At 49.2% G+C, this 56,709-nt stretch carries 57 protein-coding genes, 4 tRNA genes and 1 pseudogene (2 of these 62 running past the window's edge); 16 read left to right on the plus strand and 46 right to left on the minus strand.

Annotated features, from left to right (window positions below):
• The 5 genes from ACFPYJ_RS21280 to ACFPYJ_RS21300 all read right to left on the minus strand — a co-directional run.
• Positions 1-146: the start of a carbohydrate ABC transporter permease gene (locus tag ACFPYJ_RS21280; protein WP_379190238.1), read on the minus strand. 724 nt of this gene lie to the left of the window's left edge; the window shows 146 of its 870 coding nt (coding positions 1-146); its start codon is at positions 144-146; its stop codon lies beyond the left edge, outside the window.
• Positions 146-1,099, minus strand: a complete 954-nt coding sequence (locus ACFPYJ_RS21285) for an ABC transporter permease (protein ID WP_379190239.1) — start codon at positions 1,097-1,099, stop codon at positions 146-148. Before ACFPYJ_RS21285 ends, ACFPYJ_RS21280 begins: the two co-directional genes overlap by 1 nt.
• Before the next feature lie 302 nt (positions 1,100-1,401).
• Positions 1,402-2,646, minus strand: coding sequence for an MFS transporter (locus ACFPYJ_RS21290; RefSeq protein ID WP_379190240.1), 1,245 nt, complete (start codon positions 2,644-2,646; stop codon positions 1,402-1,404).
• A gap of 60 nt (positions 2,647-2,706) precedes the next feature.
• Positions 2,707-3,420 (minus strand): FadR/GntR family transcriptional regulator, encoded by a 714-nt coding sequence (locus tag ACFPYJ_RS21295; RefSeq protein ID WP_379190241.1) that lies wholly within the window; start codon positions 3,418-3,420, stop codon positions 2,707-2,709.
• Positions 3,421-3,559: 139 nt separating this feature from the next.
• Entirely contained in the window at positions 3,560-6,568 is a 3,009-nt protein-coding gene (locus ACFPYJ_RS21300) for an efflux RND transporter permease subunit (RefSeq protein ID WP_379190242.1), read from the minus strand.
• 277 nt (positions 6,569-6,845) lie between these two features.
• On the opposite strand from ACFPYJ_RS21300, the gene ACFPYJ_RS21305 reads away from it, so the two are divergent.
• From ACFPYJ_RS21305 to ACFPYJ_RS21315, 3 genes are all read left to right on the plus strand, one after another.
• Positions 6,846-7,616 carry an ABC transporter ATP-binding protein gene (locus tag ACFPYJ_RS21305; RefSeq protein ID WP_379190243.1) on the plus strand — a complete coding sequence of 257 codons (771 nt, stop codon included), beginning with the start codon at positions 6,846-6,848 and terminating at the stop codon, positions 7,614-7,616.
• Positions 7,613-8,635 carry an ABC transporter permease gene (locus ACFPYJ_RS21310; RefSeq protein ID WP_379190244.1) on the plus strand — a complete coding sequence of 341 codons (1,023 nt, stop codon included), beginning with the start codon at positions 7,613-7,615 and terminating at the stop codon, positions 8,633-8,635. The genes ACFPYJ_RS21305 and ACFPYJ_RS21310 overlap by 4 nt, the downstream gene beginning before the upstream one ends.
• 80 nt (positions 8,636-8,715) lie before the next feature.
• Positions 8,716-9,381: a TetR/AcrR family transcriptional regulator gene (locus tag ACFPYJ_RS21315; protein WP_379190245.1), complete on the plus strand. Its 666-nt coding sequence runs from the start codon at positions 8,716-8,718 to the stop codon at positions 9,379-9,381.
• Between the two features lie 80 nt (positions 9,382-9,461).
• Here ACFPYJ_RS21315 and msrB read toward each other — a convergent pair whose 3' ends face one another.
• The 4 genes and pseudogenes from msrB to ACFPYJ_RS21335 all read right to left on the minus strand — a co-directional run bounded on the left by msrB (position 9,462) and on the right by ACFPYJ_RS21335 (position 13,139).
• Positions 9,462-9,875 carry a peptide-methionine (R)-S-oxide reductase MsrB gene (gene msrB / locus ACFPYJ_RS21320; RefSeq protein WP_379190474.1) on the minus strand — a complete coding sequence of 138 codons (414 nt, stop codon included), beginning with the start codon at positions 9,873-9,875 and terminating at the stop codon, positions 9,462-9,464.
• 15 nt (positions 9,876-9,890) lie between these two features.
• Positions 9,891-10,429, minus strand: a pseudogene (gene msrA / locus ACFPYJ_RS21325) (peptide-methionine (S)-S-oxide reductase MsrA); the annotation flags it as partial.
• Positions 10,430-10,661: 232 nt separating this feature from the next.
• The gene (locus ACFPYJ_RS21330; protein WP_379190246.1) at positions 10,662-11,858 is read right to left on the minus strand and encodes an MFS transporter; all 1,197 of its coding nucleotides are present in this window, start codon (positions 11,856-11,858) and stop codon (positions 10,662-10,664) included.
• Positions 11,859-11,879: 21 nt separating this feature from the next.
• Complete coding sequence (locus tag ACFPYJ_RS21335) at positions 11,880-13,139, minus strand: MFS transporter (protein ID WP_379190247.1); 1,260 nt, start codon at positions 13,137-13,139, stop codon at positions 11,880-11,882.
• 149 nt (positions 13,140-13,288) lie between these two features.
• Between ACFPYJ_RS21335 and ACFPYJ_RS21340 the strand changes: the two genes are divergently transcribed.
• Positions 13,289-14,758 (plus strand): aminotransferase class I/II-fold pyridoxal phosphate-dependent enzyme, encoded by a 1,470-nt coding sequence (locus ACFPYJ_RS21340; protein WP_379190248.1) that lies wholly within the window; start codon positions 13,289-13,291, stop codon positions 14,756-14,758.
• 79 nt (positions 14,759-14,837) lie between these two features.
• Here ACFPYJ_RS21340 and ACFPYJ_RS21345 read toward each other — a convergent pair whose 3' ends face one another.
• A complete protein-coding gene (locus ACFPYJ_RS21345) occupies positions 14,838-15,668 on the minus strand; it encodes a dienelactone hydrolase family protein (RefSeq protein WP_379190249.1) in 831 nt (276 codons plus the stop codon).
• A gap of 160 nt (positions 15,669-15,828) precedes the next feature.
• On the opposite strand from ACFPYJ_RS21345, the gene ACFPYJ_RS21350 reads away from it, so the two are divergent.
• Entirely contained in the window at positions 15,829-16,248 is a 420-nt protein-coding gene (locus tag ACFPYJ_RS21350; RefSeq protein ID WP_379190250.1) for a DUF1885 family protein, read from the plus strand.
• A 58-nt stretch (positions 16,249-16,306) separates the two neighbouring features.
• On the opposite strand, the gene ACFPYJ_RS21355 is transcribed toward ACFPYJ_RS21350, so the two are convergent.
• From ACFPYJ_RS21355 to ACFPYJ_RS21365, 3 genes are all read right to left on the minus strand, one after another.
• Positions 16,307-16,636, minus strand: coding sequence for a DUF1292 domain-containing protein (locus ACFPYJ_RS21355; RefSeq protein WP_379190251.1), 330 nt, complete (start codon positions 16,634-16,636; stop codon positions 16,307-16,309).
• Positions 16,637-16,751: 115 nt separating this feature from the next.
• Positions 16,752-17,318 carry a stalk domain-containing protein gene (locus tag ACFPYJ_RS21360; RefSeq protein WP_379190252.1) on the minus strand — a complete coding sequence of 189 codons (567 nt, stop codon included), beginning with the start codon at positions 17,316-17,318 and terminating at the stop codon, positions 16,752-16,754.
• A 158-nt stretch (positions 17,319-17,476) separates the two neighbouring features.
• Positions 17,477-17,677, minus strand: a complete 201-nt coding sequence (locus ACFPYJ_RS21365) for a hypothetical protein (RefSeq protein WP_379190253.1) — start codon at positions 17,675-17,677, stop codon at positions 17,477-17,479.
• Between the two features lie 177 nt (positions 17,678-17,854).
• Between ACFPYJ_RS21365 and ACFPYJ_RS21370 the strand changes: the two genes are divergently transcribed.
• Positions 17,855-18,583, plus strand: a complete 729-nt coding sequence (locus ACFPYJ_RS21370; RefSeq protein ID WP_379190254.1) for an MBL fold metallo-hydrolase — start codon at positions 17,855-17,857, stop codon at positions 18,581-18,583.
• A 70-nt stretch (positions 18,584-18,653) separates the two neighbouring features.
• Here ACFPYJ_RS21370 and ACFPYJ_RS21375 read toward each other — a convergent pair whose 3' ends face one another.
• Positions 18,654-18,911: a DUF3892 domain-containing protein gene (locus ACFPYJ_RS21375; protein ID WP_379190255.1), complete on the minus strand. Its 258-nt coding sequence runs from the start codon at positions 18,909-18,911 to the stop codon at positions 18,654-18,656.
• A 113-nt stretch (positions 18,912-19,024) separates the two neighbouring features.
• Positions 19,025-19,291, minus strand: coding sequence for a hypothetical protein (locus ACFPYJ_RS21380; RefSeq protein ID WP_379190256.1), 267 nt, complete (start codon positions 19,289-19,291; stop codon positions 19,025-19,027).
• A 410-nt stretch (positions 19,292-19,701) separates the two neighbouring features.
• Between ACFPYJ_RS21380 and ACFPYJ_RS21385 the strand changes: the two genes are divergently transcribed.
• A tRNA-Val gene (locus ACFPYJ_RS21385) sits at positions 19,702-19,777 on the plus strand.
• Between the two features lie 130 nt (positions 19,778-19,907).
• Here ACFPYJ_RS21385 and ACFPYJ_RS21390 read toward each other — a convergent pair.
• From ACFPYJ_RS21390 to ACFPYJ_RS21400, 3 genes are all read right to left on the minus strand, one after another.
• On the minus strand, positions 19,908-20,351 hold the full coding sequence (locus tag ACFPYJ_RS21390) for a hypothetical protein (protein ID WP_379190257.1): 444 nt from the start codon (positions 20,349-20,351) through the stop codon (positions 19,908-19,910).
• Positions 20,352-20,511: 160 nt separating this feature from the next.
• Entirely contained in the window at positions 20,512-21,792 is a 1,281-nt protein-coding gene (locus tag ACFPYJ_RS21395; RefSeq protein ID WP_379190258.1) for a sensor histidine kinase, read from the minus strand.
• Positions 21,782-22,468, minus strand: coding sequence for a response regulator transcription factor (locus ACFPYJ_RS21400; RefSeq protein WP_379190259.1), 687 nt, complete (start codon positions 22,466-22,468; stop codon positions 21,782-21,784). The genes ACFPYJ_RS21395 and ACFPYJ_RS21400 overlap by 11 nt, the downstream gene beginning before the upstream one ends.
• Positions 22,469-22,599: 131 nt before the next feature.
• Between ACFPYJ_RS21400 and ACFPYJ_RS21405 the strand changes: the two genes are divergently transcribed.
• From ACFPYJ_RS21405 to ACFPYJ_RS21415, 3 genes are read left to right on the plus strand one after another with little or no spacing between them, the layout of a single operon-like run.
• Positions 22,600-23,037, plus strand: coding sequence for an FMN-binding protein (locus tag ACFPYJ_RS21405; RefSeq protein ID WP_379190260.1), 438 nt, complete (start codon positions 22,600-22,602; stop codon positions 23,035-23,037).
• Positions 23,009-23,935 (plus strand): FAD:protein FMN transferase, encoded by a 927-nt coding sequence (locus tag ACFPYJ_RS21410; protein WP_379190261.1) that lies wholly within the window; start codon positions 23,009-23,011, stop codon positions 23,933-23,935. Before ACFPYJ_RS21405 ends, ACFPYJ_RS21410 begins: the two co-directional genes overlap by 29 nt.
• Positions 23,936-24,790: an RnfABCDGE type electron transport complex subunit D gene (locus ACFPYJ_RS21415; RefSeq protein ID WP_379190262.1), complete on the plus strand. Its 855-nt coding sequence runs from the start codon at positions 23,936-23,938 to the stop codon at positions 24,788-24,790.
• 768 nt (positions 24,791-25,558) lie between these two features.
• Here ACFPYJ_RS21415 and ACFPYJ_RS21420 read toward each other — a convergent pair.
• A complete protein-coding gene (locus tag ACFPYJ_RS21420; RefSeq protein ID WP_379190263.1) occupies positions 25,559-25,843 on the minus strand; it encodes a hypothetical protein in 285 nt (94 codons plus the stop codon).
• Between the two features lie 272 nt (positions 25,844-26,115).
• Here ACFPYJ_RS21420 and ACFPYJ_RS21425 point away from each other — a divergent pair, with 272 nt between their 5' ends.
• Both ACFPYJ_RS21425 and ACFPYJ_RS21430 read left to right on the plus strand, forming a co-directional pair.
• On the plus strand, positions 26,116-26,241 hold the full coding sequence (locus ACFPYJ_RS21425) for a hypothetical protein (protein WP_379190264.1): 126 nt from the start codon (positions 26,116-26,118) through the stop codon (positions 26,239-26,241).
• Between the two features lie 457 nt (positions 26,242-26,698).
• Positions 26,699-26,866, plus strand: a complete 168-nt coding sequence (locus ACFPYJ_RS21430) for a hypothetical protein (protein WP_379190265.1) — start codon at positions 26,699-26,701, stop codon at positions 26,864-26,866.
• Between the two features lie 75 nt (positions 26,867-26,941).
• Here the strand turns inward: ACFPYJ_RS21430 and ACFPYJ_RS21435 are convergent, their stop codons facing one another.
• Entirely contained in the window at positions 26,942-27,913 is a 972-nt protein-coding gene (locus ACFPYJ_RS21435) for an aldo/keto reductase (protein ID WP_379190266.1), read from the minus strand.
• 211 nt (positions 27,914-28,124) lie between these two features.
• On the opposite strand from ACFPYJ_RS21435, the gene ACFPYJ_RS21440 reads away from it, so the two are divergent.
• The 3 genes from ACFPYJ_RS21440 to ACFPYJ_RS21450 all read left to right on the plus strand — a co-directional run bounded on the left by ACFPYJ_RS21440 (position 28,125) and on the right by ACFPYJ_RS21450 (position 30,069).
• Positions 28,125-28,463 (plus strand): L,D-transpeptidase, encoded by a 339-nt coding sequence (locus ACFPYJ_RS21440; protein ID WP_379190267.1) that lies wholly within the window; start codon positions 28,125-28,127, stop codon positions 28,461-28,463.
• 79 nt (positions 28,464-28,542) lie between these two features.
• Positions 28,543-28,857, plus strand: a complete 315-nt coding sequence (locus ACFPYJ_RS21445; protein WP_379190268.1) for a hypothetical protein — start codon at positions 28,543-28,545, stop codon at positions 28,855-28,857.
• Positions 28,858-29,061: 204 nt separating this feature from the next.
• Positions 29,062-30,069: an S-layer homology domain-containing protein gene (locus tag ACFPYJ_RS21450; RefSeq protein WP_379190269.1), complete on the plus strand. Its 1,008-nt coding sequence runs from the start codon at positions 29,062-29,064 to the stop codon at positions 30,067-30,069.
• A gap of 76 nt (positions 30,070-30,145) precedes the next feature.
• On the opposite strand, the gene ACFPYJ_RS21455 is transcribed toward ACFPYJ_RS21450, so the two are convergent.
• The 26 genes from ACFPYJ_RS21455 to lspA all read right to left on the minus strand — a co-directional run bounded on the left by ACFPYJ_RS21455 (position 30,146) and on the right by lspA (position 55,940).
• A complete protein-coding gene (locus ACFPYJ_RS21455; protein WP_379190270.1) occupies positions 30,146-30,982 on the minus strand; it encodes an SPL family radical SAM protein in 837 nt (278 codons plus the stop codon).
• Positions 30,967-31,680, minus strand: a complete 714-nt coding sequence (locus ACFPYJ_RS21460) for a uracil-DNA glycosylase (protein WP_379190271.1) — start codon at positions 31,678-31,680, stop codon at positions 30,967-30,969. Before ACFPYJ_RS21460 ends, ACFPYJ_RS21455 begins: the two co-directional genes overlap by 16 nt.
• Positions 31,681-31,876: 196 nt before the next feature.
• Positions 31,877-31,962 (minus strand) — tRNA-Leu (locus ACFPYJ_RS21465).
• Between the two features lie 20 nt (positions 31,963-31,982).
• Positions 31,983-32,059: transfer RNA gene (locus ACFPYJ_RS21470), tRNA-Ile, on the minus strand.
• A 27-nt stretch (positions 32,060-32,086) separates the two neighbouring features.
• Positions 32,087-32,163, minus strand: a tRNA-Met gene (locus tag ACFPYJ_RS21475).
• An 83-nt stretch (positions 32,164-32,246) separates the two neighbouring features.
• The gene (locus tag ACFPYJ_RS21480; RefSeq protein WP_379190272.1) at positions 32,247-32,411 is read right to left on the minus strand and encodes a hypothetical protein; all 165 of its coding nucleotides are present in this window, start codon (positions 32,409-32,411) and stop codon (positions 32,247-32,249) included.
• Positions 32,412-32,529: 118 nt separating this feature from the next.
• Positions 32,530-34,071, minus strand: a complete 1,542-nt coding sequence (locus tag ACFPYJ_RS21485; protein WP_379190273.1) for an ABC transporter substrate-binding protein — start codon at positions 34,069-34,071, stop codon at positions 32,530-32,532.
• 4 nt (positions 34,072-34,075) lie between these two features.
• Positions 34,076-34,954: an ABC transporter ATP-binding protein gene (locus ACFPYJ_RS21490; RefSeq protein WP_379190274.1), complete on the minus strand. Its 879-nt coding sequence runs from the start codon at positions 34,952-34,954 to the stop codon at positions 34,076-34,078.
• 7 nt (positions 34,955-34,961) lie between these two features.
• The gene (locus ACFPYJ_RS21495) at positions 34,962-37,910 is read right to left on the minus strand and encodes an ABC transporter permease (RefSeq protein WP_379190275.1); all 2,949 of its coding nucleotides are present in this window, start codon (positions 37,908-37,910) and stop codon (positions 34,962-34,964) included.
• A gap of 3 nt (positions 37,911-37,913) precedes the next feature.
• Positions 37,914-39,011, minus strand: coding sequence for an efflux RND transporter periplasmic adaptor subunit (locus tag ACFPYJ_RS21500; protein ID WP_379190276.1), 1,098 nt, complete (start codon positions 39,009-39,011; stop codon positions 37,914-37,916).
• Entirely contained in the window at positions 38,977-39,741 is a 765-nt protein-coding gene (locus tag ACFPYJ_RS21505) for an ABC transporter ATP-binding protein (protein WP_379190277.1), read from the minus strand. The genes ACFPYJ_RS21500 and ACFPYJ_RS21505 overlap by 35 nt, the downstream gene beginning before the upstream one ends.
• A 457-nt stretch (positions 39,742-40,198) precedes the next feature.
• Positions 40,199-41,032 (minus strand): ABC transporter permease, encoded by an 834-nt coding sequence (locus tag ACFPYJ_RS21510; RefSeq protein WP_379190278.1) that lies wholly within the window; start codon positions 41,030-41,032, stop codon positions 40,199-40,201.
• Positions 41,016-41,834: an ABC transporter permease gene (locus ACFPYJ_RS21515; RefSeq protein ID WP_379190279.1), complete on the minus strand. Its 819-nt coding sequence runs from the start codon at positions 41,832-41,834 to the stop codon at positions 41,016-41,018. The genes ACFPYJ_RS21510 and ACFPYJ_RS21515 overlap by 17 nt, the downstream gene beginning before the upstream one ends.
• Positions 41,831-42,832, minus strand: a complete 1,002-nt coding sequence (locus tag ACFPYJ_RS21520; protein ID WP_379190280.1) for an ABC transporter ATP-binding protein — start codon at positions 42,830-42,832, stop codon at positions 41,831-41,833. The genes ACFPYJ_RS21515 and ACFPYJ_RS21520 overlap by 4 nt, the downstream gene beginning before the upstream one ends.
• Positions 42,833-43,038: 206 nt before the next feature.
• On the minus strand, positions 43,039-43,533 hold the full coding sequence (locus ACFPYJ_RS21525; protein WP_379190281.1) for a GNAT family N-acetyltransferase: 495 nt from the start codon (positions 43,531-43,533) through the stop codon (positions 43,039-43,041).
• 25 nt (positions 43,534-43,558) lie between these two features.
• The gene (locus ACFPYJ_RS21530) at positions 43,559-43,810 is read right to left on the minus strand and encodes a hypothetical protein (RefSeq protein ID WP_379190282.1); all 252 of its coding nucleotides are present in this window, start codon (positions 43,808-43,810) and stop codon (positions 43,559-43,561) included.
• Positions 43,811-43,973: 163 nt separating this feature from the next.
• Positions 43,974-44,621 carry an orotate phosphoribosyltransferase gene (gene pyrE / locus ACFPYJ_RS21535; protein ID WP_379190283.1) on the minus strand — a complete coding sequence of 216 codons (648 nt, stop codon included), beginning with the start codon at positions 44,619-44,621 and terminating at the stop codon, positions 43,974-43,976.
• A gap of 1 nt (position 44,622) precedes the next feature.
• Positions 44,623-45,357: an orotidine-5'-phosphate decarboxylase gene (pyrF, locus tag ACFPYJ_RS21540; protein ID WP_379190284.1), complete on the minus strand. Its 735-nt coding sequence runs from the start codon at positions 45,355-45,357 to the stop codon at positions 44,623-44,625.
• A gap of 226 nt (positions 45,358-45,583) precedes the next feature.
• Positions 45,584-48,802 (minus strand): carbamoyl-phosphate synthase large subunit, encoded by a 3,219-nt coding sequence (carB, locus tag ACFPYJ_RS21545; protein WP_379190285.1) that lies wholly within the window; start codon positions 48,800-48,802, stop codon positions 45,584-45,586.
• Entirely contained in the window at positions 48,789-49,934 is a 1,146-nt protein-coding gene (gene carA, locus ACFPYJ_RS21550; protein ID WP_379190286.1) for a glutamine-hydrolyzing carbamoyl-phosphate synthase small subunit, read from the minus strand. The genes carB and carA overlap by 14 nt, the downstream gene beginning before the upstream one ends.
• Positions 49,935-49,990: 56 nt before the next feature.
• Entirely contained in the window at positions 49,991-51,283 is a 1,293-nt protein-coding gene (locus ACFPYJ_RS21555; RefSeq protein WP_379190287.1) for a dihydroorotase, read from the minus strand.
• A gap of 59 nt (positions 51,284-51,342) precedes the next feature.
• Positions 51,343-52,230 carry an aspartate carbamoyltransferase catalytic subunit gene (locus ACFPYJ_RS21560; RefSeq protein ID WP_379190475.1) on the minus strand — a complete coding sequence of 296 codons (888 nt, stop codon included), beginning with the start codon at positions 52,228-52,230 and terminating at the stop codon, positions 51,343-51,345.
• A gap of 28 nt (positions 52,231-52,258) precedes the next feature.
• Entirely contained in the window at positions 52,259-52,822 is a 564-nt protein-coding gene (pyrR, locus tag ACFPYJ_RS21565) for a bifunctional pyr operon transcriptional regulator/uracil phosphoribosyltransferase PyrR (protein ID WP_379190288.1), read from the minus strand.
• Positions 52,823-53,148: 326 nt separating this feature from the next.
• Positions 53,149-54,384 carry an LL-diaminopimelate aminotransferase gene (locus ACFPYJ_RS21570; protein ID WP_379190289.1) on the minus strand — a complete coding sequence of 412 codons (1,236 nt, stop codon included), beginning with the start codon at positions 54,382-54,384 and terminating at the stop codon, positions 53,149-53,151.
• A 109-nt stretch (positions 54,385-54,493) separates the two neighbouring features.
• Entirely contained in the window at positions 54,494-55,465 is a 972-nt protein-coding gene (locus ACFPYJ_RS21575) for an RluA family pseudouridine synthase (protein WP_379190290.1), read from the minus strand.
• The gene (gene lspA / locus ACFPYJ_RS21580) at positions 55,416-55,940 is read right to left on the minus strand and encodes a signal peptidase II (RefSeq protein WP_379190291.1); all 525 of its coding nucleotides are present in this window, start codon (positions 55,938-55,940) and stop codon (positions 55,416-55,418) included. The genes ACFPYJ_RS21575 and lspA overlap by 50 nt, the downstream gene beginning before the upstream one ends.
• A 184-nt stretch (positions 55,941-56,124) precedes the next feature.
• On the opposite strand from lspA, the gene ACFPYJ_RS21585 reads away from it, so the two are divergent.
• On the plus strand, positions 56,125-56,709 hold the 5' portion of the coding sequence (locus ACFPYJ_RS21585) for a TraR/DksA C4-type zinc finger protein (RefSeq protein WP_379190292.1). The gene runs 129 nt beyond the window's last position; the window shows 585 of its 714 coding nt (coding positions 1-585); it begins with the start codon at positions 56,125-56,127; its stop codon lies beyond the right edge, outside the window.

Below are 56,709 nucleotides of genomic sequence, written 5' to 3' on the forward strand. Positions count from 1 at the left end.
AGGACCCTCTTCGCGTCCACCGCGTATGGCGAGCTGAACGAAACGGCAAGCAGATGAATCAGCGGCAGCACCATCGTCAGGGAAGCGGCCGTCAGAAAGATGTAGTTAAACAGCTTGAAACCATTTTCACCCGTCATTTGTTTCATTACCATAACCCCTGTTCCGTTTTTCTGGCTAACCGGTTGAAGAACCACAAGAGGACAAAGCCGATAACCGACTGGAACAATCCGATTGCGGTCGATACGCTGTATTGCCCCTGCAGGACGCCTGACCGGTAAACGTAGGTTTCAATAATATCACCTACCGAATAGGTCATCGGGGTGAGCAAATTGTATACCTGATCGAAACCAAGCTCAAGGAAATTGCCGATATTCAGCAGAAACAGCACAACAATGGTAGGCAGCAATGCAGGAATCGTAATGTACACCGTCTGCTTCCATTTTCCCGCTCCGTCGACGACCGCCGCCTCGTAGAGATGCGGATTGACCCCGGCCAAAGCGGCAAGATAGATGATCGTCCCCCATCCGACATCCTTCCAAATCCCCGAGACGACCACGATTCCCCGGAATAATCTAGTCTCCTGCATAAACAAAACCGAATCGTAGCCAAGCCAGCCCCGGATGATGTTGACGATCCCCTGGGTGGCCAACAGCTCGAACACGATCCCTCCCACGACAACCCAGGAAAGGAAATGCGGCAGGTAAAACAAGCTTTGGTACGTTCGTTTTAGAAATGACTTGCGGACTTCATTGAACAGCAGCGCCAGAATTATCGGCGCGGGGAAGCCGAGTATAAGATGGTACAGCGCAATTAGAGCCGTATTCCGGAGTACCTTGTAGAAATCCGGATAAGTGAAGATATACCGGAAATTATCCAGGCCTACCCACGGGCTTTTGAAAATACCGCTCATAATTTGATATTTCTGAAACGCGATCACGCTTCCCGCAAGCGGCACATATTTGAATACGATAAAAAAAACAATGCCGGGAAGGATCATTAGATAGAGCATCCAATGATTTCTAATGTTCTCCAGATAACGATTCCTAAATTTTCTGGGTGCATCCGATACGGTCTTCCGGTTGGTCAACACGTTTGCCATAATCCCCTGCGATCACCTCTTGTGAAAAGAATTTACCTGTATGGTAGTTCTAATGCTACGCATTGCGGCTTGCTAGGAGCAACGGCTCAATTCGCCATTCGATGCGCAGTTCCGGGAAGCTGCAGCCGTTATAAGAATTGTTGATTGCGTGGAGGATCGGTTGATCGTAAGAAAATGCGCGGATTCTTCGGGAATATACAGCAAAAGGAACGGCCCGCTGTACTCGCGAGCCGCTCCCCCGTGCAAACCAACCATAACTTAGACAAGAATGACATGCTGACTTTATTGTTAGCTGATAAGGATCAGCTCGATAAGGCCGATTCAGCAGGTTCAACCGTTATTTTAAGCTGCTTGTCAGTCGGAAGGAATGCGGCAAGCAGGCCAATCAAAGGCAGGTAGGCACAAATTTGGATGACAAAGGTAAGTCCGAAATGGTCCGCCATTGCGCCAAGTATAGCTGAACCGATACCGCCGAGGCCGAATGCAACACCGAAGAACAGGCCGGATACCATCCCCACTTTGCCCGGCAATAATTCTTGGCCATATACGACAATGACAGAGAACCCGGACAACAAGATAAATCCAATGCAGATACAGAGAATAGCGGAGAACAATTCATTCGCATACGGAAGCACCATGGAGAACGGCGCAGTTCCCAGAATGGAGAACCAAATCATATTCCTGCGTCCGAAACGGTCGGAAAGCGGTCCCCCCACGAACCCGCCAAGTGTTCCTGCAGCCAGAAGAGCAAAGATAAATAATTGGGAGCGCTCTGTTGTTAGATTGAAATGATCCTTAAGAAAAAAGGCATAATAGCCGGTCATGCTAGCTAAGTATACGAATTTAGAGAAAAGCAGCATGATTAATATGGTCATGGACAAGATCATGATTTTGGGTGAAAGCGGTCTGGAGGAACGAATGGTACGGGCAGCCTTCGGACGATTCACAATGTGATTCTTGTACCACTTGGCTACAATAGTCTGGACAACTAGTGCCGCAGCGGCTGCAAATGTGAACCATATAATACCGAACTGCCCGAGAGGCACGAAGATCAAGGCAGTAAGAATCGGTGCTAATGATTGCCCGAAATTCCCGCCTAACTGAAAGATGGATTGCGCCAGCCCTCTCCGAGGACCTGCAGCCAAATACGCCACTCGGGATGACTCCGGATGTAAGACCGACGACCCGATACCTATCAGAATAACGGCGATAATCATCTGCGCGAATGAGCCTGCAAGTGCCAGTACGACGACACCGATTAACGAGAACATCACGCCAACGGGCAATAAGTAGGGCAATGGCCGCTTATCCGTATAGAGACCGATAAAAGGCTGCAATAGGGATGCAGTAATATTCATGGCAAAAGCAATCAACCCGATTTGGCTGAATGAAAAGTGAAGCGATTCTTGAACAATCGGAAAAATAGCCGGTACGACAGATTGAACCGTATCGTTCAGCAGATGGACCAGACTAATCGCAAATAGTACCGTAAATACTGTCGTTTGCTGGCTGCGGATAGAATCTGCAGCTGTTAGGGAAGAACTCATGACATCACCTCAAGTTATCATAGTCAATTCATCATATCATCTGACGTTTAATCAATCACCCTACTCAAGGGCTTTCTTAATTGCCGCCACAGTCCCATCGAGATTAGCCCTCGTCCACTGCACCGCTGCTTCAGCGTCCTGCTGCGCAATGGCTTGATACAGTTTCTCATGAAATTCATCATGGGGATTATGAACCTCCGTATCGCTGACCAGCTTATGAAGCGAGTCTTGAAGAACGGAAGTAAACGTGCGGTACAGGTCGATAACGACCGTGTTCTTGCTGGCGACAGCGATTGCCAGATGAAATTGAATATCCGCTGTCAAAAAGGATGCCATATCTCCCCGCTGCTGTGCCTGCATCCGGTTATCCAGGAACAGCCTCATTTGCTTCAAGTCCTCACTGTCCCGGCGCGACGCTGCAAGCTTGGCGATCTCGAGCTCCAGCATACGTCTCACCTCATACACCTCAAGCAGCTCTGCCCGGCGAAGCCTGTTGTCCAGAGGCTCTTGTATCGCCCTGCTTGCAGAGGTGAGAAAGGTGCCGAAGCCCTGCTTCTTCTCCAGCAATCCGGCATGAACGAGCACGCGCACCGCTTCACGAATCGTTGAGCGCCCAACGCCGAACTGCTCCATTAATTCGGGTTCCGTTGGAATCTTGTCTCCGAGCTTCAAATCGCCGCTGGATATTTTCTTCTGCAGCTGAATGACTACCTCATCCACAAGCTGACTGCGCTTCAACGCCTGAAAATTCATCAGATCATCTCCTGTTTGCATCTTAGCATAATCTCCTATTTAAAGAATACCCTTTTTACCAAAAAAACAGGATCATCACTTCTCCATGGAAGCGGATGATCCTGTTTGATAGGAGTCACGAATGCTGATAGATCGCGGCTCTATTCTATTGGTTCACACTCTACGCTGCATGCTCTACTTTGCCTCTAGCCGCAGTACGTTGACGGTATGACTTGCGGAAGAAGAACAATTCGTAGATGCAAGGAATGATAATCAGCGTTAACAGAGTCGCTGCTGCCAAGCCGCCGATTACGACAATGGCCAAGCTTTGCGAAACGATGCTGCCGCTCTCTGATGAGCCGAATACAAGCGGCAGCATCGCGGAAATGGTAGCAACGGCTGTCATCAAGATCGGACGCATCCGAGTCGATGCAGCTTCGACCAAAGCTTCTCTAATGGTCATATGCTCTTCATTCTGCTTCACGCGGTCGATGAGCACGATCGCATTCGTAACGACAATCCCAATGAGCATGAGCGCTCCGAAGACGGCTGTAAAGTCAGGCGTTACACCCGAGATGATCAGGCCTATAACAGCTCCAATCGCGGCGAGCGGAAGCGAGCACATAATGGCAAGCGGACCGCGCAATGTTTTGAACGTGATGACCATGATCAAGTAAACAATCCCGATGGCAACCAGCATGATAACACCAAGGTCTGCAAAGTCTGCGGACTGGTCTGCGGAGGCGCCGCCTACTGTGAATTTCGTGCCTTCCGGCGCCTTCAGCGCATCAACCTTCTCTGTAATTTCTTTACCAACGAGTGATAGCTGGCTTGGCTCGACATCCGCCGTTACGCGGATATACAGCTTGCCGTCCTTATGGAAGAAAGCGCTGGACTGATCGCTCTTCACAAGCATTGCAACGGAAGAAACCGCCGCCGGTCCTTTATCCGTCATAATCATGAGCTTATTCAAATCCGCTTCTGTTAACGGATTAGCAGACGGCTGCAGAATGACATTCGTGTCCCGATTGTCGATGGTAACTGAGCCAAGCGGGATCGGATTTAGAAGACCCTGAAGCTGCATGGCCACATCTTGCCCTTTGGCCTTTACCGGATCGAGTTCAAACGTATAAACCGGTTTTTTCTCTTCTTGATTCGATTTGACTTTGATGACATCTTTAACCGGTTTGATTGCAGCTATAACCTGCTCAGCGCCTTTGGCAATCGCATCAGGGTCTTCGCCAGTTACGTCAACAATAACCTGTGTGGAGCTGCTTCCGCTCATGAAGTCGGAAGCGCCTGCGTTCAAATCCGCGCCTTGGTAGCTTGGACGCTGCTTCTTGATGTCTTCTATGAATTTATCTGCATCTGCGCCTTCCTTCATATCAACCAAGTAAGTGACCAGAGTTGGAGAAGACACATCTCCGTATTTCGCATTATCCGAGCTGTTGCCGTTAGACATCAGCACCCAGTCAATATCGCTGCGGCCATTCAAATACGTTTCCAGCTTACGGCCTGCCTCAATTACCGCCTCATGCGGAGTTTCACTTGGATATTCAAGCGAGACATTCAAGTTTGCAGCACTTGAGGAGTCAATCGCCCCTTTTGGCATGGACATGTAAGCACCGATTGAACCGACAAGCAGCACAACTGCAATCAGCAGCGGCGCCCATTTATGCTTCAGGTTCCAGGTCAGGAAGCCGGCAAATCGTTTGGAGCCTTCATGCTCCTTCATCTTCGTGCCGCGCAGCAAGAACGCGCTTAGAATAGGTACAATAGTCAATGCCACCAGCAGCGAAGCAATAAGCGAATATGCCACTGTCAACGCAAACGGCAGCAGGAAAGCCTGCAGTGATCCGCGCAGTAAGCCCATTGGCAGGAATACGGCAACGGTTACGAGTGTCGAAGAGGTAATCGCTGTTGCCACTTCTTTTGTCGCATCAACGATGAGTTCGATGGAGAACGGTTCTTTTTGCAGACGGCGGTAGATGTTCTCAATGACAACGATACTGTCATCCACGAGCCGGCCAACTGCAACTGCAACACCGCCCAGCGTAATAATATTCAAGGTCACGCCTGATAAGCTGAGCAGGTAAAGGGTTATCCCGAGCGACAGCGGAATTGAAACAATCGTAACAAGAGTAGCTCTAAAGTTGCGCATGAACAGCAGAATGACAATCGTAGCGAACAATGCGCCCAAGAGTACTTCCCGAAGCATCGAATTGACGGAATGAACTACTTGATCCGACGTGCTGAGCAGTACCTTCGCATCTGTACCCTTCAGCTCCTTATTGAGGCGATCAACTGTATTTGCCACTTCCTCGCCGACTTTGACGGCATTGGCATTCGCCGTTTTGGATATCGTCAGCAGGAGTACATCCTTCCCGCCGACACTGCTGATGCTCTCCGGTTTATTGTCAGCCTTCACCTCGGCGACATCGCCAAGCGTCACACCGGCTGCAACCGGCAGCTTGCGCAGTGTATCCAGATCGTTGATCGCTGCAACAACACTGATGTTGCCTGTCGCGCCGTCAATTGTTTTCTCCCCGATCGAGGATGCCGCTGCTCGCCCCTGCAGAACACCCATCAGTGCTTGGAACGGAACACCTTTGGCTGCCAGCTTCTCCGCATCAGGCGTAATCAGTACGCTCGGGATAATCTTGCCGCCCAGTGACACATCCCCTGCGCCGTCAATTTTCTTAAATTCATTAATAATATTCTTTTCTGCTTTCTCGCGGTCCGCATCATTCATACCGTTCAAGCCGATCGATACCCAAGAAATCGGAATCATCGAGGTGTTGAACTGTACCACGAACGGCTTCATCACGCGTTCAGGAAGCTGTACAGCTGCAACAGCTGCTTCAACCTCCGCTTTAGCGTCTTTCATGTTCGTTTTGGAATCAAAGGCTAAGTCAATTTTGGAAAATCCATTTCCTGAAGAAGAGGTCATGCTGCTCTTCCCTTTGACGAATTGCACGGCATCCTCAATCTTAGCCGTCACCTGCGTTTCCATCGACTTGGCATCATAGCCAGGTCCGATTGCAGCAATGGATACCATCGGATTATCTGCCTCCGGAAGAAACTCCATTGGTAATCGCCAATAACTGATAACCCCCATTACCAAAGCCATCAGCACGATAAGCTTCATCGCTGCTTTGTTATTAAACGCCCACTTCGTTAACCTTTGCATCCTTCTTCTAACTCCCTTCACAATATCGGTCTTCTCTTAACTCCTTGTTAAAGCTTACCTGTTTCGAGATTTCTCTTAAAACGTCTGGAGACCAGTCTTTACCCCCGACCTAAGACGGAGGAGAAGATACGGCTTACGATGGAAAAAAAGGCGTAAACGGGAAAAAATTAGGGCGTTTATGAGTGATTACTCACTTTACAGCAGCATAAAATAAGATTACTATGAAATTAGAAAGTGAGTAATCACTCATTTTATTGAACAGGAGTTGTTAACCTTTATGAATGTTCCCTTATCGTCTACGTCTTCGGCTGCTGTACATGCTCAAGATCCCCTTGTAGATCTGGTAGGCATTGTTCGCCGGTTCGGCGATCGAACGGTTCTTGATGATATCTCGCTTCGGGTTGAACGCGGCGAGCTGTTCGGACTGCTTGGCCCGTCCGGCTCCGGAAAAACAACTCTCATCAAGCTGATCACCGGCATCGACAAAGCTGACAAAGGCTCGGTTCGCATGCTTGGCGAGCTTATGCCTAAGCTGTCCATGCTGCAGCGCTTCGGTTATATGGCCCAATCCGATGCACTCTATAATGAGCTGACTGCACGGGAGAATCTGATTTTCTTTGCTTCCCTTTATGGTCTTAAAGGACCTCATCGGAACAAGCGGATTCAGGAGGCAATGAACATCGTTAACCTGCTCGATCACTTAAACAAACCGGTCTCTGCATATTCCGGCGGCATGAAGCGGCGCTTGTCGCTTGCGATCTCGCTGCTGCATGAACCGGAATTACTCGTACTTGATGAACCTACTGTCGGGATCGATCCCGTGCTTCGACAGTCGATTTGGAAGGAGCTCGGGGCTATGCGGGCCAAAGGCACAACGATCATTTTGACGACCCATGTCATGGATGAAGCGGAGAAATGCGACCGGCTCGGACTCATCAGGGACGGTAAGCTGACTGCTGTCGGAACACCGGATGAACTCAAACAGAGCAGCGGCAGCGCGACGATAGAAGAAGCATTCATCGCTCTGGGAGGAGGTGCAGAGAAATGAGAATACGTGCGCTTGCCAGACGCATCATTATTCAATTCGTACGTGATAAACGGACGCTTGCACTGCTGTTTCTCGCCCCTCTGCTCATCCTGGGTTTAATGAAGCTTGTCTTCAATGGCAATACCGTTGAACCGGATATCGGCACGGTAGGTGTTCCTTCTGCGATTGTCGAGCGGTTAACAGATGCAGGCGCGAATGTAACAACTTATGAACAAAATAATACCGCCCGGATAGCATTAAAAGCCGGAGGTTTGGATGCGATATTGAGTCTGGATAGCAGCGGCAAGCCTTCCATCCTTCTCGAAGGCAGTGATCCCGCAGTGAACAAAACGGTTCTGCTTCTGCTCCAGCGCATGATGAGCGCGAATACAGCACTGATTCAGCCTGATGTGACCTATTTGCACGGAAACGAAGACATGGCCTCCTTTGATTCCTTCGGCCCGGTGCTGATCGGCTTCTTCTCTTTCTTCTTTGTCTTCATGCTGGCGGGTGTCTCCTTCCTGCGCGAGAGAACGAGCGGAACGCTTGAACGCCTGCTTGCTACGCCGATACGCCGCTCTGAAGTCGTGCTTGGCTATTTATCCGGCTTTGGATTGTTTACGCTGCTCCAAGCTGCGTTAATTGCCTGGTTTGCTATCGATGTGCTTGGCCTATACATGGACGGCTCGATATGGCTTGTGCTCATCATGAATCTGTTATTGTCTCTGACTGCACTGACGCTTGGAACATTGCTGTCTTCATTTGCGAGCAACGAGTTTCAGATCATTCAATTTATCCCGCTTGTAGTCGTCCCTCAGGTCTTCTTCTCCGGCTTGTTTAACTTAGAATCAATGACACCATGGCTGCAGCAGCTCAGCCGGATCATGCCGCTTTATTACGGTGCGGATGCCATGCGGGGCATCATGATACGAGGGGAAGGCTGGTCTGCTATTCAAACCGACATCTATGTGCTCATCGGGTTCTCCGCCGTATTTGCAATCCTCAATGTGCTTGCTCTGCGAAAGCACAGAGCGATTTAACAAACCTGCATGGCATATGATATGATCGAAACGAGTCCGTAACATGCCCAAACTTGCAGTAGACTTAGGAGTTGTCTTATATGGAAGAAACGATCGAGCAGTGGATGCAAGATCTATTAAAGCTGGATTCGGCTGGAGCGAAAATGACGGAGAAGCAGATCAAGATCCTGCAATCAGCCATTGAGGTATTTGCCGAGAAAGGTTATGCGGCATCGTCAACCAACGAAATCGCTCAGCGCGCCGGCGTTGCCGAAGGAACGATATTCCGTCATTACAAGACGAAGAAGGACTTATTACTCTCCATTGTTGCTCCTGCAATGACGAAGCTCATTGCCCCGTTCGTCCTGCGCGGGTTCAATAAAGTGTTAGATACGCAGTATGCAAGCTACGATCAGCTTATACGCTCCATGATCGAGAATCGAATTGAATTCCTTAAGAAGCATAAAAATATTTTGAAAATACTCATTCAGGAAATTCCTTTTCATCCCGAGCTCCAAGAGAGCTTCCAAAGGGATGTCCTCGCCAAAGTTTTAGAGCGCCTCAGCAAGCTGGTTGCTCAATTTCAGGCGCAGGGCACAATCATCGAACTGCCTACGGCTACGGTCGTACGGCTTACCGTCTCTACTATAGTCGGATATGTGCTTGTGAGAAGCTTTTACGGTGAACGCCCGGGCGCCGAGTGGGATGACGAGCGGGAACGCGAGGAAACGATCGCTTTTATTATGCGGGGATTAGGGGTCTCTTAAATACAGTGTATGTAAAACAAACACCCCGCCAAGTCAGCACGCATTTTGCGGGCATCTCTTAGCGGGGTGTTTCCCATGCGTTAATGTTCAAAAAGCTTCAAATACCTGTTGTAACCTTCATGCTCCAGATCTGATTTGGGCACGAAACGCAATGAAGCGGAATTCAAGCGATAGTGCAGTTTAGTCGGCTCGGGACCGTCATTGAAGAGATACCCCAGATGATAATTGCCAAGTCTGCTTCGCACCGCTGTACGAACGAGCCCTCCGCTGAAGTCCCCTTCTTTGCGAATCAGGCCGTCATTGAGCGGTTTAGTGAAACTCGGCCAGCCGCTGCCGGAGTCGTATTTATCACGAGAGCTGAAGAGCGGGTCACCCGTTATGATATCCACGTATAACCCTTCCCGATCGTTGTTCCAGTACTCATTCTCGAATGCCGGCTCCGTACCAAGGTTATGAGTAACCTCGTACTGCCGCTCGGTAAGCTGCTCCCTCATTCGTTTCTTATCCTTCTCATTATTCCAATTCCGCTCTGCATAAGTATCCCGGCCGGAACCCTGCCGATAAAGCTTATATCCCGTAATATGTGTTTTATAATAGTGCTGATGATAGTCCTCAGCTGGATAAAACGGACCAGCCGCTGCGATTTCCGTCACAATCGGCCCTTTGAATCTGCCGCTCATCCCGAGTGCTTTCTTCGAGGCTTCCGCCTGTTCCTGCTGCTCCTCGTTATGAACAAAGATTGCCGTGCGGTAGGAATAACCCCGGTCCATGAACTGTCCGCCTTTGTCAGTCGGATCAATTTGCTGCCAATACAGCTCCAGGAGCCTTGTATAGGGGAACAGCTCAGGCAGGAAAGTAATTTGAACCGCTTCAGCGTGACCCGTTGTTTCCGTGCATACCTCTTCATACGTCGGATTCACTGTATGTCCTCCTGTGTAACCCGAGATAACGGACACAATGCCGGCAGCTCGTCAAACGGCTTCACCATACACCAGAAGCAGCCGCCGGCGAAGGTTGCCAGCTCCTGCTCATAACCTGTCTCATCCATTCTTATCACCTGCAATCTTCATGCTTTCCTTCTATACTAGCATGGACCTGCCTATTATTCATCTGATGCCCGAAGGGCAGCTTCACTTCATCCTCTACCCATACGATGACCATCCCATTACTCCCCTGCCATCTATATTCGGAATACCCTCTGATATGAAAAAAACCGACCCTCTCAAACGCTGATGGCGGATGAAGGAAATCGGCTGCTTTATGTTGTCCTATGGTTGATTCTAGTTGTTGTTTATGCCGAGGTGGTTTGTTTTTCTGTCATTTGAATCCGCTGTCTTGAAACGGAAGAGCAGCAGCAGTGCGGCAAACGAGAGTATTCCGCCAGCCACATATGGCAGCTGCAGATCAATGCTGAATAAGAACGCACCGAACATCGGTCCGATAATACGGCCCAAACTGTCCATCGAAGAGCTTAAACCCGAAGCGACACCTTGTCCGACCGTTGTCTTCTGCGTGATCAAGGATGTTACGCAAGGCCTGATCAGCGCATTACCGATACCGAATATCGCCAAATATATGGTCGCTGTCCACAACGAGTGAGCCGTAACGATAAGCAGGAAGCCGATTGCGGAGATGACAAGCCCGATGGCAATATACTTCGGCTCTTCACCTTTACGGATCCGGCGGCGTACAACGCCGCCCTGAATGAGCGCGCCTACCAGTCCGCATACCAGGAACATAATCCCTACCTGAAGCGGCGTTACATCAAAGCGCTTCATTCCGAACAGCTGAAGAGTTGCCTCAAGCCCTGCCAGTGACAGCGATACAAACAAAGCAAGGATATACAAATATTTGACCGAACCGGTAAAAGCACTCCACCGTGAAGGCTTCACTTCGCCTTCTTGTCTGCGCTTGTCCACCGGAAGAGATTCAGGAAGTTTAGTAACGGCTAGCAGGAACGTAATTAGCGCTAGGGCTGCCGCAGCAAAAAAAGGCGTGTTCTGCGAGACTAAGCTGAGTAATCCCCCGACTCCCGGTCCAATCGTGAAACCAAGGCCGATGGACATTCCGACGAGCCCCATTCCGCGGGTACGCTGCTCAGGCGGGGTAATGTCTGCGACATACGCAACGATAACCGAGGTCACTGCACCGGAGAACAAACCGCCAAGCACGCGTGAAGCATACATGATGGATAAGCTTCCATCCGCAATTCCGAACAACAGAAAGCTTGCAGCAAAGCCTAGAACACCCGCCAGAATAACCGGGCGGCGTCCGATTTTGTCAGAGAGTCCGCCCCAGAGAGGCGATATAACAAATGATACCGCTGAATAGATAGATAACATTAAGCCTGTATGGAACTCGACAGATCCAGGGCTTGCTTCTTTAATCAGCTCCGGCAGCACCGGAATGATAATACCAAATCCAATAAATGTAGTCATCAGCATAGCCATGACAATCAAAAGCCGTTTGTCCTTCATCTGTTTATTCCCTCCACCCCATCATCGTACCACAACTGCCGGGCGTCTTGTTATGAACAAATGAAGAACAAACAAGATCAATAACACAGATCCGCTCACATAAAATGGCGCATGCGGACCCAGGCTATCCCACAGCTTGCCTGACATGATGCTGCCAAACACCATTCCTAAGCCTTCAATCGTAAGGAAGAACCCCCAGACGGCTCCCCGTTCGGATTTTGGTATCGCATCTGCTATGAGGGCATTCCATGCCGGTATGATGCAGGCGTATCCAATACCGACAAGCATGACAATCACAAGAACAAGCGGCAAATCGCGGCTGTTGCCCAGTATCGGGAGTGCAATCGCGGCCGTCAGGAATCCCACATGAAGAAACCATTTCGTACCGAATCGATCGACCCATTTACCGACTGGAATCAGGAAGAGTACAGTGACCGCTCCTCCCGCAATCAGGAATAGACTATACTTCTGAGGCGACAAATGTAAGACGGTTCTGGCATACAGCGTAAGAACTGGCGTTAGCAAGCCTAAGGCGAAGTTCTGCATAAACATGGCGGGGTACAGCAGCCAGCTGGCATGCAGGGAGCTCCGGACTTTTGCAAAGTAGCTCCGGACCTTTTGACCAAACGTTACTCCGTCCAGGTGCACCGATTCATCCGAATGCGGCACTTCGCGCCCTTCAATTTCAAGTGACTTCCGTTTGCCCGGAAGAAACAAGGCAACGATGATTACAACGATCATCATGCTGATTAGCAGTAAGAAAGCCGGCCGATAGGTATGTACGATAAAGAAATTAATGACGATCGGTCCACAGCCGACACCAGTCAGCCAAGACATATACACGACACTCATGATCGTGCCGCTAGCTTCATTACCCGCAACAGCAGTCGCACCCGTAATGACACAAGGCCAAAGCGGCGATGTTCCTATTCCGAGCAGCAGACATGCCAGAATGATCCACCCGAGACTGCTTGAAACCGATACAATGACGACAGACGCAAATGTGAATACAACGCCGAACAGCATGACATTCCGATATCCGATTCGATCAATAATCCAGCCCAGCGGGCTCCGGAAAGCATTGTCGCCAATATATTGAAGGGCTAGCGCCCATCCGATCGCATACACAGATAATCCCAGCACCTGTCCCATGTAAACAGGTAGAATCGAGACGAGCAGCGCCCCTTTCACAAATTCGACAAGGTACATAATAATGAGCAGTTGGATGACAAACGGCGATGTCAGCACCTTTTTCCCAGCCCAGCCTTTAACTAGCTCCATGGTCGTTCTCCTCTCCTAGTTGAAGCATCTGATTGCCGATAACAGTTGTTACCCTAGTCTCAACAAAAATGTCACTTGCAATCCCCCCTGTATTTGCTATACTCAACCTTGTTTGTACGAACTTTAACATGAAAGGCTGGGATAAAGACATGGATCATACCCGGACCCCGCTGTTTAGCGCTCTACGCCGGCATGCGGCTAACAATCCCGTTCAATTTCACATTCCTGGACATAAAAAAGGAATTGGGAGCGATCCTGAATTCCGTGAATTCATTGGCGACAACGCCTTATCGATCGATTTGATTAATATTGCTCCGCTTGATGACCTGCATCAGCCGACAGGAGTTATTGAAGAAGCTCAACAGCTCGCAGCAGATGCATTCGGAGCCGATTATACCTTTTTTTCGGTACAAGGAACAAGCGGCGCGATTATGACGATGATTTTAACCGTATGTTCGCCTGGTGACAAAATCATCGTTCCGCGCAATGTGCATAAATCGATCATGTCGGCTATCATTTTTGCCGGCGCAAGACCTGTATTTATTTCACCTGCCCGTGACTCGAATCTCGGGATCGACCACGGAATTACACTCCGTTCGGTCAAGCGTGCCTTAGACCGGCACCATGATGCAAAAGCAGTCTTGGTCATTAACCCGACCTATTATGGTATTTGTGCGGATCTCAAAGAAATTGTTGATCTCGTTCACAGCTATGATGTGCCCGTGCTCGTCGATGAAGCGCACGGCGTTCTGATTCACTTCCACGAGAAGCTGCCGATGTCTGCGATGCAGGCCGGGGCCGATATGGCGGCCACAAGCGTTCACAAGCTGGGCGGCTCCATGACGCAGAGCTCCGTGCTAAATGTCCGTGAAGGCCGAATCAATCCGCAGCGCGTCAAGACCATTATCAGTATGCTGACAACAACGTCAACTTCCTATATCCTTCTTGCTTCACTGGATACTTCACGCCGTAACCTGGCTCTTCATGGACATGATATGGCTGAAAAGGCAATCGAGCTTGCACAATACGCCAGAGCGGAGATCAATAAAATGACGGGTCTGTACTGCTTTGGCGAAGAGATTCTGGGAGGCGAAGCCACCTACGACTACGACCCAACGAAGCTGAGCGTTCATGTCCGCCATTTGGGCATTACCGGCTATGAGACAGAGAACTGGCTGAGGGATAATGGCAACATTGAGATTGAAATGAGCGATATGTATAATATTCTCGCCCTTGTAACGCCAGGTGATACCCAAGATTCCATCGATGCGTTGTTGAATGGGCTGAGACATCTCGTCGAAACGCATCATGAAGTGAATGAAGCGAATGAGCTGATCGTGAAGATTCCTGATATTCCGCAGCTCTCACTCACGCCGCGCGACGCCTTTTATGCGGAAACCGAAATTGTACCCTTTAAGGAATCAGCCGGACGTATCATTGCGGAATTCATTTATGTCTATCCGCCAGGTATTCCGATCCTTCTTCCGGGTGAGGTTATTTCTCAGACGAATATTGACTATATCGTCGATCATGTTGAGGTGGGATTGCCCGTAAAGGGCCCTGAAGACCGCAGCATTGAATTCGTAAAAGTTATTGTAGAGGAAAGCGCAATCTCATAAGAATTGCGATGGATACAAAAGAAGATCGCTGCCGCCGAACAAAGGGCTCGCAGCGATCTTCTTTTCTATTCTCGCTCTGCTACCTTACGCTGCTGGTGAGCACATGCTGCAGAAAGGTTAACGTTCTGGCATAAGCATCCCTTGCCGCATCAACCTGGAAGGAAGGGCGTGTATCATTAAAGAACGCATGTGGAGCATTGACATAAATATGGTAGTCGAACTGTTTCCCCGCTTGAAAAAGCGCCTCGCCTAGCGCAGGGACTTCATCCGTGATCCGCTTATCAAGCTCTCCGTAGAATCCAAGCATCGGGCACTGTATCTCTGGAATGAGCTCCGCTGAGGGTCCGCTCCCATAGAAAATGACGGCACCTTTCAAGCTTGAATCCTTGCCGGCAAGAATGCCCGATAACCCGCCCCCCATACAAAAGCCTACAGAAGCGACTCCCTGCCCTAAAGAATATTCATACGTTTCCCTAAGCCAGCTTGCAGTCATAACGGCCTGCTGTACAAAATTAGGCATCATCCCGCTAAGATTAAAGAGATAATCGAGCGAATCGGATACCAGCTTCATTTTGTTGGCTGGAAGCAGTGCGAGCGCGGCTTGCCGCTTCTCCAAATCCCGCCAATTGGCTTGTGGAATGGCATTTAGGAACTCTTTGGCCTCTTGGACCCGCTCTGCTCTAAGCGGTTCCGGTCTTTCGCCGTTTCTGGCAAACAGATCCGGCGCGAAAGCTGTATATCCTGCCTGTGCGAACCGCCTTGTCAGATCTTGAATATGGGAATCAACACCCCATATTTCTTGAAGCACGATTACGGCAGGCATCGGCTCCCTAACACCTTCTAAACGGGCCACATAACCGCTGTATTCCCCACTATCTCCATAACGGATCCATTCCGTATCTAAGCTCATTCTTACGTTCCCCCTAGTATGCTTCATTAACCTGTGCCCTCTTTGATCAATCATTGTCATTTACCATTTTAACATATTTATTTTTAGTAAAAACGGCATTTTGGTGCTTATTGTCAATGGATAGTCTGCAATGCTATGATATTATAGGGGGTGGGCATTAGTGGCTCAAAGCGCTTATATCAAATTTGTGCAAGGTTCCGCAGTTGAACGTCTCAGTCTTAACGAGGTTAAAGATCGTCTTCATCGATATTGTGAACAAACAGCCAAAACCGGCGAACAGCTGGACTGGAACTATACGGAAGCTGCTTTTCCTTATACGGTTGAAACCAAGCCAGGTGAAGAAGACCGCTGGTTTTACTTGAAAGGTACAGCGCCGCAGTACAAGTTCATTCTATTCGGAGTCGGTGAGCGTACAGATCATGAAATCTCCGTGCCTTATGTACAAGTCGTTCTGACGGATGAGTCCACACATGGCGATAAAGCCAAGGCGAACGAGCTGTGCAAATATTTTGCCAAGCATCTGCTTGCGGAATTAACCCTGTTTAACGGAAGAACCATCTACTATAACCCGCGTAAATAAAACAAAAACTCCGCAGCCCAAGGGCTCCGGAGTTTTATTATACTGCAGCAGCATTGATTTATGAATTTTGCTCGTTCTCGCGCTGTGCCACTTCTTCATAGATACGAGTTACGCGATCCCACTCCGCATCATCTTCGATACCAACAAGGAAAGCTTCGCCATCTTCTTCTTCAATACGGAAAATAACACCATCCGCTTCTGGATCATTACGGTCAAGAAGTACTGCATATACTTGCTCTTCGGATTCGAAAGTGTATACCATTACCATCTCACGTTCTTTACCTTCCTCGTCAGTTACAAGGAATACATGCTCTTCGTGATCATGGTCGTGATTGCAGTTCTCATCATGCACATGCTCTTCGCCATTCTTATGATCATGCTCGCTCATTAGTTACACCCTCATTTCGGTTCATGTTTCGTTTCCTTCGTATCGTATCATGGAACAACCCTATGGTCAAACGAAAAACACCCCGGCTCTGTAGTAGCCAGGATGCTTGAGCAATTTACTGCGTCTTCGCTGTAATCGTTTTCTCGGATACCAATTTCCAGTCATCAGTGCCAGTTAATTTCATATAAAACAAAATCGAGTATTTACCGGCAGAATCAAAGGAATAGGTGATATCATCTGTACGATACCAGAAGTAATCCTTCACAGAAACATTCTTGGACTGAATGAGAGTCTCAGCTCCGCCCGGATTCATAATCGACACCTTGACAGCAGAGATGTCAGTCATCAAGTTATCAATCTGTGCAAATACCTTAAACGATATTCGATTGCCTTTAACGACATTCCCGAAAATAGTGTTATCTTGAAAAAGGAACATATGAACGTTCGGCTTGTAAACTGTTACCTTCTTGGCGTTTTCATCCCAAAAGACAATAGATTGCAGCGTACTGGCTAACTGACGAACAGACAAATACGTCTTGCCGTCGGAAAGTATTCCCGCATCGTCCAGCTCCGAACCGTTTACTATAACTCTTACCTTCTGTGCTGCCGAATCAGCAAATATCATCGTACCGCCCCATAATGACATAACCAGCAGCAAGATGAGAAGTTTTCTGTACTTCATGGTTGTAAGCCCTCCATCCGTTCGTTATCTGGATGAAAGGTTATACTCACCAACTTGCCCAAAGTTGCGCAAATTGAAAAAATATTTCTCACTTTTTCATTTGTCAGAAAATGCTGAAAGCTGCGCTTCCCCGGGAAATGAGCTTCAAGAATTACGAATTAACTATAAGTTCGGGTTAATATACAAGGAACCCCTTTGCCAACCGCACCCGGCTCCTTCATATTGTCACGGTACCGGATACCGCGTGCACAAGGCGTTTTACATACGTCACATGTGCCTGATAAGACGAGCTTTAAATTAGCCTGTTTACGGTCGGAAGCTGATTTTTGTTTCTTTTTTACCGCTTTGCCTTTTGCCATATTACTCCGCACCTGCCCATCTTCAAGGGTCCACTCATCGTTATCCTATGAAAAATCCGATCGGAGGTGCCTGGCTCACAGATGAAATTTGCGGAAAAATGAATGTACGCTCCCCTTTCCCTTTGTTATAGGAAATGATAAATTTGTACTTAACGGACCCGATAGGAGGAAACTCGGTTGAACTTACAAATGCTCGGGACAGGAAACGCATTCGCCAAGAAATATTTCAATACGAATGCACTGTTTTACGTAGAAGGCCGAACCGTTATGCTCGATTGCGGCATAACAGCTCCGCTTTCCTTATATCAGCTTAACAAGTCATTCAATGATATTGACGCTCTGCTTATTAGCCATATCCACGCCGACCATATTGGCGGCATTGAGGAATTCGCCTTTCAAATGAAATTTGTCCATAAACGTAAACCACTGCTTTATGTGCCGGCTGTGCTTGTGGAGAGGCTATGGGAGTTTTCACTTAAGGGCGGCTTGCTGCAGGATGAGTTTTATTCCTTGGATGATTATTTTGAAGTCAAGCTGCTTCATGAAGGGGCTGCAGCCGAAATTGTGCCTGGGTTTAAAGTGGAGCCGATTCTAACCAAACATATCCCGAACAAACCTAGTTTCTCTTACTTTATTAATGAAAGTTTTTTTTACTCCGCAGATATGCTGTTCGATCGGGCCCTGTTAGAATCCTTAATTGAGCGAGGCTGCAGGGTAATCTTTCATGATTGCCAGCTTTCTTCACCGGCTGCCGTCCACGCATCCATTGATGATTTGCTCACACTGCCTGAAGCGATCCAAGAGCATGTCTGGCTGATGCATTACGATGACTCTAAAGACGAATATGCTGGACAGACTGGCAGAATGCGGTTTGTTGATCAACACCGGATGTACAATTTTGAATAAGATGACAGCACAAAAGCCCGCATTGCGCGGGCTTTTGTTTGTTCAGCCGTGCTATGCGGCTGTGTGATATTTAGAAGTTGGGCAGATTGTCCAAATTATTCGTCGGATCCCCATCTGCGTCGCCACGGATGTACGTTTCTCCATCCCTGCCCTTAAAGGCATTCACGCCGGCAATTCGGCCGCCTTGAACCTCTTCTAGAGCTTGTGTGTAATCAAGGACACGTCCAGAGGATGTTTTGAAGGCCGTAAGATCGCCATCTCCATTCTTCTGTGTAGCTACGATCGTCTCGCGAGCGGATGGATCGAATGACTGTTCTGTAGTTTCCATGTAAATCCTCCTTTGGAAAAGCACTCATACTGCCAAATTAGGATGCCCGATTACCAGTCAAACGATTCATCTGAACGTGCAAAAATCCCGGTTGCTCCTCGGAGCAGACCGGGTTACTTATCCTTCTCGTCCTGCAGCTGCGGACGATTGTCATCCATTGCGGATTTGCGATTCGGTGCTGGAGTCAATGTGTGATCCGTTTCGGTTGAACCATATACCTCTCCCAAAACGGAGCGGGCGGCTGGATATACCGTTGAGAGGACACTATTATGCGATTCATTCTCTTCTGACCATGTTCGGGAAGATTCCTTCATACAGCCCGAGCAAACAGAAATGGAGACACAGAGGAAAGCAAGCCATATTCCAGTACGTATTCTCAATGTACACACTCCCAGGTTAGCAATTTACCTGAGCTTAGTATGCACGAATAGCAGGAAAAGCAAACCATGATAGCCATACACTTCCGGCTTGTTAGTCACCGCGGGCTTCGGGCGGAAGCTTACGCCTCCAAACGAATAACTCATCGTATGTATACGAATCCAGCATAACCATTCGGGCTACACACAACGATACCCCGCCTACAATGCAAAACAATCCGATTAGCCACAATGTCAAATGGGCAGCTTCCATACCAATTCAACCTGCCTTTCCTATGATCGCCGTTTCTGTAACGTTATGCGCCCTCCCTTCTTAATAGTCTTAATTTTTTTCTTATTTTCCCCAAAAAAGACGTTGACTTTGTTTTTCTGATTTGATATATTATTTCTTGTCACTAAGAAATATTTCATATGATCTGGTAGCTCAGCTGGGAGAGCACTATCTTGACAGGGTAGGGGTCACAGGTTCGAACCCTGTTCAGATCACCATAACTGAACGTTCGAACCCTTGAGAAATCAAGGGTTTTTTTGTTGCTACAGTATAGACGGAATTACTAGTGCAGACTGCTTGATGTAAAACTGATGTAAAAAAATATAAATAGAACGAATGTTCCCCATTTTAATCAGCCTTCCGCCATACATAACGGTTAAGTACAGAAAGACTATTTCCACGCGGGGATTGCACATTCCGCGATGGACGAACCGATTCAAGCACTGCAGCTTTCGCGCGCCGTCCGGCTGCCGCAGTGGATTGATTTTGCTTTATATTAAAGTGAGCAGGCCGCCAGAGATGCCACTCCCTTTCTCGCAATGCTCGCTTCCGGGCAAAAAAATTGGCGATTTCCTCGGCCGCCCATATTTCGGCTCGGGAGCGAACATGTCGCAATTCTGTAATGCCGGAAGGGTCAACCGCGCCTTCGATTTCAACGAGGAGTTCATCGTCATCCATCAATTCCACCAGGTCGACCGGCGCAATCTCGGCTCCACTCAGTAGCACTTGGTTATCGAGTGACGCAAGCAGAACCTGGAATTCCTCATGCTCAGGCAGTCGATCGAGTCGCACTGCGTACAGCCTGTCAAAGATGTCATTATCTTCACTATGCTGTGGAGCGCGGCCATACTGCTCGACAAATCTGGTTGAATCACTCTCGCCATATAAACAGCACAGGGACAATAAAGAGACGCTCGGGTGTTACTCCCGGCGTCTCTTCGTTGTTTTAGGCTTAACCCGATCTGCCCGGCGCAATACCCAGCGGTTTTCGAGGGAACAGCATCTCTACCTGGGTGCCCTCGTTGACCTTGGAATGGACCCGAATCGAGCCGCCATGGGCTTCAACGATCCATTCGGCGATTGATAATCCAAGCCCCGTCCCGCCTTGGGATCGGGATCGGGACTTATCGCTGCGGTAAAACCGCTCGAAGACGCGGGGAAGATCTTCCGCTGCGATCCCGCAGCCGGTGTCCGCGATCACGATCGATACGGCCTGAGAGGATGCATACCGACCGGTGACCCGAATCTCTCCGGATTCCGGGGTATATTTCAGCGCATTATCCAGCACGATAACGAGAAGCTGGCGGATTCTGTTATCATCGCCCCATAGGGCAAGGGGCTCCTCGACTTCCATGATGATCTCTATCCCCTTTGATTCCGCAAACATCCGGAACGGCTCCGTCACCTCGAATAATAAGGAATCCAGCGACAGAAGCGCGGGTTGGATAAGCGCTTGGTTCGAATCGGACCTCGCGAGCGTCAGGAGGTCGTTCACCAGCCTGCCCAGCCGCCTGCTTTCTTTGAGAATGACCGCGATTTGGGGACTTTCCTGTTCAATGGAACGCTCGGGATGCTGCAGAAGAAGCTCCGTCTGCGCATGGATGACCGCCGTCGGCGTGCGAAGTTCATGCGAAGCGTCTTCCACGAACCGCTGCTGCTTATCCCAGGATCGGCGGATGGGAATCAGCGCCCTTCCCGCCAGATACATCCCTACAAACACCGAGAGAACTCCGCCGACGATCATGGCCGCGACGATATCCGTCAGCAGAAGTTGAAGCGTGCGATCCACGTCCCCCAGACTTTTGACGATCCCGACCGCGGTGATTCCCTCCGGAGACGGCGATGCGAGAGACACGGTCAATACCCGGTAATTCTGCCCGCCCGCCGACACTGTCCGAATTTCTGTTACATCCGGGCGATCCCCGATCAATTCCGTCGTGTGCTTCTCTAAGGACGATGGAGGGGATTGTCCGACAAGCTTGCCCTTCGCGTCCCACATCAGGTAAGTTAATTTTTCGCGAGGTTCTGTACTTGAAGCGTCGGGCCGCAGCAGCTCCGAGAGATGATGGACGGATTGTTGAAGCTGGGTTTTCGCTTGCTTCATGGACTCGTCCGTCTCATGGAGCAGCCGGAGCCGCATATGGGCGTACAGCAAGACTCCCAACACGGAGAGGACGAGCAGGAAAACCGCGGCGTTCAGGAAGACCAGCCTTCTGCGCGTTCTATTGAACATGGGAATCCTCCTTGAACATGTAGCCGATTCCCCGCACGGTGCGCAAATACGCGTCGGCCTCTTGGGCCGCGAGTTTCTTGCGTAAATGGTAGACGTACACTTCCACGGCTGTGTTGGACGCCCCGGATTCAAACCCCCAAACCCGGTCGTAGATTTGCTCCCGGGTCAGAATCCGTCCGGTATTGCAAAGAAAATACTCCAGCAGTTCATATTCTTTGGTGGTCAGGTTTAACGGAGCTTCCCCGCAGAATGCGGTTCTATCCGCGGGGACTAAACGGATCGCGCCGCACGTCAGTTCGCCTTCCTGGTCGATCGTGCCCCGCCTCCGGAGGACGGCTCTGGACCTTGCCAATAATTCCGAGACGGCAAAAGGCTTCGTGACATAATCGTCCGCTCCAGCGTCGAGCCCGGCTACCCGGTCCTCCACGGCATCTTTGGCCGTTAGAAGGATGACTGGCGTCAGGATGGAACGGGCCCTTAACCGTTTCACGATCTCCACCCCGCTCATGCCAGGCAGCATAACGTCGAGAACGATGAGGTCGTGAATCGCCTGTTCCGCCCCGTAATATCCGTCATCTCCCGTCTCGGCGGCATCCGTCAGGAAACCTTCCCCCTCAAAAATAGCACGAACGATCCGAAGCAAATCGGGATCGTCCTCTACGACTAATACGCGCATACAGGTCCGCCTCCGGCAGCAATTTTTACATCCATCTTAACAGAAAGCTCGATTTTAAGAAAATTTAAAGGTTGCTCCGCTATACTGGTTTCAGGTTGAAAAACGTTAACCGACAAAGGGGAGAAATAGCGATGGCGAAAATGAGTAAAAAATGGATCGTCCTTTGCTCTGCGGCCATCGGAGCAATGTACGTCTCTGAATATATGATTACGGATACCCATGCGACCGCAGCGCCGCCGATTTCGATTTCGCAAACCGTGAGTCCGTCTCTAAACAATCCGGTTCCCAGCGCGGCTTCGCAAATTTACCGGGACGGTACCTTCACGGGGATGGGAAGCAATCGGCGAGGGGCGATCCAAGTCGACGTTACCTTGAAAAATGACAAAATCACGGACGTACAAATCAGCCAATTCGCCATGCACTATTCGGAATCCGATGTGGTGGGCTTGCCGGATGAGGTGCTGCAGAACCAAAGCGCGCAGGTCGACAACGTATCCGGCGCGACTTTCAGCACGAGAGCCTTCGAGGAGGCCGTCCAGAATGCCCTGGACCAAGCTCGAAATTCTTGATGGGAGCGCTCAGGTTATGAAAAAAGCCAAGCTGTTTATGGATACCGTCGTAGAAATCCAAGTCGTAACAGAACGGCCGGAACTCGAAACCGAAACGAAAATCGACCGGGCGTTCGAAGCCTTCCGCAAAGTAGAATCGGCCTGCAGCCGGTTCCAACCAGACAGCGAGATCATGATGGCTTGCCGGCAGATCGGCACACCCGTCCCTCTCAGCCCGCATGTATTCCATCCTCTCCGGTTCGCGATGGAAATCGCCGAACGGACGGACGGCGTATTCGATCCTACCGTGGGGAAAACGATGGAAGAGCTCGGATTTAACCGCCATTATCTGACCAGAGCGCTCATGGCAAGTCCTTCGGAAGGTTCGGTTACCTATCGGGATATCGTTCTGAACGAGCAGGAGAAGACTTTGCTCTTGAAGAAGCCGATGGTGATCGATTTGGGTGCTGTAGCCAAGGGCTTCGCTATTGATTTGGCGGCAATCGAGCTGATGGAATTCGAGAGATTCGCCGTGAATGCCGGCGGAGACCTCTACGCGGGAGGATCGGATTCGCGTTCGAACGTTTGGAAAATCGGGATCCGACATCCGGAACTTAATAAACAAATCATCCAGACGGTCGAAGTCGCCAACGAAGCGGTCTGCACGTCCGGAAGCTATGAGCGGAAGAGCGAGGTTAAGGAAGGGGTGCATCATATCGTCGACCCCAGAACCAAGCGTTCTCCGCGCGAATGGATCAGCTGCAGCGTCATCGCTCCATACGCGATGCTGGCGGACGGGTTCTCGACCGCTGCGTTCGCGATGGCCTCAGCGGAGGGGCGAGATTTGGTCGAGGACGCCGGGCTGAAGGGATTATGGATTGCTCCCGATTTGACAATGACCAGAGTTGGAGGGATTTAGATGAGTATCAAACAATGGACTAAAACCCCGAAAGCCTGGGTGTTCATAGCGATAGCCGTTAGTTATTCCGCAGCGGCCTACGCTTCTCATAATATGAACGGCCTGCGCAACGGGATCGTCGCAATCGTCGCAGCCGTTGCGGTAGACGTCATATGCGGCTTGATCGAAAAAAGAAAACGGATTTTCCCCGACGGCGCGGTGATCACGGGGCTGATCGTCGCCTCGATCCTCAGTCTCACGACTTCTCCGTGGGTGGTTGCGGGAGTCTCCGTCATTGCCATATTATCCAAGCACCTCTTGACTCACAAGAAGAAACCGGTGTTCAATCCGGCAGTGTTCGGCCTGCTCGTTTCCATTCTGCTCTTTCAATCCCAGCAAAGCTGGTGGGGTGCTTTCGGCGATCTACCCGCATGGCTTCTCGTTCTGCCGGTGATCGGCGGGTACCTGGTGATCAATCGAATCAACAAGTTTCCTCAAGTGTTTACGTTTCTCGGAACTTATTTCGTTCTATTGTTCGTGCTGGGGACGGGGACTGTCCACATCGGGACGTCCTATCTCGACGCCGTGGGCCTCTCTGACGCGCTCCGTCCTCCTTTTGTCAACGCTGCGGTCTTTTTCGCTCTATTCATGCTGACGGATCCGCCTACTTCTCCAGCTAAAGTAAGGGACCAGATCGTCTTTGGCTTCCTTTCGGCTGCTGTTGGCGTTATAGCTTACGGCTATTTGGGGGGATTGATGTATCTGTTCATCGGGCTGATGACCGGCAATCTCTATCAATGGGCGAGAAGCTTGTCCTCCGCTCGACCAAGAGGGGCTAGCCCTACTTTGAAGAAAGTTGATAAAATATCTGTTTGATGTCTCTATGCGGAATCGCAAAATGGAGGAAGTATGGTGGCTAATATGAACAAAAAATGGATCTTTTATGTTCCGCGGCAATAGGCGCAATTTACTCGGCCCGAGTATGCCGCAACGGCGACTCAAGCATCCGTGACTTAACTGCTGAAAGCCTTGATATTCAAGGCTTTTTTTGTTGTCCATTGATTTCATTATTCATTTTGATTCTTTCATCTGAGTGGAATAGCTTTGGTCTTCACTGGCGATAATGATAGAAAAAAATAATGGTTAATAAATACACCACTTGATAAAGAGGTATGGAATATTGATAGTGATGATGATCAAAACATTTTTAGCTGTTCTCATTGTCTGGTTAATGCCTAAAAGGCTAACCCGCCAAGAAATCTACACCACTTGGTTTGTCATGGCTGTTCTTACTCGTACTGTTGATCAGATCTTAGATCTAGTTTTGAGGCTTTATGACCAACTCGAGCCTGGAGTACAATGGCAAGTAGTCTTAATCCAAAGTGTCTTCCCCGCCGCGATGGGTATTATAATGTTAAATTTCATGCCTAAACACAAATTAACTTTCGTTTGTTATTCGATACTATGGATTGCTTTGTCAGTCGGTATTGAATGGATATCGATTCAAGTTGGTTATTTAACTTATCACCATTGGTCCCTGTGGTACTCAGCCGTTGTATACCTACTCGGAATTATCTTCCTGCGATTTCATCTCTCATTCTTAAGAGCGTAGATATGAATTACTCCAAAATGGTAATCACCTATTCATTGAGATACTTGGTATACCGCTTCCTGAGCGAAACCCCTCGCTCTTGAATCGTCAGAATTATCCACATTGACCGGTTCCTTTTCCTTAACTCCTATCAGATTGTTCAGCTCTTTCAGAGCAAGTTCGATTGCAGCACTTGCTTTAGTTCCGTTGGTTTGGTAATGCTCCGCACACTCTCTGCAGATCAAGAACAGGTTGAGATCGTCAACCTCTTTAGCCGCTCTCTTAAGCAATCCAATTGCTTTTGAAGCTATTTGACGTTCGTTTGTATTTGGTCTCATACTCCGATTACCTCCCAATCCATTTCTGCTGCCAAATCCCTCAGCTGCTTAGTTTCGTTATGTCGGCTTTCCGATTGTCTCAAGTGAATCCAACCGTTTCTCAATATCAAATTCACCGGTATCCAGCAGTGGGAGCTTACCGGCACGGCCATCGTCATAGTTGCTGAGCAAATGGCATGGATTAATTGTCTCGGTAACAAACACCCAGTCAAGGTAAAAGAATCTTGCATAACATACAGAGTACTCAACGCGTGAGGAGGTGCATTGAATAAATGTCCGGTCATGTAGGTGGTGCTTTTACTAACGCTGGTACGATTCTGGTGCTATTCATATTATTGGTGATTGTTGCATGCAGCTGCGGAGCATTCGGCGGTTATGGCGGTTATGGCGGCTACTAAGTAGAACTCTGAATGTCCACCATGCATTCAGGCTGCTGCAGTTCCTCCAGAAACCCTCTCCAAAAGACCCATTCTATGGGTCTTTTGTGTGGTTGCAGCATCGAACAAACTCCATGCAGCCCTCACCGTATTATTATCATACATAGCTGGATCTGTTCCAATCAAATCGGACAAGCATTAAAATGGCTGCTGTTTGTCATGATTTACGTTCTTTTGTGGATCTTCGGAAACTTTTACTTCGTACGCGGGAAGAATAGTGTTGGTGTGAAGTTAGTCTGTTTCATGATGGCAGTCGTAATCGTAATCTTCTCCGCATTTAGCTTTTCAAAACCATTGTTCGGATTCAGATAGGGATTATGATTAAAATCCAACTTGGCCCATTTAAATAAGAAATGATGTTGAAAATAATCATAATACGCTATACTTTTAATAACTTTAATGATCGAAGAGGTGTCCTATGAAAATAAGTCCGATGCTGCTGCATGTCGTAAGTGCTTTTTTCATTATTTATGGAATTGTTGATATCATATTTGTAAATGTTTTACTGGGGATTATTCTTCTTCTCATTGGCATCGCGATGAATGTCGTCGCTATTAATACCCGCATGAAACTAAAGAAACAATAATAAAGAACAAAGGCACCGCGCTCTCATGATGAGGGTACGGTGTCTTTGTAGGTAAGCCCGATAAGAGGGTTAGCCTTACGCGCCATAAAAACTGCGAATCCAACGATGTTTGGCCAGTTTGGCAAGCTGATCGGCAGGCAAGCCTTGACCGTCACCAACGCTCATGTTCCGCTCTACATTGCGTACGGAACGCATGCCCGGAATAACTGTCGAAACAGCAGGCTGGCTTAGCACGAAGCGAAGTGCGGTCTCAGCAAAGTTGTCTGGTTCCACACCAAGCTCTTCAGCCATCTGCTGTACACGATCATAGACCTGCTGCTTCCGATCACCCCGGAAATAGCCGTTGCGGAAATCACCTTCATCAAACGTCGACTCCGGAGTAATGCGCCCCGTCAAGCCGCCCTCATCGAGCGCTACCCGAACAATAACTCCGACATTATTCTTCTCGCAAGCCGGCAGCAATTGGTCCTGCGGACTTTGGTCGAATATATTATAGATCACTTGAACCGAATCGACTAATCCCGATTCAACGAGCTGGATCGCACTCTCCGGCTGATGGTCATTAATGGAAACGCCGAAATAACGGATTTTCCCCTGCTCCTTCAGCTTGCGCACACCTTCAAGCCAGTCTCCTTGCCCAACCCATTCATCAGACCAAACATGGAACTGCTGTACATCTATGGTATCCAGCCCTAAATTAATGAGGCTTTTCTCGGTCGAAGCAATGACATGCTCAGCTGTAAATGTCTCGTTCGCATGTACTCCGGCACGTGCCGGCCACTGATAATTCTTCGGCGGAATTTTGGTCGCAACATAAATGGGCTCACTATGATCCCTTACAACTTGTCCAACCAGTCGTTCACTATGCCCATCTCCATAACCAAGCGCGGTATCAATAAAATTCAAGCCGAGCTCGATGGAACGGTTCAATGCTTTTAGCGATTCATCATCCGATGCACCCAGCCACATGGACTTTCCAATGCCCCACGCGCCGTAACCGATCTCCGACACTTTCAAGCCCGTTTTACCTAATGTTCTATAGTTCATTGTTTACCTCCGTTATTTATCATCCCGTATCTTGATTTAATGCACTGTATACAGGCTCTCTTCCATTATAGGGAACTGTGCGCCACATTTTAAGGACTGAAAAATAATTCACTAACTTCCCTTTACTTGATTTCTACCCAATTCAAATACCGCCACATTCCCAAGCATTCCGGGCAGCTGCTTCATAACATGGTACGAAGGAGTGATTCACATGCCTTCTTATCGCATTATCGTGGATTTGTCTGACCGAAAACTACATTTATTAGATGGAAGTATAGTCGTTCATTCCTACCCTGTCGGCATTGGTAAAATGGTGACCAGAACACCTTCCGGCGAATTCACGATAATCAATAAACAGCCGAATCCAGGAGGGCCTTTCGGTGCTTTATGGATGGGATTGTCCAAACCCCATTATGGCATTCATGGCACGAATGATCCTTCCTCCATCGGAAGGGAAGTTTCACACGGCTGTATCCGCATGTATAACGCCGATGTCATTGCCTTATCACAGCTTGTACCAATTCGAACACGCGTTACCATCCGCCCTTAGCCCAGTAAACAGTGCTGCAACTAGTAGGCAAGTATCCTGTTCTGTTTTCCATGCATACGCTACTAGCAGCAAATCAGTTATGGAGGCTTCTGCGTATGTCTTTTTTTCCTATTCCGTTCAATCAACCGCCTTACCCTTATCCTTATCCCTATCCCTATCCATACCCGTATCCCTCTATCCCTATCCATATCCGTATCCATACCCGTATCCGGAAGTGCTGCCATTACCGGTTCCCTTCCCAATAGGGGGCTTTGGCGGACCGTTCGGATTTCATGGAGGTCCTGGATTTCATGGAGGTCCCGGCTTTGGCGGACCCGGCTTTGGTGGCGGCGGAGCGTTTCACGGGGGCGGATTTCATGCGGACATCGGCCTGCACAATCATTTGACCCCCTGATAGGTTACTCAAACAAGGAATCCACATGACAGCTCATCTTTAGCTAAAAAGAGGATGCATCGTATGAATCTGATGCATCCTTTTCCATGCTGCAAACCGATAATAACGTCATACATATGAATTTCGTTAAGTTCAGCCGTGCAACTTTCATGAACCTTCCAACGTCTTTAAGGGTACAAATCAAATGATAGAGGTGAGCAGACTATGAAAAAAACCTTGTTTATTTTCACTGTTGTCGTGCTGATGATTACAGCAATATCACAATCGGTCTGGGCGTTCTCTGATACGAAGAACGATCCGAATGCAGATAAAATATCCGCTTTGCAGGATCAGGGCATTGTATTGGGCAGCAATGACGGCACTTTCAAGCCAAAGGATAAGCTGACTTATGCAGCTGGCATTACGATAGTTGTCAAAGGTCTTGGACTAAATCTGAATGGCAAACAATTTTTCAAGCAGCCGTTAGCTACGGATTATTTTACAAAAGCAAACAATCAAGCCTGGTACTCCGAGTCATTCGTCATCGCAGGAGAAAATAACCTTGATTTGCCGAGGGACCTTGATCCTGCAGCCGTGATGTCACGCGAGCAATTCGCACATCTTTTATTCCGGGGCATTATGGCAACCGGAGACTATGCTTTCATCGAGATATTCGTTGATATCAACGATCAAAGCGATATCGCATCCGCATATATGGACAGCATCCAGAAGCTGCTGATCGCAAATATCGTTAAACTGGATGCCAAACACAATTTCTACCCAAAAGAAGCCATAACACGCGGTGAAGCTGCTGGCTGGTTATTTGATGCCATTAATTTTGTAAAAGAGAATAAGAATAATATCCCTCCCGTTGAAGAGCAGCCGCCGTTTCCTTTAACAGATTTGGCCATCTCCGTCAAAGCGATTAATGCCGATGTTAATGAAGTTACTGTCACTGCTCAAGCGCCTAACCCGGGCTACGGCATGCGTATTGCCTCCCTGCTGTTCGATGGGGATCAAGCAATCATTAACATCGAGCCTACATTCCCTAAAAAGGATATGATGTATCCTCAGGTTGTTACACAGGTGAAGGCAGTTACCTATGTTTCCTCTGCTTATAAGCCTGTACTTGGGGCAAACAGCTCCTCTGATGAAGGTTCAGCAGGATCCGGCGCGATAGCTGCCGAGCCTTCAGAAGGAATCTCCTCTGCAGATGGGAGCACAATTCATTAAGATAGTTTTAACCACTCAACCAAACACCCCCAAGACAATAGGTCCTGGGGGTGTTGATTTTTCGCTGTAAGATACTTTATGGCATAAAGCCTGCGTGTCCAAAATAAACGGCACCCTCCGGCATGAGAGCGGTCAGCTGTTCCACGAACTGATCGGCCGTCTGCGGGGTATACAGCCCCTCAACTCCCAGTTCTCCATATCGCGCTTCCATCTTCAGCTGGGCAGAGCGCTTGCCTCCGCTGCCGTCGCCTCGGAAGAAATCATCGACTACAACTCGATCCACTGCCTCTGAGAGTCGCTGCGCAAACTCTCCCGAATACGGCAGCAATGGCGAGACCGCCGCTTGTACGGGCACCCCCAGCTTCCGCAGCTCTCTTATCGTTCGCCATCTCGCTGCAAGAGGAGGAGCCGCAGGGGTTAAGGACCTGCGTATAGACTCTAGGTCAGTTTCAATCGTCACACTCACACGAACGCGGCTTCCCAGCTGCCTAAGGAGATCCTGATCCCGAATCACCAGCGGGCTCCTGGTCTGAACCAACAGAAATTCAGGCGGCTCCTCAACCATTATCTCTAACAATTTTCTTGTAACCTGCTGTTTATATTCGAGCGGCTGATAAGGATCGGTAGCGGATGACATAAATACAGTAACCGCCCCCTTATGAAGCGCCCTGCGCCATTCCCGGCGAAAATCAGCTTCTTGAAAGGCCTTCGCTTCCACCCATTCTCCCCATGGCTCTCCGCGGAATAAAGCGAGCGGCATTCTTCTTACATAACAGTAGGAGCAGCCAAATACGCAGCCTACATAGGGATTCAAGGTATAGGAGTAGCCGGTTAAATAACCGGAAGCAGGCAGCAGCAGACGTGTAGAACGCTTCTTGGGTTCCTGCTTAGGACCGGTCATGATTGTTCCCATGCAGCGGCCGACTCAAGTTCAGCCAGCGTCGGAATATGCCAATCGATCTCCTTACTCCCTATCTGACGAAGAAAATCATTCGCTTGTGTGAATGGCCGGCTGCCGAAGAACCCCTTTCGAGCAGCGAATGGGCTAGGGTGCGGCGAGCTTATCACACAATGACAGGTTTCATCTATAGCTGCCGCTTTCTCCTGTGCATGTTTTCCCCATAAAATAAAGACAACCGGCTTCTGGCGTTTATTGAGGGCATTGATGATGGCATCCGTAAATCGTTCCCAGCCCCTCCCTTGATGGGAGGCCGGCTGTCCTGCTTGAACAGTCAGCACATTATTGAGCAGAAGCACCCCTTGCTGTGCCCAAGAGATCAAGCTGCCATGGTCAGGAATATCGCAACCCAGATCCTCTCTGAGTTCTTTGAAAATATTTTGCAATGAGGGCGGAACCTTCACCCCTGGCTGCACCGAGAAACTCAGCCCATGTGCCTGACCAGGGCCATGATAGGGGTCTTGTCCGATAATAACGACCTTCGTCCCCTCGTAACTGGTGTAATTCAACGCATTAAAAATATCACCAAGCTTCGGATATACAGATGCGGACCGGTACTGCTCATCAAGAAAACCGCGAAGTTCTTTGAAGTAGGCCTGCTCGAACTCCTCCTCCAGCAGAGAAGCCCAATCATTGGTTAAAGCAGTGTGCATACAGCTCATCTCCCTTCGTCATCTATCTTATTAACCTCTGCCGCCACTTCTTAAGACGAAAGAAAAAGACCCTTAATCGCTCCGACCTGTAACAAGTACAAGCTGGTCTATTAAGGATCTGATTCTTGCTATGTAGACGTTCATTTCACTAACCACAAATGTAAAACACAAGGTTCCACTGGGTTATAAAGATGGATGCCGAGGACGGGAATCGAACCCGTACGGTGGTCACCCACCGCAGGATTTTAAGTCCTGTGCGTCTGCCAGTTCCGCCACCCCGGCATGGTTTGAAGTGCGTGAAATGGTGGGCCCTGAGGGACTCGAACCCCCGACCAATCGGTTATGAGCCGACCGCTCTAACCAACTGAGCTAAGGGCCCCTAAAAGAAAGACATTGGAAGGTAAGTTGGTTGCGGGGGCAGGATTTGAACCTGCGGCCTTCGGGTTATGAGCCCGACGAGCTACCGGGCTGCTCCACCCCGCGTCAATACCATTTCACCAGCATCAATCAATGGCGACAAGAATTAATATACAATAAGATAGCGTCCGAAGTCAAGGAAATATTTTTCATGGAAGAAAACGCACGCCAAATCTACCTTTGCGCGATTTAAAAACCTCAACCTCCTGCGGACAATCATACCCATAAACCCACCAATCATTCTCCATTCGTTTCACAAGGCAGCCTGCTTGAAATTTGGTTTCATATAAGCGAACCCAATACACCCAATTCATTCTCAATACCTCCTTTGCTCTGCTTAGAGTACCCCAATTTCGGATAATACAAGCAAGAGACTACCCAGAGGATAAAAAACTGCAGCCCATAATGGACTGCAGTGCATGAGGTTAACCTTTAGCCTTTTGGAAGTACTATGCCTCCTCCGTTACCTCCTGGAACAAGGGGACCGTTAGGATTGTCTTTAATCTTTTGCAGCAGGACATCACCCTGGGTTTGCCATTCTTTCAACGCGGCCTCAACCGTTTTCTTCCCATCTAATACTTGCTGGAATAGAGGTTGACCCGATTGAGTGACCTGCCACAGATTTGGTTTATCCCTGTACAGTTTGTCAAGTGTAACATCCTGCGGCGGTACCGGCTTGAGTGTATAGAATGCAGCGAGATTGTAATCCATTCCGTCTTTTGGCTTCAGGAAGGATTTACGCGCTACCATTTCATACGTGCTGCGTGATTTGAGCTTTGCCCATTCCTTGCTGTTGTTAAATTGGATGAAGTCCCATGCATCTTCGCTGTTTTGTGCTTTCGCGTTGATAGCCATCAGGTTGTTCAGATAGATATTACCGCCAATTCCCGGTGCTTCCGCGAAAGTCGGAATCGTAACAACATCCCAATCCACAGTCGGAACGGCTTTATTCTTGGTCGAATAGTCTTTAGCTTTGGCCAGCTCATTGATATAGTCATATCCGCCGATCGTCATGGCGATTCTACCGTTAATGAACAGATCGCCTTGGAATGGATTGAAGACCGCTTCCTTACCGCTTGCGATTCCGCCGTCGCCCCCAAAGTTCATATCACTTTGGGATGGAACGATTTTGTCTTTATAGAGCGCCAGAACGTCCTTCCAAACCTTTGCCCACTGCGGCGTGTCCACCGTCATTTTCTCGCCTTTATTATCGAAAATTTTGAGCTGCAGCGGCGCAGCATAGTTTTGCGCGTCATTGAAAGGGTCGCCGCTCCAACGGTTAAAGGAGAAGCCGAATTTGCGGTCCTTGCCTTCGCCCTTCGCTACCCGTTTCGCCAGATCAAAAATATCGCTCCACTGCATGTTATCCGTCGGAACTGGAACGCCTGCATCGGTAAACAGCTTCTTGTTATAGAACAATGCGGAGGAGTTGAACGTAGGTGTCAGGGCATACAAATTGTTATCGCCTGCATCCTTAATTCCGTTTATAACGGTCGGAACAAAATCCTCCACGTCAAATTTGCTCTCTTGAATAAGCGGATCCAATTGCTTGAGCAAATTGTCCTGAACCGCCCGTTTCAAATAATTAGATTCCAAAACCACGACATCGACCGGATGATTGCCGACGAGCATTTCCTTCATTTTCTCATAAGGATCCGGCTGCTGATTCGGTTTGTTAGGGTCTTTGCTCGGCTCTTCAAAACGTTGATCATCATAGTTGATAGCGGCTGCTATCTCTATGTCGATATCCGGGTGGGTTAACTCATAACCATCCGTAAATTGCTGGCGCAAATATTGCTCATTGTCGGAATTGGAATACATGAAGCCCACACGCAGCACATGGCGCTCCGCGCTGCTGTTCCCGTCTCCCTTGCTGCAAGCAGCCAGTACAGTGGATAATAAGCCTACCGATAAAATAATTGCAGATGCTTTTCGAATTGTTGAGCCTCTCATCAAACGCGGTGTCGTACTCATCCCTTTATCCCTCCAATGATTTGGGCGGCGAAATAATGATTCGCTCACCATCGAATTCCATTGATGCTTTATCGGTAATCTGTAAGGCTGTCAAATAGGTTTTGGGTATCTGCAGGCGGCCAACACGGTCGACCACGACATACTCTTCATGGGCTTCCTGCATGCCATGATGAGCGCTATTACCAGCTGCCTCATCCAAATTCGGGTTTCGTTTAATAAACTCCGTGCTTGTTAAACCGTCCCTAATTGCAACGACACGGTCCACTTTACTGGCCAGCGAGAGATCATGGGTTACGATGACGACTGTAATGCCAATTTCCCGGTTCAGCCTGCGAAAAATATCCATAATCAAATCCGATGTCCGCGTGTCGACGGACCCTGTCGGCTCATCGGCCAGGAGCAGCTGAGGACGATTGGATAAGGATATCGCTATGGCCACCCGCTGCTGCTCCCCGCCAGAGAGCTGATGGAGCTTGTTATGCATACGCTCTTTAAGTCCCACCCATTCGAGCAGCTGTTTGGCGTAAGCCCGATCGAGCTTGGAGGATAACATCATCGGCATTTCCACATTTTCCAGCGCCGTCAAATAGGGCAGCAGGTTACGGGCATTGCTTTGCCAAATGAAGCCGACTGTATCGCGCTTGTATTCCACCAGCTGCTCGTCGGTGATTTTCAGCAAATCCCAGGGACCGACCTTTACCTGCCCCGCTGATGGACGATCAAGTCCTCCCAGGATATTCAGAAGCGTTGATTTACCGCTGCCGCTGTTCCCGATAATCGCCATCATTTCTCCTTCGCGAACGTTCAGGTTCAGTCCCTGCAGCGCTACAACTTCGAGATCATCGGATTTGTAGATTTTAACTAGTCCTTCACATTGAATCATGTTCCGCTTAACGCTCCTCTCCCATCTTGACAGCTTGGTGTACGCGCAGTCTGCGGATATGAATCAGCAGCAGCGTCGCACCCATCAGCATCATGCAGCCTACCACAATGTACAGCTGATTCGTATCCTTCGAATCGAATACGACTCTAAACGGAGGCACGGAGTTCGCCACATTTTCGGTCGTCTGCAGAAAGGGGAGGAATAAGATACTGGCAATTTTACCGATGAGGATACCTAGTCCGATCGATAATCCGGCTGTAAATAACTGTTCGAGCAGCAGCATGCCTGTAAGCTGTTTACGCGATAGCCCCATCGCCCGAAGGACACCGAATTGAACAATACGGCCGGATAGATTAAAGAACCAGAACAAGATATATCCTGTAAGCGATACGATAATCGAGACCAGGAAGCCAAGGCTTAATATACCGAATACCCCGCCGCGGGTTGGATGCTTCGATTGGGCAGCAAGCTCAATGCGGACATCTTTGACACTTGCCAGCTCAATTCCTTTATCCTGAAGCTGCTTCATAATCGGCGCCGTAAGGGCACCTGGCTTCATTTTCAACCAGACGTCGTAAGGGATAATCGGAACCTGATCGTAGATATAATCGAGATTCGCAATGATGAACGGCGATTGATCCGGATATTGACTCGGCCAGTACGGCACGATGCCGACAACAACAAAGTCAATCATTCCATCTTGAATGCCCGCGGAGATGACATCCCCGAGCTTAAGCTGATATTTCTCCGCCACTTTGGATGGAATAATGGCCGCCTGCTCATATAAACCTAAGAAATTAAGATACTTAAACGGATGGTCAGGGAAGAGATCATTGCGGAACCATGCGACTTTGGAGAAATCGACATTATCGATCCCCATCACTGTCCCCTGTCCGATCGAACGGCCGGAAATAACGATATTTCCTTTGGTCTGAAGCACCCGCGCTGCCGCTTCTACCCCATCCAGCTTACGGAAAATCTCGAAAGGCGGCTCTGAGTAGTTAATCCGGGTTGGTACGCCGCCGCCTTGGCCGCCTCCACCTCCGCCGTTCCCGCCTCCGTTACCGCCTCCTGAGCCTCCATTACCGCCGCCAGATCCTCCTGAGCCTCCATTACCGTCTGAGCCTCCAGAGCCGTTACCTTGACCGCCTCCGCTGCCGCCGGAACCGCCATTGCCGGTATCAATCACTTCCGATCGGCCTTCCCAAACGGTCTGCATCACAACGTCCGTTCCGTACTTATACAAAGTCCGCTCGGTCGAGTTCAAGTCGATCGTTCGCGCCGCCGAGGCGTTATACACGCCAAGGCCAAGTGTCAGAATCAGCAAAATCATAAGCGGATAGTAGCCTTTGGACGAACGGGATAACTGCGTTAAGGTTAAGAAGAGCGGAACAGGCAGCACCTTCTTGCCGATCCAGTTAAACAGCTTAAGCAGCCATGGGAATACCCGCAGGAAAAACAATCCCATCGCAAAAATCGCCAAGGCCGGTACAAAGAACAAAAATGGCTGAACATCCAGCTGATCTGTCGTCATCTTGCTTTTGAACGAGATCATTTGACGTTCATTAAACAAATACCAGCCGTAAGCTGCAATAGCGAGCAGCAGCACATCGAGGAACCAGCGCTGCCATACCGGCTTCCTGTCTGACCTGGCCAGCTGCTGCTTGTAATTGACAATCGAAGCTCTCGCATAGAGAACAGCTGGAATGACGGTTGCAAGAATCGCCAGTACTATTGCGGCCACCCCTGCGATGATCGCTTCTGTCGAGAACCCGATAGGAATCGATTTACGATTGACAAACTCGAGGAACCCATTCGCAGAGCCGATGCTCTTCGCCATAAACCAGCCGAGAAACGGTCCGATGACGAGTGCAACTCCGCCCAGCAGAAGCCCTTCAAGCAAATACATCCAAATAATTTGCCGCGTCCCCGCTCCCCGGCTTCGCAGTACTGCTATGTCGCTTCGCTGTTTATCCAGCGATTGTCTTGCATTCATCGCGATAAAATAGAAAACCATCGCCAGCATCGGCGCCGCCAGTGTGAAGAGCAGCATTTGAAGCTGAAGACTTTGCGTTCTAAATTCCTCCAGGAGCTTCGCGAATGAAATTTCCACCTTGGTATCCTTGAGCCGTTGATAAAGCTCAATATTCAGCCGGTCAAGCGTCTTCGAAAGCGGAGACAGCTGACTCGTCTGAATATCCTTCAAATCGAAGGCATAATACCAGTTGGCGGTATGTACAGGAATTTTCCTCTGCTTCAGAAGACCATCCTGGAATGCCTTCTCCCCTATTTGCAGCGTGCTCATAAGTCCTTCCAGCCCTTGGTACCAATAAGGATCTGTATCGCTGAGCGGCTTAAATGCACCGACGATTTTGACGCGGAGCGTCAAGTTGAGTCCGCCATAAATCGGGTATTCGAATACATCTCCGATGTGAACATCGCTTCGGTACATCGCTTCTTCCATCATGACAGCCTCAACCGTATCGTCTGCTCCGACTGAATCCGCGAACCAGCGGCCTTGTGCAAGCTCGGTTTTCTTATCCAAGTCCGACATCGTCATAAGCGACATTTGCCGGACACGGCTTGCATCGACTTTAGTGGGATCCTCAGGCGTTAGCTCGGCACTGCGAATGCCCATATTCTGCAAATATGTGCTGTATGGAAAGCCGATTTCCTTTGGGACATCCTCCTTAACATAGCGCGATACCTCCGTTAATGCGTTCAAGTCCGCCTTGCCGCCGGTTTCCTGATATCGCATCAGGAGCGATCCTGCAGGCAAGCCCCCGCTTTCGTCCTTGAGCGACTGGGCAACGACTCGTTTCAAAGCGCCGTCAGCATACATCGGGATGCTGGTCGCGAACGCAACCGCAATAATCAAGCCCGCAAGCGAGCTAAGCGTCATCCATCGCGTGTTCCACATTTTGCGGAACAAAAAGCGAAATAGCGGCATCCCCATCGTTTATCGACCTACGACTTTCTGCCCGGGTGTCAATCCTTTGAGGATTTCGATTTCAGTTGATGTCTGCTGCCCGACTTCAACGTCCACTTCGCGTTTGCTTCCATCGCTGTCGACTACCTGAACATAGGTCCGGGATCCAATCGTTCGCAGCGTTGAAGGCGGAATGACGATAACATTTTCTTTGCGCTGCGTAATGATGCTTATGGATAATAACGTACCCCGCGTAACATCCTTCGGCATCTTCTCAAGCTCCACGGTGAGGAAGTCCTCCGGACGTTCAGGACGTGTCGTGCCTCCGTTCGGGTTCCCGCCATTTCCGCCATTTCCGCCATTCCCTTGGTTTTGATCGTCATTTTCAATAACTGGCAGCTGTTTGACTTTCCCTTTGATCTGCCCCACATTGTTAATGTCGACAACGACAGGCATGCCAATGGATATCCCCTTCAGTTCATCCTCCGTCAATTTCGCGGCAGCCGTTAATTGGGAGGTATTCGCAATAATGCAGACGGGGTCGTAGGCTTTTATCAAATCACCCTTCATGACATTGAGTGAAACGACAGTGCCTGTGAACGGTGCCGTGATGACAGCTTTATCAATCTCCGCCTGGGAATCGACCAGCTTCTGGCGTTTCTCTTCAAAAGCGATCTTCGCGAGCTCGAATGCGACGGGATCCATCTCATCTCTCTTGCGCAGCGTATCTTTCATTTGAATTTCATCGGTTTGAAAGGTCAGCTTATCGCTGCGCAGCTGCTTCTTGAGATCATCGACATCAAGCGAGCCAATAACCTGGCCGGCTGTTACCTTTTGACCGGCTTTTACGTTTAATTCTTTAAGACGTTTGCCATCAAGCGTGAAATACAAGGTCTCCTCCTGAAGCGAAATCATTTTGCCGGTACTTGATGTCTTGGATTCGAGTGTCGTAGTCGTTACCTCATATTCCGGTTTCTTGGATATTTGCGGCGGTACGATGGCCGGCAGCACTTCTTCCTTGTCTTCATCCGGCAGCAGGGAACAGCCGCTTGTGAAAATAAGTGCCGCTCCTAATAAAACTGCTGATGCTTTCTTAAATGAACCTTCCGTCAACCATTTCGTAAACATGATCGGCAACCTCCAAAATCGTGGGATCGTGCGTTGTCATACAAATCGTAACCTGTTCGGTGCGAATAATATTTTGAAAGACCGACATAATTTGCGCTGACATCTGTGAATCTAACTCGGCTGTTGGTTCATCGGCCAGCAGCAGACGCGGCCTGTGCGCGATAGCCTTCGCGATGGCGACACGCTGCTGTTCACCGCCGGAGAGCTCAAATGGACGATGATGCATCCGTTTGGATAAGCCTACCAGCTCCATGCAATGTTCAACTCGAGACTTCCATTCCCCGCTTGGAATGCCGGCCATCCGAAGAGAAAGCTCCACATTCTCATAAGCGGATAACAGCGGCATGAGTGCGAATGCCTGAAAAATAAAGCCCATCTGCTTGCGGCGAACCGTTGTCCGGTCGTCATCGCTCATCGAGTGGAATGGCAAATCCCGAAAAAAGATATGCCCCTTCGTCGGTTGATCGAGACCGCCGATCATATTAAGCAGTGTCGTCTTACCGGATCCTGAACGCCCCCGCAGCATAACAAGCTGGCGGGGCCGAAGCTCCATGTTGATACCCTTCAGTACATGCAGCGGCTGTCCACCGACCTGGAAGGTCCGCTCAACCGACTCCACTGTCAATAAAGGATGCTGATCGGCAGGCTCTTCCACTGCTTCTTTCTCAACTACCTGTGTATCCAATTCAGCAGCAACAGCAGCTGTTTGATTCCGTCTCCACCATGTCATACTCGTTCCAAGACCCCCTTCCCCATTAGAAAACTTTAATCTCCGATAACGTATAGACGGTGCACATTACCAAAAAGTTACGGAAATGCCCATTAAAATAGCTAAAAATTTGCTAAAGAGGCTTCTATTGCAATAAACGGAACAATTTCCGCCGCATTTGCATAGAAGCCTCTACGAATCCATTAGATTTTGAACAAAGCGACTGATAGAGACATGCATCCAGTTGAAGGTTGAACCTACATACAGCGCCATCGGAATCCGATAAGGAGAATCAACTTCATTCGGAGTGGAAAAGAAAGCTTCATTTTAAACATGTCCATCATCCTTTTTTCAAAATATAAGCCAAATGATGAATGTAAGCGTTACAGTCATTACTAGTTATATCGTAAAAAAGTGGTCAAATAAGAATAGCAGCTTCCCATTATGTATTTATTTAAACTTGAACAGGAAGAAGCTGCTAACTGCGCATAGCAAGTGCATTTCCCGAGGTATATCTGCGCAGGCCCAAACGGAAAAAGAACACTCCTGCAAGCATAAGGAATACGGTCATGCCAATTGCCCCGAACACAAATGCCGGATCAGCATGTTTCAAAAGCCCAATTGGCAAATAACTGATAAATCCCGCCGGTACAACCGTAAAGATCAGAATCCGGGTGACCCCGCGAAATATATCTGAAGGGTAAGTCGTGAGGGCCACAAATCCATTAAATAGCTGCTGAGAAATCCCCTCTGCATTGCCCATATAGAAAGAGCAGCAGCCCGCAATGATCATTATCGCCATAAATAAGGTTCCACTGATGAGCAGCCCAAGGATGAACAGCAGGAAACCCGTAATCGAGTGATTGCCGACCCAAGCATACACAACCAATCCGAATACAAAATCGCCTGCGGCGGTTAAAGACATCCGGCTGGCCAATACATTCAGCAGCACCGGTTTGGGCTGCGACAGGTAAACATCGAGCTGACCGCCGGCTACAATCACAGCAATTCTATGAAAATTCCCGAACAGCATGTTCGCCCAGCCGAAACCTCCTGCACTCAGCGCCCACATCATCATGACATCTTGAAGTCCCCAGTTGTTAATTAGAGGGAAACGATGGAAGAACAGGCTCCAGAAAAACAACCACATAAAGTTGTTAATGAACATCATTCCCGCCATCAGAAAGAAGCTGGCCCGGTATTCCATTGCAGAAGCCAAGTTAACCTTCCAGCAAGTTAGCAGGAAACGGATGGTTCCAGGCACAGAATTGGAAGCAGCTCTCGCAAGACGATATTCAACCTCCGTTGACATGAAGCTTCCCCACCCCTCTTTTATACATCCACATGACTGCCGCAGTGAGTAAAGCAGCCCATGCTGCTTGAATAAGAAACAGCTGAAGCAGCGCCGTATTCCCATAGTTAACCGCCGTGCGTGCCGGAAAATAAAGAACGGCTTGGAATGGCAGCCAGGCACATATCCGCTGCAGCCATTCCGGCATTAAGTCGAGCGGCAGCAGCATGCCGCCAACCGTAAATTGCAGCTTATTCAGTACAAATTCCATCCCGCGCGTCTCTTCGACCCAGAATGCGCAAAGCGCAACCGTCATGTGCAGCAGAAAAGCAATCGTAAGTGCGCCAAAGCTCAAGGTAAATAGACCAACCCAGCCAAACCCAAATGAAGGAGCTCCGACGAACAGCCACCCGATCACACTCCCGGCAAACAGGTGGACGAAAAAACGAATATAAGCTTCGGCTAGATAAGAAATATAATGATAGCCTACATACGATAAAGGCCGAATCAGCCTTACTGCGATATCCCCGTTCTTCACCTCTTCTTCAATACGGCCGCATAATGGCGGTCCCGCCATCGTAAGCGCCTCTGTAAATACTAGATACCAGACGATTTGCTTCAGCGTAAAACCCGCAATCACCTTCGTGCTGTCGCCATCATAAGCAGCGGACCACAGCTGAACAAATACGAATAAGATGAGCAGGAGAAAAGAAGCCCTCATGAAAAAATCGACTTTATAGGCAAGCTGCTGACGCCAGGTGATCCGCCACACTGCCGCAGCTTTGAGGCCCTTTGCAGGCCAGTTCACAGGCTTTGTGCTCAAGTCGCATTCCCTCCTCGCAGCCCATAGATATGCTTGATAATCTCCTCCATCGGAGGATCCTCAATTGTAACATCATCGAGTCTGATTTGACCGATCACCGCGCTTAGAACAGCCTCGATCCCAGTCGATTTCAAGTCTACACCGAGCCTCAGCTTCCTTCCTTCCGTCTCGATTAGTTCGGTCCCGGCGATCGGCGGCAAAGAATAGCCTGCATTCGATTCGGAAAGCGTGAGCGTTAAGGTTTTGCGGCTCAAGATCTCCCGTTTCAGTCTTTGTACAGGCGCATCGAGCAGAATTCCTCCGTGATGAATAACAACGGCCCTGGAGCAAAGCTCCTCAACATCGCCTGCGTCATGAGAGGTCAGGAAAACGGTCGTTCCTTCATCCCGATTCAGCTCCCTGATCAGCTCCCGAATCCGCTGCTTCACGATGACGTCAAGCCCGATTGTCGGTTCATCCAAAAAAAGCATCTGCGGCCGATGCAGGAAAGATGCCGCTATTTCACAGCGCATCCGCTCACCCAATGACAGCTTGCGAACCGGTGTGTGCAGATACGGCCCCAGCTCGAAACGGTCTATTAAATCTTTGCTCCTGGCTGCATAATCGCTGCGATTAAGCTCGTAAATACGGCTGATTAGATCAAAGGTATCGACCGGAGGAAGATGGTACCACAGCTGCGATTTCTGTCCGAATACCGCCCCAATCGAATAGGCCAGCCTGGTTCTCTCGAGCCATGGCGTTAATCCGAGTACTTGTGCTTCTCCGGAGGAAGGATGCAAAATACCGGTCAGCATCTTGATGGTTGTCGATTTACCAGCACCGTTAGGGCCCAGGAAAGCAACCATTTCTCCCGTATTTACGGTTAAATCGATCCCGTGCACCGCCGGCTTCTCTTCCCACTCCGGCTTTAGCAGCGAACGAAAACTGCCTGATAACCCGGCTCCCTTGCGTTTAACTTTGAAAGTCTTGCTGAGATTCCTTGTCTGCAATGCAATCATCGATGGTTCCCCCTGTTCTCTTCACTTTGCTGCGGTAGAGCAAAAAAGACCTTCGGCAAGTTCTGCCTACTGCTAGGCGGAACTTGCCGAAGGTCTTTTATCCCTACGGTGTTGCAAGACATATCGTCCTATGCCGGTTTCGCTTGGTTGCTCGTAAGCAGCACCCTAGAAACCCTTCCGTTTAATGTAACATATTACCATCGCATTTACGGATTGACAAGAACATTTTCCAGGTACTGATAAGCAGACTCCTTCTTACGTTCGAACAGGGCGATAAAAATATCAGGAGCAACTTCCATGACCCCTGTATCCACAAATCCAAGCTTCTGATATAAACAAACTGCCGGTAAATTGCTTGCTCCGGTGCTGACGGCAATCGTCTCAATCAACGCATTCTGATCAAGAACGAACTGTACTAATTTTCGGCCGATTCCTTGGCGGAAGAATGGCGGAGCGATTACTAACCGGCTTATACGAAGGACATCCTCCTCCATACTTAACGCCACCATACCAGCAAGCTGCCCATCCACAAGATAGCCGTAAAACTCCTCTTCCGCTTGCATCAAGGATTCAACCGTATCACTTAAGTACGGGATCCCGTTAAAGCCAATTAACTCCGCCTCCACGCGGTAAGAAGGAATTTGGACATCGAGCACCTGCATCGCTGCCGCTTCCGAAGTAAGGTCCAGCTTTTTGATCATATGAAGTACCTTCGCTCTCTTTTGCTTAAGCTGTATACAATAGATTTTCCATCATCGTAACAAGGCGGAATTTCATCTGCTGCAGCTTCAGAATGGTACGATCTCTTAACAGTTCACTGCCCATGACCCATTTGGAGTTCTTTATCGTACGATAAGTTTCGTCCATTTGCGATATTTCGAGACTGTTCGATAATTCCCGATCGTACATTCTTACACGATACAACAGATCTCCGGTAGCTTCAAATAATTGTTCAACATAAGGGTCCATTTGTTTCATGGTTCTCTTCCTCTCACTCTTTTATTCTATTTGGATATGCTAGTTTATGCAGTAGAATTATTATCTATTACCTCATTTGCTAGATTTGAAACAGGAGCATAAAAAAAGGAGCAGAACCTGGATCGTTAATCCAAGTCCTGCTCCTATAATAAAGCCGCTCCATTTAGACTCCAAAAGCTTGCGGGTTCTCACGCCATGCCTGCAATACAGCGATATCGCTTGTTTGCACGGTTCCATTCTCAGCGGCAACTTCAATGAGCGCCGAGTAATTCGAAAGCGTCGAGAGCTCAATGCTTTCCTTTTCAAATGCATCTGCCGCAATTTTAAACTGATAGGTGAAAATAGCTACAACACCCTGAACCTCGCAGCCAGCTTCCCGGACAGCTACGGCAGCTTTCAGTGAACTTCCTCCGGTTGAGATCAGATCCTCAATAAGGACGACCTTCTGGCCCGGCTTGAAGTGACCTTCAATCTGGTTCGTTTTTCCGTGGCCTTTCGCTTTGTCACGAACATACAGCATAGGCAGATTCAGCTTCTGCGCCACCCACGCCGCATGAGGAATTCCGCCTGTTGCAATACCGGCAACAGCTTCGCAATCCGGATAACGATCGCGGATAATGGCAGCGAAACCTTCGGCAATCATCTCGCGGATAGACGGATAAGACATCGTTAACCGGTTATCGCAATAAATCGGCGACTTCATTCCGGATGTCCATGTGAAGGGATCATTAGGACGAAGAGCAACCGCGTTGATTTCAAGCAAACCTTTTGCAATTTCTTGAGGAAGTTGTTCAAGTGCAGGGGTCGACATATTAAATCAGCTCCTTAATAATGGATTGAAGTGCTGCCCGCGGATCAGCCGCTGCAGTAATCGGACGGCCGATCACCATATAATCTGTTCCTTGCTCCAATGCCTCGCGCGGCGTCATGATGCGTGACTGATCGTTCACAGCTGCGCCGGAAGGTCTGATGCCAGGCGTTATCGTTCTAAAATCAGAACCGCAAGCCGCTTTAATCGACTGCACCTCCTGAGGTGAAGCTACGACGCCGCCAAGTCCAGCTTGCTTAGCGAGCTTAGCATAACGGATAACTGCGTCCTCCACTGCTCCTCCGATCCCGATTTCATCGTTCAAAACTGCCTGGCTGGTACTGGTAAGCTGGGTCACAGCAATCACTAACGGCCGCTTCAGACTGCTGTCGCCCGATAATGCGGCCTCTACGCCTTCCAGGGCCGCGGTCATCATCTGCATACCGCCTGCGGCATGAACGTTAAATACATCAACGCCAAGCTTTGTAATGCTGTTGGAGCCACCCTTAACCGTGTTAGGGATATCGTGCATCTTGAGATCAAGGAATACTTTATAACCGCGTTCCTTAAGACTTGCTACGAATCCAGGTCCCGCTGCATAAAACAGCTGCATTCCTACCTTCAAATAGCAGGGAATTCCCTCCAGGCTGCGAACCAACGATTCAGCTGCCGCTGCATCCGGATAATCCAGCGCAACCATTACACGGCCTGCTGCTTCTGCTTCAGTAAGATTGGTCATTGGACACCTCCCAAAAAGTTTCGCGAAGCAAACGCTCCGTAAGGATTTGTGTATGTGTTGTGAAGCAAAACCAGCTTCGTAAGCATTTGTATATGCTTTGCGATTGCAGACTCGATACGCAGCATTTACTTATGCTTTGCGAATATCCGTCATAAGCTTCGATGGCATGGCGAAAGCCTGCTTGTAGGCAGGCTTTCGCGGCTTATAGCCGATAATTCTATATTGTTTACTTCTTCAGCAGGACCGGCATAGGGCGTGATGAGAAGTTAATCGTTTCAAGCATGGTGAGCAGCGCGCGAACCGTATCGAGCGATGTCATACAAACCACACCGTTCTCTACCGCTTCACGGCGAATACGGAAACCATCACGCTCAGGTGTTTTGCCCTTGGTCAACGTATTGACCACGAAGTGAGCTTGACCGTCACGGATCAGATCCAGAATATTCGGTGAGCCTTCGCTAAGTTTGTTGACCGTATTTACCCGCAGTCCAGCTTCCTCAAGTGCTGAAGCAGTACCGCCCGTTGCGATAATATTGTAGCCAAGCTCGTAGAAACCGCGGAGGATCTCGATCGCTTCCGGCTTATCTTTATCAGCCACTGTCGCAATGATTGAGCCTGTAGGCGGGATTCGCATACCGGCGCCAATCAAGCCTTTATACAGCGCCTTCGCATATTGCTGGTCTCGGCCCATGACTTCCCCGGTTGATTTCATCTCTGGTGTCAAAGTAGGATCCACCCGGCGAAGCTTCGCGAATGAGAATACCGGTACTTTTACAGAAACCATTTCCTCTTCCGGCCATAAACCTTCTGTATAACCAAGATCAGCAAGCTTCGTTCCGAGGATCGCCTGTGTCGCAAGGTTAGCCATCGGAATATTCGTTACTTTGCTTAAGAAAGGAACGGTACGCGATGAACGAGGATTAACCTCGATGACATATACTTCGTCCTGGAAGATAACGAACTGGATATTAACAAGCCCGACTACTTTAAGCTCCTTAGCAATTTTGATCGTAATATCGATCATTTGCTGCTTCCATTTATCGGAGAGCGATTGCGGCGGATATACCGCAATGGAGTCTCCGGAGTGAACACCGGCGCGTTCAACATGCTCCATGATTCCTGGGATGAGCACGGTTTCTCCGTCGCAAATCGCATCGACTTCCGCTTCTTTTCCAAGCATATAACGGTCGATCAATACAGGGTGCTCAGGGTTGATCTTAACCGCTTGAACCATGTAGCTGAGCAGCTCTTCATCCGAGTAAACAATTTCCATAGCGCGGCCGCCAAGAACATAGGAAGGGCGGACCAGAACCGGATAACCAAGGCTTTGAGCGGTTTCAACTGCAGCATCTACTGTTGTAACCGTTTTGCCTTCCGGTTGACGGATATCAAGTCTGCGGAGCAAAGCTTCGAATTTCTTGCGATCTTCCGCTTCATCGATACTTGCCAGATCAGAACCAAGAATGCGTACACCGGCCTTTGTCAGCGGCGCTGCAAGGTTGATTGCAGTTTGTCCGCCGAACTGTACGATAACGCCGATCGGATTCTCCTGCTCGATTACATTCATGACATCCTCGAAGAATAACGGTTCAAAATACAGACGGTCGGATGTACTGAAGTCTGTCGATACCGTTTCCGGGTTGTTATTAATGATGACCGCTTCGTAGCCGGCTTTCTGAATCGCCCAGACCGCATGCACAGTAGAGTAATCGAACTCAATACCTTGACCGATACGGATTGGACCGGAACCAAGAACGAGAACTTTTTCTTTCGTTGTTTCAGTTACTTCATTCTCTACTTCATATGTGGAGTAGTAGTACGGCGTTGTTGCTTCGAATTCAGCAGCGCAAGTATCAACCATTTTATAAACCGGAGTCAAACCGATCTGCTTACGCAGGGCGCGGATATCATTTTCATTCGTATACGTTTTGTGATTGCCCTCAACCCGGATTTCTGCGATTGAGCGGTCTGAGAAGCCTTTGCGTTTGGCTTGGTACAGCAGCTCTTCTGTCAGCTGCGAAGATCTGCGAAGCTCATCCTCGAACTTAACAATGCCTTCGATTTTGTCAAGGAACCACCAGTCGATCTTGGTGATATCCTGGATCTCCTGCAGCTTGTAGCCGCGGCGGAATGCTTCTGCGACCAGGAACATCCGCTCATCGTCCGGCTTCTGCAGGCGAAGACGAAGCACTTCGTCCTTAAGATCCGCTGCATCCTTCAGATGGATTCGGTGCGCACCGATCTCGAGGGAACGAACGGCTTTATGAATCGATTCCTCGAAGGTACGGCCGATTGCCATAACTTCACCGGTTGCCTTCATTTGTGTACCGAGTTTACGGTTAGCTGATGTGAATTTATCGAACGGCCAGCGCGGGATTTTGGAAACGATGTAATCCAGTGTCGGCTCGAAGCATGCATAGGTTTGACCTGTTACCGGGTTCACGATTTCATCAAGCGTATAACCGATGGCGATTTTGGCTGCCATCTTCGCGATTGGGTAGCCGGTTGCTTTAGAAGCGAGCGCCGACGAGCGGCTGACACGCGGATTTACTTCGATGACATAATATTGATAGCTGAATGGATCCAGTGCGAACTGCACGTTGCAGCCGCCCTCAATGTTCAGTGCGCGAATAATCTTGAGCGATGCTGAACGAAGCAATTGGTACTCGCGGTCGGACAGCGTTTGGCTTGGAGCCACTACGATGGAGTCGCCCGTATGAACACCGACCGGATCAAAGTTCTCCATGTTACAAACCACGATACAGCTGTCGTTCGAATCACGCATAACTTCGTATTCGACTTCTTTCATCCCGGCGATCGATTTCTCGATCAAGCATTGGCTGATCGGGCTGTACCGAATACCCGAAGCGACTGTTTCCAGAAGCTCATCTTCGTTGATACAGATACCTCCGCCTGTTCCGCCCAAAGTATAAGCAGGACGAACGATGATCGGATAACCGATTTCATTGGCAAAATCAACCGCTGCTTGCACTGTCGTTACGATGACGCTCTCAGGCACCGGCTGCTCCAGCTCACGCATCAGGTCGCGGAACAAGTCGCGGTCCTCCGCTTTCTCGATTGCCGTCAGCTGTGTTCCAAGCAGCTTCACGTTCTCACGCTCCAGTACGCCTGCGCGAGCCAGTTCAACCGCCATGTTAAGTCCAGTTTGGCCGCCCAGTGTTGGCAGCAAGCCGTCTGGACGCTCTTGACGAATAATTTGTGTGACGAACTCCAGCGTAATCGGTTCGATATAGACTTTATCCGCCATATTCGTATCTGTCATGATTGTTGCAGGGTTACTGTTGATAAGGACTACCTCGTAGCCCTCTTCTTTCAGCGCCTGGCAAGCTTGGGTGCCGGCATAATCGAATTCCGCCGCTTGTCCGATGACAATCGGGCCGGACCCGATGACGAGTATTTTCTTGAGATCATTATTTTTGGGCATACAGCAGCTCTCCTCTCAATGATTCCGCAAGTTGAGCTTGACGCGGTTTCTGTGGGTTATTTCTTTTATGTGAGCGAATCATTTCCAGAAAATTGTCAAACAAGTAGCTGGAATCCATCGGGCCTGGTGCGGCTTCCGGATGGTATTGAACCGAGAATGCCGGGTATTCCGTATGCTTCAAGCCTTCTATTGTCCGGTCATTGTTATTGATGTGCGTGACAGCAAGCTTCGTGCCTTTCACGGATTCTTCAAGCACCGTGTAACCGTGGTTCTGGGAAGTGATATAACAGCGGTTGGTTTCCAGCTCTTTTACCGGGTGGTTACCGCCGCGGTGGCCGAATTTCAGCTTCGACGTATCAGCGCCGCAAGCAAGAGCGAACAGCTGGTGACCCAAGCAGATGCCGAAGATCGGATATTCGCCAAGCAGTTCTTTAATCATCGTTACCGCATGAGGCACATCCTTCGGATCCCCAGGGCCATTGGACAATTGAATGCCATCGGGCTTCAGGCGGCGAACTTCATCAGCTGTTGTATGATGAGGCACAACGACCACATCGCAGCCGCGTTTCGTAAGCTCGCGGAGAATTCCGCTTTTTGCGCCGTAGTCAACAAGAACGATGCGTTCACGATTGCCTGGGCTTGAGAAAACGCTCTTCGTAGACGTACGTGCAACTTGATCACGCATCAGCGGAGATACGGAGAGACGCTCCTGAAGCTCTTCAATGCGCTCCGAACCCGTCGTAATAATGCCTTTCATCGTACCATGATGACGCAGGATACGAGTCAGCATCCGCGTATCAATGTCGCTGATTCCAAGAATGCCATATTCCTTCAGCAGTCGATCGAGAGTATACTCTGCACGCCAGTTGCTTGGAACCGGCTCGTGTCTTCGAACGACAAAGCCATGGATGAAAGGGCTGATGGATTCAAAGTCATCGCGCGTAATACCGTAGTTACCGATAAGGGGGTAGGTCATTGTCACGATCTGTCCGCAGTAAGAAGGATCCGACAGTACCTCTTGATATCCTGTAATCCCTGTATTAAACACGACTTCACCAGCCGACTGTCCTTCAGCGCCAAAGCTCAGGCCTTTGAACAACGTGCCATCTTCTAGCAGCAATCTTGCTTGCATCTGTCTCAACTCCTCAAAGTTATCATTCGCTATATTTAAAATGTCACTTTCGATTCTTACAATTCCGACCAAACGACAGCGCCGTCAACCATGGTCAGCACTGGCCAGCCATATAGCTTCCAACCGCCAAACGGTGTATTTGTTCCTTTAGAAGCAAACGTCTCCGGTTCGACTTCGCGTTCTGACTTGATATCTACAATGGTGATATCCGCAGGTGCTCCAACGGCTAGCTGTCCGCTCGCTAAACCGAACACGCGGGCCGGATCTGCCGTCATGCGCTGCAGCAGGAAGCCCAGCGTCCATTTGCCGGTTAGTACAAACTTCGTATACATGAGCGGAAACACCGTCTCGAAACCAACGATGCCGAATGGTGCCAGCTGCACGCCGCGTGCCTTTTCTTCTGCACTATGAGGCGCGTGATCCGTTACGATCATATCAAGCGTGCCATCTTCCAGCCCCTCGATTACTGCCTGTACGTCGCGCGGGGAGCGCAGAGGCGGGTTCATTTTCCAATTTGCATCCTCCAGCCCCGGAATATCTTCATCCGACAGCAGCAGGTGATGCGGGCATACCTCAGCGGTTACCTTAACGCCAATCTGCTTCGCTAACCGAATGAGCCGCACCGACTGCTCCGTACTAACGTGGCAGACGTGGTAGTGGACGCCGGTTGCTTCTGCAAGAAGCACGTCACGACCGACATGAATCGCCTCGGATTCATTAGGAATGCCTTTCAGGCCGTGTTTCCGGGCAAAATTCCCTTCTGAAGCCCAAGCGCCTTCGACCAGCGTATCATCTTCACAATGAGCGATAACCGGCATGCCCATGGAGGCGGCAAGTGCCATCGCATTCTTCATCATTTGAGCATTCTGAACGCCTACTCCATCATCCGTAAACCCGGCTGCGCCTGCTTCTTTGAGGGCTGCAAAGTCAGTCAGCTCCCGGCCCAGCTCGTTCTTCGTGATCGCCGCGTACGGAAGCACTTTGACAATGCCTTCGGTTGCCGCTTTATCCAAAATATATTTGACCGTTTCCGGTGTGTCCGTTACGGGACGCGTGTTGGGCATACAAGCGATTGTTGTAAACCCTCCTCGCGCAGCCGAGCGCGTACCGCTTGCGATATCTTCTTTATATTCAAAGCCTGGCTCCCGCAGGTGAACGTGCATATCGATAAACCCGGCGGAGATCAGCTTGCCTTTCGCATCCACAACATCATGACCTGCTGTATCCGGAGCGCCATCCGCTGCATTGACGATTGCCGTGATGACCCCATTCTCTGTTCGTACATGTTTCTCTTCAACCTGTCCTGTGCTCCCGTTCCAAACCTGTCCATTCAATATCCATACTGACATGTGATAAACTCCTTCCGCTCTATGGGACGTTTATTTTGGGTTTTGCTCCGTTCAACTGCTTACCCTAATGCACGTTCAATGACGGCCATCCGAATCGGCACACCGTTTTGCATTTGCGGGAATATACGTGATTGCGGATGTTCGACCAACTCGTCGTCAATTTCCACATTACGGTTAATCGGAGCTGGATGCATAATGATGGCATGAGGCGCAATCCGCTTCGCTCTTTCTGTTGTTAAGCCATATTGTGCCCGGTAATCCTCAGCTGATTTAATCATACCGTTCTCGTGACGCTCAAGCTGAACGCGAAGCATCATGATGACATCGGATTGAAGGGCTTCATCTATCGAAACGTAGTCGACGTTCAGACCATCAGCTCTCATATTATCAGGTGCGCAGAAGCGGACGTTTACACCGAACTTCTGCAGGGCATAGAGATTCGAACGTGCGACCCTGCTGTGCATGACATCGCCGACGATGGAGACTGTCAGTCCTTTTAGCTCTCCAAACTGCTTACGCATCGTATAAATATCGAGCAGCGCTTGAGTTGGATGCTCATTGTTACCGTCACCCGCATTAATGAGCGGCACTTTGATTTTTCCGGCGAGCTCGGCCAGAACACCGATAGGCTTCAAGCGGATCACACCCGCATCGATACCCATCGATTCAAGCGTGCGGACCGTATCATAAATGGACTCGCCCTTTTGAACGCTTGAGACAGCAGCGGAGAAATTCAAAACCTCCGTACCCAGTCGTTTCTCCGCCACCTCGAAGGAAAACCTCGTTCTAGTACTATTCTCAAAAAACATGTTGGCTACGAATTTTCCTTGCTGAACCGGCTCGATTTTATTCGAATTGGCTTCCCAGAAAGCCGCGCGATCCAATATGGATTGTATTTCTTCTTTGTCAAGCTCCTTGAGCCCCAGCAAACTTCGTTGTTTGATCATCGTAGTTGTCAATTCAAGCCTGCCCCCTTTAATGAATGATCGTCACCTGATCCTCTTCGTCCACTTCCAGCAGCGACACTACGATCTGCTCCTGTTTGGAGGTTGGAACGTTCTTACCCACGTAATCCGGTCTGATCGGCAGCTCCCGATGACCGCGGTCGACGAGCACGGCCAGCTGAATGCTTTGCGGCCTTCCGCAGTCCATCAGTGCATCCATGGCTGCTCGAATCGTTCTTCCCGTATAAAGCACATCGTCGAACAAAATCACAATTTTGTCCTCTACCTGAACCGGCACGCTTTTTGCCTCCGATGATGCTACAGCCGCAGCTGCAGTATCCGCTGCCGGCTGTCCAGCTTGACGGCGGTCATCCCGGTAGAGCGTGATATCCAGCTCATTCACTTCCACGGGAAGCCCTTCGATCTCCCGAATCCGCTCAGCGATGCGCTGAGCCAGATAAATACCCCGCGTGCGGATACCTACCAGCAGACAATTGTCGAATCCTTTGTTCTTTTCGACAATTTCGTGGGCAATTCGCGTAAGTGCGCGGCGAATTGCGGTTTCATCCATGATGATACGGTGCTGATCGTCCATTCGCCTTTTCCGCCTCCTTGAATCAAAACGAGCATCGATGGGCATAAAAAAACTCCTTGCGGGTTGCGCAAGGAGTGCGTTAGTTTATGTGAATCGTCTGTAAGCCGTGGGCATGCCCGCCCGCGCACTCAGCGCTGGCGGAGAATGTCCATTCAAGACGATCCGATTCAACTATTCACGCTACCTTGACAGCCTCTCTGGACTGAATTAAAGGTACTGCTGTTCATCAGAAGAATTATCCCACGTTCGACAAATGATGTCAAGCATTTCGGGATGTTTCCGCTGGGTTTCGCATCGTGAGTATCGAACTGTCTTCTAACCGGTTATTATAGGCTTAGTTTACGGATACGCTCTACCGCTTTTTCCGTATTCTCACGGCTTCCGAATGCTGTAAGACGGAAGTAGCCTTGACCGCTTTGGCCAAAACCGACACCCGGCGTACCAACGATATGAGCTTCTGAGAGCAATTTATCGAAGAAAGCCCATGAATCCAGACCATTCGGTGTTTTGAGCCAAATGTAAGGAGCGTTAACGCCGCCGAATACTTCAAGACCTAGCGATGACAAGCCGTCACGGATAATTGCTGCATTTGTCATATAGTAATCAACGGTTGCTGCGATTTGCTCTTTACCTTCAGGGGAATAGATCGCTTCCGCTCCACGCTGAGTAATGTAGGATACTCCGTTGAATTTGGTTGTGTGACGACGATTCCATAGGTCATTTATAAGCAGTTCATTGCCGTTCGCGTCTTTACCTTTGAGCTCTCGGGGAACAACGGTGTACGCACAGCGGACGCCAGTGAAGCCGGCTGTTTTGGAGAAGCTGCGAAATTCAATTGCAACTTCCTTGGCTCCTTCGATTTCATAAATGCTGCGCGGTACATCCTCTTCCTGAATGAAGGCTTCATAAGCAGAATCATACAGAATGATGCAGTTATTTGCTTTGGCATAGTCTACCCAGCGCTTCAGCTCTGCTTTGGACAATGTCATGCCTGTCGGATTGTTAGGGTAGCAAAGGTAGATCAGGTCAACTTTACGGTCAGGCAGGCTGGGAATGAAATCATTTTCTGAGCTTGTCGGCAAATAGACGATATTCTCATACTGCTTAGTCTCTGGATTGAACTTGCCGGAGCGGCCTGCCATTACGTTCGTATCCACATAAACCGGATATACAGGATCTTGTACCGCAACGACTGCATCTTGGCTGAAAATTTCTTGAATGTTACCTACATCACATTTGGAGCCGTCGCTTACGAATACTTCATTCGTACCGATCTCAATGCCGCGTGCCTTGTAGTCATTCTCAATGATAGCCTGAATAAGAAAATCATACCCTTGCTCCGGGCCATAGCCGCGGAAGCTTCCCGGGCTTGCAAGCTCGTCCACTGCAGCATGCATAGCATTAACAACAGCTTCTGGAAGACCGCGTGTTACATCGCCTATTCCGAGACTGATGATTTGGGCATCCGGATTTTCCTGCGTAAATTTGGTACGGCGTTTTGCGATTTCGGAGAACAGGTAGCTGCCCTGCAATTCCGTATAATTGTGATTAATTTGTGTCATTCGAACCACACTCACCTTTCCATGCATTCACTGTTTTGTTTAAATCATAGCGTAATTCAGCCCTGCAGCCATATAAAGAATATGGCCAAAAGTTTGCACTTTTCGTCACTTAACGTACGCGAAGAATCGTGAGCTCATGTTCAAGATCCGGAGGTATCGGCGCTTGAAATTCCAGATACTCTCCCGACCGGGGATGTACAAACCCAAGTATTGCGGCATGCAGCGCTTGTCCGTTAAGGGCTATCGTCCTGCTTCTGGTACGTCCGTATACAGGATCGCCAGCAAGCGGATGGCCGATGTACTTCATATGTACGCGAATTTGATGCGTGCGGCCGGTCTCCAGCTGCAGTTCAAGCAGGGTGTAATCGCCGAAGCGTTCCACTACGGCGAAATGAGTCACCGCATGCTTACTCCCGCGCTCAATCACCGTGAACAGCTTACGATCATTAGGATCCCGCCCAATTGGCGCATCTACCGTGCCGTGCTCATGCGGTACATTCCCATGGACTAGTGCGATATATTTGCGGGTAACGGAATGCGCCTTGAGCTGCGCGGCAAGTGAAGCATGTGCAAGGTCATTCTTGGCTGCCATGAGCAGACCGGATGTATCCTTATCAATACGATGGACAATTCCCGGGCGCATCACGCCATTGATACCGGACAAATCCTTGCAATGATACATCAGCGCATTAACGATTGTCCCCGAAGGATGGCCCGGTGCCGGATGTACGACCATTCCTCTCGGCTTGTTAATGACAATGACGTCACTATCCTCATAGGCAATGCTGAGCGGAATATCCTCAGGCACAATAACAGCCGCTTCAGGCTGCGGTATGATAACCGTAATCTGATCAGCGGCGGCAAGCTTATAATTCGGTTTAACCTGCTGACCGTTCACACGAACAGCCCCGGAGCGGATCCACTCTTGAACTTGTGTTCTTGAGGTGGCTTCATCCTCAATACTTTCTGTTACGTATTTATCCAGCCTTTCACCTGACTCGGCATCACCGGTGATAAATTCTAAAGGCTCCTCATTGAATAGGCTGCTGTCCTTCATTTTCGTTTCGTTTATTTCGTTCATTTGAATCTCCGTTCTCATTTTTCATTGACAATATCGCATCGAGCATGATCAGGCCGACGCCGCATACGATGCCAGAATCTGCAAGGTTAAAAATCGGAAAGACATAGCTGCCAAATGTAAATTGCAAAAAGTCGACTACTTGTCCATATAACGCGCGATCAAGGAAATTACCAAACGCTCCGCCCAGTACAAGGCCTAGCCCGGTCAGCAACAGCACTTTACCGGAATGACGATTCTTGTACAAGTACCAAACTATACCTGCGACAACCAGCATCGTTATCGTAATGAACAAGATGGTCTGCTCCTGTAAAATCCCGAAAGCAGCACCTCTGTTACGGTGAGAGGTGATAATAAAGAAGCCATCGCCAAGCACATTAATTTGTTCACCGATTGCAAGCTGCTTCTCAATTACCTTCTTCGTTATGAAGTCAATAACAAATACAAAAACAGCGATCCAATAATAATAATATTTCACAATTAACATGCCCCCTCGTCCCAAACATTGTAGCATATTCATCCAATGCCGACTAGCGAATCATATCCGGCTCACTTTTACCAGCGTACCCATCGATGTCCTTTTGTAAAATGGCCTATCTTAGTGAAAACTAATGTCATCAAGAGCCGTCACATCGTACTCAAGAAAAGAGGTCTTCATACTTATGACGAATCTTACCGACAAGCAGCTTCATATGCTTCGCAGCAGCCTGGAAGCCGAGCAGGCTTCCATTGAGCAGCGTCTGGCCAGCAATGATCATTTTGGGCTAGGTGTTTCAATGAAGGATGAAACAGGGGAACTGTCCTACATCGATAATCACCCTGCTGATTCAGCAACTGAGATCTACGAGCGGGGCAAGGACATTGCTCTGCTTGAGCAGGAGGAATTTCACCTCTCACGCATCGATGATGCCCTGAGCGCAATGAACAATGGCGATTATGGAATATGCCGGACTTGTGGAGCGGATATTCCCTATGAACGATTGGAGGCACTGCCCGATTCTCTGTATTGTATAGAGCATGCCCCTCGTCAGGAGCTATCCGAGCGCCGACCTGCTGAGGAATCCTTCCTGTACCCTCCCTTTGGACGCTCAAGCATGGATGAGAAAGAATACAACGGTTTCGACGGCGAAGATGCTTGGCAGATTGTTGAGAGCTGGGGAAACTCGGATTCCCCTGCCATGTCAGAGAACAGAGATGTAGACTCTTACGATCATATCGGTATCGAAGCAGAAGAGGCTGACGGTTAT

Source organism: Paenibacillus solisilvae, from assembly GCF_042656405.1.
Taxonomy (GTDB): Bacteria; Bacillota; Bacilli; order Paenibacillales; family Paenibacillaceae; genus Paenibacillus_Z; species Paenibacillus_Z solisilvae.

Coding starts and splice junctions, on each gene's coding strand:
- ACFPYJ_RS21285 (WP_379190239.1), bottom strand. CDS start 1,099: ATGGCAAACGTGTTGACCAACCGGAAGACCGTATCGGATGCACCCAGA.
- ACFPYJ_RS21290 (WP_379190240.1), bottom strand. CDS start 2,646: ATGAGTTCTTCCCTAACAGCTGCAGATTCTATCCGCAGCCAGCAAACG.
- ACFPYJ_RS21295 (WP_379190241.1), bottom strand. CDS start 3,420: ATGCAAACAGGAGATGATCTGATGAATTTTCAGGCGTTGAAGCGCAGT.
- ACFPYJ_RS21300 (WP_379190242.1), bottom strand. CDS start 6,568: ATGCAAAGGTTAACGAAGTGGGCGTTTAATAACAAAGCAGCGATGAAG.
- ACFPYJ_RS21305 (WP_379190243.1), top strand. CDS start 6,846: ATGAATGTTCCCTTATCGTCTACGTCTTCGGCTGCTGTACATGCTCAA.
- ACFPYJ_RS21310 (WP_379190244.1), top strand. CDS start 7,613: ATGAGAATACGTGCGCTTGCCAGACGCATCATTATTCAATTCGTACGT.
- ACFPYJ_RS21315 (WP_379190245.1), top strand. CDS start 8,716: ATGGAAGAAACGATCGAGCAGTGGATGCAAGATCTATTAAAGCTGGAT.
- msrB (WP_379190474.1), bottom strand. CDS start 9,875: ATGAGGGAGCAGCTTACCGAGCGGCAGTACGAGGTTACTCATAACCTT.
- ACFPYJ_RS21330 (WP_379190246.1), bottom strand. CDS start 11,858: ATGAAGGACAAACGGCTTTTGATTGTCATGGCTATGCTGATGACTACA.
- ACFPYJ_RS21335 (WP_379190247.1), bottom strand. CDS start 13,139: ATGGAGCTAGTTAAAGGCTGGGCTGGGAAAAAGGTGCTGACATCGCCG.
- ACFPYJ_RS21340 (WP_379190248.1), top strand. CDS start 13,289: ATGGATCATACCCGGACCCCGCTGTTTAGCGCTCTACGCCGGCATGCG.
- ACFPYJ_RS21345 (WP_379190249.1), bottom strand. CDS start 15,668: ATGAGCTTAGATACGGAATGGATCCGTTATGGAGATAGTGGGGAATAC.
- ACFPYJ_RS21355 (WP_379190251.1), bottom strand. CDS start 16,636: ATGAGCGAGCATGATCATAAGAATGGCGAAGAGCATGTGCATGATGAG.
- ACFPYJ_RS21360 (WP_379190252.1), bottom strand. CDS start 17,318: ATGAAGTACAGAAAACTTCTCATCTTGCTGCTGGTTATGTCATTATGG.
- ACFPYJ_RS21365 (WP_379190253.1), bottom strand. CDS start 17,677: ATGGCAAAAGGCAAAGCGGTAAAAAAGAAACAAAAATCAGCTTCCGAC.
- ACFPYJ_RS21375 (WP_379190255.1), bottom strand. CDS start 18,911: ATGGAAACTACAGAACAGTCATTCGATCCATCCGCTCGCGAGACGATC.
- ACFPYJ_RS21395 (WP_379190258.1), bottom strand. CDS start 21,792: ATGTTCAATAGAACGCGCAGAAGGCTGGTCTTCCTGAACGCCGCGGTT.
- ACFPYJ_RS21400 (WP_379190259.1), bottom strand. CDS start 22,468: ATGCGCGTATTAGTCGTAGAGGACGATCCCGATTTGCTTCGGATCGTT.
- ACFPYJ_RS21405 (WP_379190260.1), top strand. CDS start 22,600: ATGGCGAAAATGAGTAAAAAATGGATCGTCCTTTGCTCTGCGGCCATC.
- ACFPYJ_RS21410 (WP_379190261.1), top strand. CDS start 23,009: ATGCCCTGGACCAAGCTCGAAATTCTTGATGGGAGCGCTCAGGTTATG.
- ACFPYJ_RS21415 (WP_379190262.1), top strand. CDS start 23,936: ATGAGTATCAAACAATGGACTAAAACCCCGAAAGCCTGGGTGTTCATA.
- ACFPYJ_RS21420 (WP_379190263.1), bottom strand. CDS start 25,843: ATGAGACCAAATACAAACGAACGTCAAATAGCTTCAAAAGCAATTGGA.
- ACFPYJ_RS21425 (WP_379190264.1), top strand. CDS start 26,116: ATGTCCGGTCATGTAGGTGGTGCTTTTACTAACGCTGGTACGATTCTG.
- ACFPYJ_RS21430 (WP_379190265.1), top strand. CDS start 26,699: ATGAAAATAAGTCCGATGCTGCTGCATGTCGTAAGTGCTTTTTTCATT.
- ACFPYJ_RS21435 (WP_379190266.1), bottom strand. CDS start 27,913: ATGAACTATAGAACATTAGGTAAAACGGGCTTGAAAGTGTCGGAGATC.
- ACFPYJ_RS21440 (WP_379190267.1), top strand. CDS start 28,125: ATGCCTTCTTATCGCATTATCGTGGATTTGTCTGACCGAAAACTACAT.
- ACFPYJ_RS21445 (WP_379190268.1), top strand. CDS start 28,543: ATGGAGGCTTCTGCGTATGTCTTTTTTTCCTATTCCGTTCAATCAACC.
- ACFPYJ_RS21450 (WP_379190269.1), top strand. CDS start 29,062: ATGAAAAAAACCTTGTTTATTTTCACTGTTGTCGTGCTGATGATTACA.
- ACFPYJ_RS21455 (WP_379190270.1), bottom strand. CDS start 30,982: ATGGGAACAATCATGACCGGTCCTAAGCAGGAACCCAAGAAGCGTTCT.
- ACFPYJ_RS21460 (WP_379190271.1), bottom strand. CDS start 31,680: ATGCACACTGCTTTAACCAATGATTGGGCTTCTCTGCTGGAGGAGGAG.
- ACFPYJ_RS21480 (WP_379190272.1), bottom strand. CDS start 32,411: ATGAATTGGGTGTATTGGGTTCGCTTATATGAAACCAAATTTCAAGCA.
- ACFPYJ_RS21485 (WP_379190273.1), bottom strand. CDS start 34,071: ATGAGTACGACACCGCGTTTGATGAGAGGCTCAACAATTCGAAAAGCA.
- ACFPYJ_RS21490 (WP_379190274.1), bottom strand. CDS start 34,954: ATGATTCAATGTGAAGGACTAGTTAAAATCTACAAATCCGATGATCTC.
- ACFPYJ_RS21495 (WP_379190275.1), bottom strand. CDS start 37,910: ATGGGGATGCCGCTATTTCGCTTTTTGTTCCGCAAAATGTGGAACACG.
- ACFPYJ_RS21500 (WP_379190276.1), bottom strand. CDS start 39,011: ATGTTTACGAAATGGTTGACGGAAGGTTCATTTAAGAAAGCATCAGCA.
- ACFPYJ_RS21505 (WP_379190277.1), bottom strand. CDS start 39,741: ATGACATGGTGGAGACGGAATCAAACAGCTGCTGTTGCTGCTGAATTG.
- ACFPYJ_RS21510 (WP_379190278.1), bottom strand. CDS start 41,032: ATGTCAACGGAGGTTGAATATCGTCTTGCGAGAGCTGCTTCCAATTCT.
- ACFPYJ_RS21520 (WP_379190280.1), bottom strand. CDS start 42,832: ATGATTGCATTGCAGACAAGGAATCTCAGCAAGACTTTCAAAGTTAAA.
- ACFPYJ_RS21525 (WP_379190281.1), bottom strand. CDS start 43,533: ATGATCAAAAAGCTGGACCTTACTTCGGAAGCGGCAGCGATGCAGGTG.
- ACFPYJ_RS21530 (WP_379190282.1), bottom strand. CDS start 43,810: ATGAAACAAATGGACCCTTATGTTGAACAATTATTTGAAGCTACCGGA.
- pyrE (WP_379190283.1), bottom strand. CDS start 44,621: ATGTCGACCCCTGCACTTGAACAACTTCCTCAAGAAATTGCAAAAGGT.
- pyrF (WP_379190284.1), bottom strand. CDS start 45,357: ATGACCAATCTTACTGAAGCAGAAGCAGCAGGCCGTGTAATGGTTGCG.
- carB (WP_379190285.1), bottom strand. CDS start 48,802: ATGCCCAAAAATAATGATCTCAAGAAAATACTCGTCATCGGGTCCGGC.
- carA (WP_379190286.1), bottom strand. CDS start 49,934: ATGCAAGCAAGATTGCTGCTAGAAGATGGCACGTTGTTCAAAGGCCTG.
- ACFPYJ_RS21555 (WP_379190287.1), bottom strand. CDS start 51,283: ATGTCAGTATGGATATTGAATGGACAGGTTTGGAACGGGAGCACAGGA.
- ACFPYJ_RS21560 (WP_379190475.1), bottom strand. CDS start 52,230: ATGATCAAACAACGAAGTTTGCTGGGGCTCAAGGAGCTTGACAAAGAA.
- pyrR (WP_379190288.1), bottom strand. CDS start 52,822: ATGGACGATCAGCACCGTATCATCATGGATGAAACCGCAATTCGCCGC.
- ACFPYJ_RS21570 (WP_379190289.1), bottom strand. CDS start 54,384: ATGACACAAATTAATCACAATTATACGGAATTGCAGGGCAGCTACCTG.
- ACFPYJ_RS21575 (WP_379190290.1), bottom strand. CDS start 55,465: ATGAACGAAATAAACGAAACGAAAATGAAGGACAGCAGCCTATTCAAT.